Consider the following 57,671-nt stretch of genomic DNA (forward strand, 5'->3'; position numbering starts at 1 on the left):
GGCCAAGCCCGCTCCCACAGCTACTTCATTGCTCTTGTGGGAGCGGGCTTGGCCCGCGATGGCAGCGGCAGGTCAGCTGCGCCATCTGCGCCTCATGTCACACCGTATCCACCTTCAACGAATGATCATTGAGCATCCCGTTGATCACCGTGGCTGTATCCGCCCCCGCCGAGATGACCCCACCCGCGCCCGCCGTCACCCCATAGTGATGGGCAAGGTCCACGCCGGCCAGTTCGATGGTCTGGGTCGGCGCCGCGCCGGCCACCGCACTCACCTGGATGGTCGATATCACGCCGTTGCCCGTGCCCGTCACCGTGAAGTGCAGGTAATCGTCCAGCGACGCCGACGTCGCGTTCTCGCCCTGCAGCAATTGCGAGAGGTCCAGCCGATCGGTACCCGGGGTAAAGTCGGTCACCTTGTCGTGGCCAGTATTGCCCTGTTGCCACAGGAAGGTATCGCTGCCCGCGCCACCGGTCAGGGTATTGTTGCCCGGCCCGCCGATCAGCAGATCGTCACCGCCGCCCCCGATCAGGATGTCGTTGCCCAGGCCGCCGATCAGCGTGTTGGCGTTGTCGTCGCCGGTCAGCTTGTCGTCGTGGTCGGAACCGATCAGGTTCTCGATCGACACCAGCTTGTCGAGCCCGGCGCCGATCGTGTTCTGCTCACCGGTCAGCGCCAGGCTCACCGTCACCCCAGCGCTCGCCCCGGCGTAGCTGGCGGTGTCGTTGCCAGCGCCACCGTCGAGCAGATCGTTGCCGTTGCCGCCGATCAACAGGTCGTTGCCATCCCCCCCGTAGAGCTTGTCGTTGCCATCGCCGCCAATCAGCACGTCGTTGCCTGCACCGCCATTGAGAACGTCATCACCGCTCCCGGCCAGCAGCACGTCGTCGTGGCTGGTGCCTTCCAGGGTACTGCCGGCCTGGTAGGTGATGTCCACCGCCCCCGTGGCGCTGCCGCCATGGCCGTCGCTGACGGTATAGGTGCCGTTGTAGGTGGGCGTGTAGTCATGCGCCCCGGCGTAGTTGATCGACATGTTCAGCTGGTAGCTTTCTGCGCCCTTGCCGCCGTCGTCATTGACCTGGTTGACCAGATGGATGCTGTACACCCCATCATGGCTGGCGGTGAAACTGCCGCCATCGGCGATGGTGTGGTAGGTGCCGCCCTCATCCTTCCACTGCATCAGCAAGTTGCGATCAGCGGTGCGGTTGTGGTCCAGGGTCAGGGTTTCGCCCTCGCGCAGGCTTACCTTGATCACGTCTTCGTCATTGCCATTGGCAGCACTCACCGCCCCCAGGTAGCCACTGACCACCAGCGCCGCGGTCATCGACCCGGCTGCGCCGGTAAAGGCACTGCGCGCCAGAACCCGCTCCTGATTGGCCAGCGTGTCGTCCTGGCCGGTGAAGGTGATGACCGTCTTGCCGTTGCCGGCCGTGAAATCCGCCCCCTTGGTCCAGCCGGTGTTGAAGGTGATCGGCGCCGCACTCAGGCGATCGTGGTTGGCGTCGCTGTCGTTGGCCAGCAAGGCGGCGGCCGGCACGCTGATGCTCGGCGCAAGGATATTGGTGATGACATGATCGGCACCGGCCACCGGCGCAGCATTGGTGTTGACGTTGATCACCAGGTTGGCACCGCTCAGGTCGCCGTCGTTGTCGCTGGCCACGAAGCGGATGGTCTCCACCTGATTGCTGCCGCTGTCCTTGGGCGGCGTATAGGTGAACTGGCCGTTGTCCATGTCCACCACCAGCGACCCGCCCAGCGCGGTCTTGACCGTGATGCTGTGGGTGTTCGCGTCGAAGGTGCCGCGGTCTGCGCCGCCACTGGCTGCATAGCTGGGCTGGTTGGCGTTGCCTTTGGGGTCGAAGGTGTAGGTGGTGCCGTCGATCAACAGCGACTTGATGAAGCCACCATCGGCACCGAAGTCGCCACCGCTCATCAGGCTGCCGGTGATCGGCGCGCCCTGCACGGTGCCCGACAGCACGTTGTCCAGTTGCGCCAGGTCGGTGACCACCACCGAGTTGGTATTGGTGTGGGTACTGCCGTCATAGGCAGCCGGGTTGAGATTGCCGGTGTTGACGCCGCTGCCCAGCCCGATCGCATACGACTTGATGCCGTTGTCGCCCAGGAAGTTCTCCCAGTTGCCGGTGCGCGTTTCGGTCAGGGCATGCCCCGAGGTCGGCGCACCGTCCGAGAAGAAGTAGCTGACGCTCTGCGCCCCCTCCAGCTTGCCCGGCGTCTGGTAGGCCGTCTGCGCCACGTTGACTGCCGAGTCGTAATAGGTCGAGCCACCCGGGGTCAGGTCCTTGATCAGGGCCTTGGCCTCGGCCACCGTCACCCACACGTCGGTGCGATCACTGGCACCGGTGGAGAACGTGACGACCTGCACCTTCACATCGCCCATGTCGTCGTACTTGTCCAGCAGTGCGCCGATGGCCTCCTTGGCCAGCTCCAGGCGCGACAGGCCGCGCACCCCGGAATTGTCGGCCATGCTGCCGGACACATCGATGATCAGCATGACGTTGGTGTCCACCTGCCCCGGTGTGGTCGAGCGCACGGCGTCAGCCGTTGTGGGCATGTCATCGACGATATTGATCACGATGTTGCTGGTGGTCGAATTGCCGGCCGCATCGGTGGCCTTGTAGACGAAGGTCTCGCTGGTGACCACGTTGGGGCCGTCGTTGAGCCCGCCTGCGGTTTTGGGTGCGGACGTGAGGGTGTACTTGAAGCTGCCGTCGGCGTTGAGCTGAATCTGCCCATAGGCGCCCGTGCTGCTGCCCACCAGCGTATAGGTGATCGCGCCGCTGGCTCCGCTGACCGAGCCCACCAGGCTGCCGGTCGCGGTTTCACCCGCTGAGCCGGGGTCGCTGCCGGTCACGGTGCCGGGGGCGAGGTCGTTCGGGTCCTGGCTAAGGTCCAGGGCCTTCTCGTACACCGTGACCTCGTTGTTGGGGCAGGCGACGATCTTGCTGTCGGTGACATTGATGGTGATGGTGGTGGTGCTTTCGTCGCCGTCCGCGTCACGAATGGTGTAGGTGAAGGTGTCCTGTGCACCGTCCTGCGTCACCGCATTGGGGTTGGCCTTGTACTCGGCCTCGCCGTTGGCATGCAGGATGAGGGTGCCATAGGTGCCGGCGATGCCCACGCCCAGCGAGCCGATGGCCGAGGTCGAGGTGTCGGCGCCGAACCGCACACCCACCACCGCCCCGCCCTGGGCCGGGCCGTCTGCCCCCAATGTGTCGTTATCCAGCACATTGCCGGTGACCGTACCGCCCTCCACCACCGTGGTGCTGTCGGACTCCGCCCTTGGCACGTCATCCACGATCTTGATCACGATGGTGCTGGTGACGCTGTTGCCCAGTTGGTCGGTCGCCTTGTAGGTAAAGGTCTCGGACGTGACGATATTCGCCCCGTCGTCGCCGTTGCCGATGTGCGGCGCCGAGGTCAGGGTGTACTTGTAGCTGCCGTCGGCATTGAGCTGAATCTGCCCATAGGCACCTGTAGTGCTGCCCACCAGCGTGTAGGTGAGCGCGCCGGAACCGCCCGTGACCGAGCCGACCAGGGTACCGGTACCCGTCTCGCCAGGCGAGGTAGGGTTGCTGCCCACCACCGTGCCCGGGGCCAGGTCCTGCGGGTCCTGGGTCAGGTCCAGCGCTTTTTCGTAGACTTTCACCTCGGTATCGGCGCAGGCCACCAGCTTGCTGTCGGTGACGTTGATGGTGATGGTCGTGGTGCTTTCATCGCCGTCCGCGTCGCGGATGGTGTAAGTGAACACGTCCTTGGCGCCGGTTGGCGCTACCGAGTTGGGGTCGGCCTTGTAGATCGCCTCGCCATTGGCGTTCAGGATCAACGTGCCGTAGGTGCCGGCGATGCTCACGCCCAGCGAACCGATGGCCGAGGTCGAGGTGTCGGCGCCCGCCCGCACACCCACCACCGCACCGCCCTGGGCTGCACCGTCTGCACCCAGGATGTCGTTGAGCAGCACGTTGCCGGTGACCGTTCCGCCTTCCATCACCGTGGCGCTGTCCGATTCGGCGATGGGCATGTCGTCGACGATATGGATCACGATGGTGCTGGTAACGCTGTTGCCCAGCGCATCGGTGGCCTTGTAGGTGAAGGTCTCGGTGCTCACGACGTTGGCGCCGTCGTTGCCGTTGCCGATATGCGGCGCCGAGGTCAGGGTGTACTTGTAGCTGCCGTCGGCGTTGATCTGAATCTGCCCGTAGTTACCAATGGCGCTGCCTTCCAGGCTGTAGGTCAGGGCACCGGAGCCACCGCCCACCCGGCCTTGAAGGTTGCCGACCGAGGTTTCCGTAGCCCTGGTCGGCGCGCTGCCTTCTACCGTGCCAGGCGCCAGGTCCCAGGCGTCCTGCACCAGGTCCAGCCCGCGCTCGTACACCTTGATGTCATCGTCCGGGCAAGCGACGAGCTTGCTGTCGGTGACATTGATGGTGATGGTCGTGGTGCTTTCATCGCCGTCCGCATCGCGGATGGTGTAGGTGAACACGTCCTTGGCGCCGGTTGGCGCTACCGAGTTGGGGTCGGCCTTGTAGATCGCCTCGCCATTGGCATTCAGGATCAGCGTGCCATAGGTGCCGGCGATGCTCACGCCCAGCGAGCCGATGGCCGAGGTAGAGGTGTCGGCGCCTGCCCGCACACCCACCACCGCACCACCCTGGGCTGCACCGTCTGCACCCAGGATGTCGTTGAGCAGCACGTTGCCGGTGACCGTGCCGCCCTCCACCACCGTGGTGCTGTCCGACTCTGCCCGTGGCACATCGTCCACGATCTTGATCACGATGGTGCTGGTGACGCTGTTGCCCAGCGCGTCGGTAGCCTTGTAGGTGAAGGTTTCGGAGGTGACCACATTGGCCCCGTCGTTGCCACCGCCCACCTGCGGCGCGGACGTCAGGGTGTACTTGTAACTGCCGTCGGCGTTGATCTGGATCTGCCCGTAGGCGCCGGTGCTGCTGCCCACCAGCGTGAAGGTCAGCGCGCCGGAGCCACCACCGACCGAGCCGGCCAGCGTTCCGGTCGCGGTCTCGCCCGCCGAGCCCGGGTTGCTGCCCACCACCGTGCCCGGCGCAAGGTCTTGCGGGTCCTGGACCAGGTCCAGGGCCTTTTCATACACCGTGACGCTGTCCGGGCAGGCGACGAGCTTGCTGTCGGTGACATTGATGGTGATGGTCGTGGTGCTTTCATCGCCGTCCGCATCGCGGATGGTGTAGGTGAACACATCGGTCGCGCCCGCTGGCGGCACGGCGTTTGGGTCGGCCTTGTACACCGCCTCGCCGTTGGCGTTGAGCACCAGCGTGCCGTAGGTACCCGCAATGTTCACGCCCAGCGAGCCGATGGCCGATGTCGAGGTATCGGAGCCGGCCCGCACACCGACCACCGTGTGCTCGACCGGCGGGCGATCGGCGCCCAGGCTGTCATTGTGCAGCACGTTGCCGGTGACGGTACCGCCTTCGACTACCGAGGCGCTGTCGGGCCTGGCCTGCGGCACGTCATCGACAATGTTCACGTCCAGGCTGCCGGTGGCCTTGCTGCCATCGCTGTCGATGGCCACCACGCTGAAGCTCTCACCGATGTTGTTGATGCCCTGGCCAGCGGGATGAGCTTCGTTGTCGAGCAAGGTGTAGCTGTAGCTCACCACGCCTGTGGCGGGGTTGTAGCCGGTGATGGTGAGGGTATTGCCCAGCCCCGTGGTGATCGATTGCGGAAAACCACTGACCACCCCGCCGATCACCACGTTGATGCCCCCGACGGTAAGCGTGTGCAGGCCATCGGGGGCATGCACGGTAAAGCTGCCGCTCTGGGTCAGCGCGCCATTATCGGGGCTTGAGCCATCGGCCAGGTTCTTCTCGTACACGGTCAGTTCACCGCCATTCACCTCCAGCCCGTCCAGTGTCACCGGGTGGTCGATGGGCGGCTCAACCGGCGGGATCACCGGCGGCACGAAACCGCCAGGGCCCTGGTCATCACCCCGCGCGCCAATCCAGGGTTCGGGAATCTCGGGGATGCTGTTGAAACCCGCCGTCGGAAAGCCGATCACCGGGTCCAGGTGCCCTCCCACCTCGGTGAGCTGCACGAACGAATGGCCGCCGCCCAATGCGCTTGGCGAACCGCCGTTGCCGGGGCCCGCCGCCGGAGCTTCGCCCTCCTGGCTGGGATCGGCGCCCGCCGCAATGGCCTGCTGCAGTTTCTCCACATCGGTCAGTTGTGCCTGGCTGGGCGTCACCGTCTCGGGCGCGTTCACGTGCGAGGCATGGTTGGCCAGCAGGTCGGGAGACAGCTGCAGGCTGCTGTCACGGCCCAGAGTCAGCTCGGCACCGTTTTCCAGGTGCACCGCCACTGCCCCGGCCGCGCCGGTTTCCAGTTGTTCCCCGGCATAAAGGCGGTCGCCTTCCACCAGGGCACGTCGACCGCCATCGGCCGCTACCGCGAATACCTGGCCGACAACCTTGCTGACCACACCGATCAAATTAGCCATGAGCATGCCTCCATTGCCGAAGGTTTTCGCAAACACGTGCCGGGGTATCGCGAAACCTGGCGCGGGCAATGCCCGGCCGACTCGGAGAACAACCTTGCGACCGCACGCACCGATCTCAACGAAATCAATGCATTCGGCCTGCCCATGCTCCGGTTAAGTCACGCTGCGATCTGGCAATCGGCCATGAGCCAAAATTTTGTCGCCATATTTCGCCGCGTTGACCTCCCCTCCGCTCACTCCATACCCAATGCTGCAAAAAACGAGGAACTTTATCGGACGCCCTGACAGGCCAACATCTGCGCCTGTTTTCGAGCTATCTGAAGAGAACAATGTCTTGCTTTGAGCACAGCGCATAAGTTTTTTTTCGCATATCGGTTATGAGAAATACTTCTTAGGTTGGCCGTTAAATGTTCTTAGCTCTGTTGTTACAAGCCTGAAACGGTTTGACCTCCATTTTTCGTCATTTTTTTGGCGATTGAGAGACCACAAGAAATCAGGGAGATGTCATCCATGCGCGTTTTGACCCCCATCAGCAGCGCGATTCTGTTCGCCATGATCTGTGCCAACGCGCAGGCCATGTCCTTGTCACAAGCCGTGCAGAGCGCCGTGGACTACCACCCGGAGAACAAGGCCGGGATCAATAGCCGGCTGTCCGCCGACGAGGATGTGAAGGTGGCCAGAGGGGGCTACTTTCCCACCGTCGACCTGATGGCCGGCTACGGACGCGAACGTTCAGACAACACCAACACCCGCGGCTTCAACGCCGACGGCAGCCGCAATCACAACAAGGAAACCCTGAACTACACCCAGTCCGAACTGCGCCTGCGCCAGATGCTGTTCGACGGCTTCAATACCGCCAATGAAGTGGGCCGCACCGAGGCCGTGGTCAATTCACGCGCCTACTACGTGCAGGCCACCTCCGAGACCATCGCCCTGCGCGCCATCGAGGTGTACCTGGAAGTGCTCAAGCGCCGCGAGCTGGTGACCCTGGCCAAGAACAACCTGCAGGCACACCTGCGCGTCAACGACCAGATCGGCCTGCGCAGCGAGCGCGGCGTGGGCAGCAATGCCGACCTCGACCAGTCCACCGCACGCCGGGCGCTGGCCGACAATAACCTGTACACCGCCCAGGTCGACCTGGCCGATGCCGAAGCCAACTTCATCAGCGTGGTCGGGCGTGCCCCCGACGAGCTGGAAACCCCGGTGTCGATCAAGGGCGAGATGCCCGGCGACCTGACCCAGGCGCGCCAGGCCATGTTGCAGAACAACCCCTACCTCAAGTCGGCCCAGGCCGACATCCAGGCCGCCGAGCAACAGTACGAAGTGGCCAAGTCGCCGTTCTACCCGCGCCTGGATGCAGAGCTCGCCACCGGCGCCAACAACAACATCGCCGGTGAACCCGGGCATGCCAACAGCGATTGGCGAGCCGGCGTGGTGATGAGCTACAACCTGTTCAAGGGCGGCAGCGACAAGGCCCGCCTGCAGTCGGATGCGCACAAGATCAACCAGGCCATGGACATCCGCAACAACGCCTTGCGCACCCTCAACGAAAACCTCGCGCTGTCGTGGAACGCCATGACCAACGCGCGCCTGCAAACCCCGACTGCACGCGAATACGCCGACACCACCACCCGTGTGCGCGCCGCCTACCAGGATCAGTTCGGCCTGGGCCAACGCACCCTGCTCGACCTGCTCGACAGCGAGAACGAGCTGTACAACGCCAACCGTCGCTACACCGAAGTGCGCTACACCGAGGAGTTCTCGATGTACCGGGTGCTGGCCAACATGGGCGAGTTGCTGAGCAAACAGAAGATCTCGCTGCCACCGGAGGCCATTGCACGCAGCGAAGTCAGAAGCGACGCCACGCTGCCGGACCTGCGTTGAACACGTTCGACCGCCCGAGGAGCCGCCCATGACCAGCATGCAGCCGGCCGGCACCGCCGACCCGCGCCAGAGCTTCGATGACCCGTTGCTCGACGGGCTGCTGATACTGTGCAAGCTGCACGGCGCTGCGGTCAGTCGCAGCAGCCTGTGTGCCGGCCTGCCGCTGGCCGAACAACGCATGAGCCTCGACCTGCTGCCGCGCGCAGCGGCCCGGGCCGGCCTGCAGGCACGGGTACTGCGCCGCGAGCTGGGCGCGATCTCGGCGCTCAATCTGCCGGTGCTGCTGTTGCTTGCCGATGGCCGCAGCGCCGTGCTGCGGCGCTGGGGCGAGAACGACCAAGCCCTGATACTGCCCAGTGAAGCCGAAGGCGGCGAGCAGTGGGTCAGCCGCCAGGAGCTGGCCGACGTCTACAGCGGCCAGGCCCTGTTCGCACGCCCGCGCCACGAGGTCGAAGACCTGCGCACACCGCTGCTGCCCAGGGTCAACGCCTGGTTCCGTGACACCCTCAAGCAGTCGCGCTGGCTCTACAGCGACGCCTTGCTGGCCAGCCTGCTGATCAACCTGCTGGGCCTGATGGTGCCGCTGTTCGTGATGCAGACCTACGACCGGGTGGTGCCCAACCAGGCCACCTCCACCCTGTGGGTGCTGGTCATCGGCCTGATGCTCGGCACCCTGTTCGAGCTGGTGCTGCGCGTGGTGCGTGCGCACCTGCTGGACCAGGCCGGCAAGAAGACCGACCTGATCCTGTCGGCCACCCTGTTCGAGCGCATCACCGGCATGTCGATGAAGGCCCGCCCGGCCACCATCGGCGGCTTCGCCCAGAGCATCCACGACTTCCAGGGCCTGCGCGAATTCCTCACGGCGGTGACCCTGACCAGCGTCATCGACCTGCCCTTCGTGGTGCTGATGCTGCTGGTGATCGGCCTGCTGGGCGGCTGGCTGGTGGTGATTCCGCTGGTGGCCTTTCCGATCACCATCGCCTTTGCGCTGTTCATCCAGGCACGCCTGCGCGATACCGTGGAAAAAAGCCTGAGCCTGGGCGCGCTGCGCCAGGCGCTGCTGATCGAGACCCTGGGCGGCCTGGAAACCCTCAAGGCCTGCGGGGCCGAAAGCGAGCGCCAGCACCAGTGGGAAAGCACCCACGGCGCCCTCACCCGCCTCGACGTACAGGCGCGCAACCTTTCGGCACTGGCCACCAACGGCACCCTGTTCATCCAGCAGCTGTGCGGCATGGCCACCATCGTCGCCGGGGTGTACAGCATCATTGCCGGCAACCTCAGCGTGGGTGCCCTGGTGGCCAGCTACATGCTCGGCAGCCGCGTGCTCGCACCATTGGGCCAGATCGCCGGGCTGATCACCCGCTACCAGCAGGCCCAGCTGACCATGCACAGCACCGACGCGCTGATGGCCCTGCCCCAGGAACGCCCTGCCGGCCAGCAGACCCTGGAGCGCACCCAGTTGCACGGCGCGCTGCAGGTCAGCCAGGTGACCTTCCGCTACAACGGGCAGAACGCCGCAGCGCTGGACAACGTGAGCTTCACGGTCAAGCCGGGCGAGCGCATCGGCATCATCGGTCGCAGCGGCTCGGGCAAGAGCACCCTGGCACGCCTGCTGATGGGCTTCTACGAACCCGAAGAGGGGCAGATCTTGCTCGACAACCTCGACCTGCGCCAGCTCGACATCGCCGACCTGCGCCAGCAGCTCGGCTACGTGGCCCATGACCTGCCGCTGCTGGCCGGCAGCCTGCGCGACAACCTGACCCTGGGCGCACGCTACGTCAGCGATGCGCGCATGCTCGAAGTGGCCGAGATGACCGGCGTGAGCGAACTGGCCCGCCAGCACCCGCAAGGCTTCGAACGGCCGGTGGGCGAGCGCGGCATGCTGCTCTCCGGCGGCCAGCGCCAGACCGTGCTGCTGGCCCGCGCGATGCTGCTGGAACCGCCGATCCTGATCCTCGACGAGCCCACCAGCCATATGGACAACAGCAGCGAAGACCAGCTGCGCCAGCGCCTGCACGGCTGGGTGCAGGGCAAGACCCTGCTGCTGGTCACCCACCGCACCTCTATGCTCAGCCTGGTCGACCGCCTGGTGGTGCTGGACAACGGCAAGGTGGTGGCCGACGGGCCCAAGGACGCGGTCATCGATGCACTGCGCAAGGGCCGTGTCGGCTCTGCACTCTGAGGGGTATCAGCATGTCTGCATTGTCCGGCCTGGGCGATTACATCCGCAGCTTCGGCAAGACTGCCGAACGCGAGTACATGCCGGACCTGGCCGGCGCGACGCTGCAGGACTCGCCCCGCCTGTCGCGCATCACCGTGTGGCTGGCGGCAGGCTTGCTGCTGGTGGCACTGGTGTGGGCCAAATTCGCGGTGCTCGATGAAGTCACCATGGGCGAAGGCAAGGCCATCCCGTCGAGCAAGGTGCAGGTGATCCAGAACCTGGAGGGCGGCATCGTCACCGAGATCTTCGTGCGCGAGGGGCAGATGGTGAACAAGGGCGACACCCTGCTGCGCCTGGACGACACGCGCTTTCTGTCGAACAAGGGCGAAAGCGAAGCCGACCGCTATGCCCTGACCGCACAGGTCGAGCGCCTGTCCGCCGAGGCCGAGGGCCGCCCCTTCCAGCTCTCGGAGGTGGTACGCAGCAAGGCCCCGCAGGTGGCCGAGGACGAACTGTCGCTGTACCAGTCGCGCCAGCGCCGCCTCACCAGCGAGAAACAGACGCTCAACGAGCAACTGCGGCAGAAAACCCAGGAACTGGCCGAGTTTCGCTCCAAACTGGAGCAGTACCGCTCGGGCCTGGCATTGCTGCAGCAAGAGCTGAACATGTCCACGCCGCTGGTGGGCACCGGCGCGATTTCGCCGGTGGAGATCCTGCGCCTCAAGCGCAGCGCGGTGGAGGCTCGCGGCTCGCTGAACGCCACCAGCCTGGCGATTCCGCGGGCCGAAGCGGCGGCGGCGGAGATCCGCAGCAAGATCGAGGAATCCGAGGCAGGCTTTCGCTCGGAGGCGGCCAAGGAACTCAACGACAAGCGCACCGAGCTTTCGAAGATCACCGCCACCAGCATCGCCATCGACGACCGCGTCACCCGCACCACCGTGGTGTCGCCGGTGCACGGCATCATCAAGCTGCTCAAGGTCAACACCATTGGCGGTGTGGTGCAGCCGGGCAGCGACCTGCTGGAGATCGTGCCGCTGGAGGACAACCTGCTGATCGAGGCCAAGGTGCGCCCACAGGACGTGGCCTTTCTGCACCCCGGGCAGACCGCGATGGTCAAGTTCAGTGCGTACGACTACACGATCTATGGTGGCCTGAAGGCCAAGCTGGAACTGATCGGCGCCGACACGGTGACGGACGACAAGGGCAACGCGTTCTACCTGATCCAGGTGCGCACCGACAAGAACCACCTGGGCGGGGACAACAAACCGTTGCTGATCATCCCGGGCATGACCGCCACGGTGGACATCATCACCGGGCACAAGAGCGTGCTGGATTACCTGCTCAAGCCGGTGCTCAAGGCACGCACCGAGGCGTTGCGCGAGCGCTAGCGCCCATCAACGCAGGTGGTTGCGCTCGTAGGTCTGTTGCCCCATCGCCGCAATCTGCCCCTCGATCAGGGCATCGAACGGCCGCAGCAGCGCATCGAACAGCGCCGGCGCCTCCAGCACGTTCAATGCCTGCGTCACTGCCTCGATGGTCGACAAGGCGCCCTCCCCGGGTGCCTTGCGCAACCGGTAGCGCGACGGCTGCAACGCCCCCAGCGTGACCCGTGGCAACGTTGCCAGCAAAGGGTTCACATGCAGCAACTTGCGCGCCTTGCGCCAGGTGCCGTCGGGCACCACCAGCAACCACGGTCGCTCATCGCCAGCATAAGCCTGCAGCGCCTGCGCGCCCTCACCCGGGAACAACAGGCCGGTGCGATACCCCGGCTGCGTCAGCCACTGCTCGAGATCCTCGAACACCTCGCCCACCCGCAACTCGGCATTGCGCAGGCCAAGCGCCGCCAGCCTGGCGGTGTTCAAGGCATGGTTCACTTCGCTGGGATGCTGCAGCAGCAGTACACGGGTGCGGCTGTCCAGGCGGGGGATCAACGCGCAAAGGCAATGGGTTTGTGGGCGCAGGCAGCGCTCGCAGTGAATTCTGGACATCGGGTTCTCCTGGGGCGCGAAGTGTGCCACAGCAGGCCCGCGAAATACCTCACCGCCCTGGGTCAAACGCGCGGATTCAGCGATTGAAGCGTTCGGCCAGGCTGTACAGGTAGTCGGCCATGCGCTGCAGGTCCTGGCTGATCTCGGCGCCCTGCTTGGCCTGCCCGGCGCTGTGGTCGCACAGCTGGGCGATGCGCGTGATCTGCTGGTTGATGTCTTCGGCCACATGGCTCTGCTGTTCCGACGCCGTGGCCATCTGCTGGCTCATGCCGGTGATGCGGCTGACCGCCTGGCTGATGCCCACCAGCGCGGTCTGCACGGCCTCGACACTGTGCACGCTGTCACGCGAGATCTGCTCGCCGCGGCTGGCACTGCTCACCGCCCGCTCGGCCCCGGCACGCAGGCTGGCGATAATCTGGTGGATTTCCTCGGTCGAGACCCGCGTGCGCAGCGCCAGCGACCGCACCTCGTCGGCCACCACGGCAAAACCGCGGCCCTGCTCGCCGGCCCGCGCCGCCTCGATGGCGGCATTGAGCGCCAGCAGGTTGGTCTGCTCGGCGATCGAGGTGATCACATCCACCACGCTGCCGATGGACTGGGTTTGCCCGGCCAGTTCGTTCACCGCCTGGCCGATCTCGGTCACCGCATCGGCCATGCTGCCCATTGCCTGCAGGCTTCGTTGTGCCAGGTCGCTGCCCTGGCGGGCCAACTGGTCGGCATCGGACGCCGCCGTGGCGGTGTCCTGCACGTTGTGGGTGACCTGCTGGATGGTCGCCGCCATCTGCGCAATGGCGGCCGCCGACTGGTCGGTCTCGCAGCGCTGGCGGTCGAGCATCTGCGCCTGGGCCCCGGACAGGTCGCTCGATTGCGTGGCCCGTGCCTTGACCCCGACGCCGGCGTCCACCAGCCGCGTGAGCGCGGTCTGCAGGCGCGCTTCCTCGCTGATGATCGCCAGGTCCAACTGCCCCTGCAGGCCCCGGTTGTCACTGTAGGTCAGCGCTACCAGCGGGCTGGTGAAGGCCCTGGGGTGCTCGGCCAGGGTACGCCGGATCATCCGGTCGTGATGGGCCTCGATCAGGTACCAGGCACTGAGCAGGCTGGCCATCAACACGCCCAGCGCCGCGTACTGGGGCAGCCACAGGTAGCCGGCGGCCGACAGCAGCGCCGCCCCTACCAGCGGCCAGCCCAGCTCCAGTTGCACCGCTGCACGCGCGGCCCAGGACATGGCGCCCCGGCCCTGGCGCAAGCGTGCATACAACGCCGTGGCTCGACGGATCTGGTCCGGGGTGGGCACCGAGCGCACCGACTCGTAGCCACTGATACGGCCATCCTCGTAGATGGCCGTCACGTAGGCACTGACCCAGTAGAAATCGCCGTTCTTCGCGCGGTTCTTGACCACCCCCATCCAGGGCTTGCCTTGCTTGAGGGTGTCCCACATGTGCCCGAACACCGCGGGCGGCATGTCCGGGTGGCGTACAAGGTTATGGGGCTGGCCCACCAGTTCGTCGTAGGTAAAACCGCTGATGCTGACGAAGGCGTCGTTGCAGTAGGTGATGCGGCTGTTGAGGTCGGTGGTGGATATCAGGCGCTGATCGCTCGGGAAGGTTCTTTCATGCTCAGTGACGGGCAGATTCGTACGCATCTCGGCGATCCCTGCTTGGAAGATGTTGGGAATTTTCAACAAGCAAGAACAGGTTTAGCAGAGCATTTACGGGCTTGTAGGGCTTGTCTGAAGGATTTTTCTTCTATTTGCGCAAAAGATTTTCATGCGCATCCGATCAGGCCGGCGTGAGCTGCGCCTTGAGGCGGTCGCGAAAGGTCTGGATCAAGGGTTCGCGGCTGCGCCCCCGGCGAATGATCAGCGAGAACGGCGCCTGATAGCCGAAGGTCGCCGGCGACAGCACCCGCAGGTCGCCCTTGTCCACCCAGGCCTGGGCATAGTGTTCAGGCAGGTAGCCGATGTAAGCCCCCGACAGTACCAGGATCAGCTGTGCCTCCATGCTCTCGACCGTGGCGGCGCTGTGCTTGAAGCCGTGGCGGGCCAGTTCGGCCTGGCTCCAGTAGCCTCGACCGACCATGCGCTGCTGGGTGATCACCTGTTCGGGAATGCGCCGCTCGGTGAACAGCGAATGCCGGTTGCTGCAGTACAGCCAATGCTGCTCGCGGTACAACGGCTGATACACCAGCCCGCTCATGCGCGTGGAGAAAGCGCCGATGGCCAGGTCCAGGCGGTTGTCCTGCACCCCCAGTTGAAGTTCGTAGGGGCTGGACACCGACAGGTGCAGGTGCACGGCCGGGTGTTCGAGGCTATAGGCACCGATGGCGTCGGCCAGCGGCAATGCGCGATCGCCGACCGTGGAGTCGATCACCCCCAGGTTCAGGGTGCCGCGCAGCTCGCCCTTGAGCGCCGCCGCGTACTGCTCGAAACCGTCCATTTCGGCCAGCAGGCGCAGGGTCTCCTGATGGAACAGTTCGCCCTTGCTGGTGAGGCTGAAGCCGCCGCGCCCACGGTGGCACAGCACGATACCCAGCGCCGACTCCAGCTGGCTCATGTAGGTACTGATGGCGGACGTGGACAGGTTCAGCTCGCGCTGGGCATTGGCGAAGCCCTGGTGGCGTACCACGCTGACGAAGATGCGCAGCAATTTCAGATCAGGCAGGGCCGAGGCCATGGCAAAGGCTCCAACAGGGCAACGAATACGCGCCAGTCTACCCGCTGATCGCCATTAGTTCATGAAAACCTGAAGTAAGTATTTGCCTGTAGCGATTCTCTTGGCGCACTACCTTTTGCAGACTCTGCGCCAATGCACCTGTCCTCGCGCATTGCTGCACCTGTTCGCAGGGCGGCCGGACAGGTTCCAACAACTAGAACAATCCAAACCGTGAGGCCCGACCGTGGACAAGATTCTTCACCAACCACTGGGCGGCAACGAAATGCCGCGTTTCGGCGGCATCGCCACCATGCTGCGTCTTCCCCACCTGCCCAGCGCCGCCGGCCTGGACGCTGCCTTCATCGGCATCCCGCTGGACATCGGCACCTCGCTGCGTTCCGGCACCCGCTTCGGCCCGCGCCAGATCCGTGCCGAATCCGTGATGATCCGCCCGTACAACATGGCCACCGGCGCCGCCCCGTTCGACTCGCTGTCGGTCGCCGACATCGGCGACGTGGCAATCAACACCTTCAACCTCCTCGACGCGGTGCGCATCATCGAAGAGGCCTACGACGAGATCCTCGAGCACGACGTGATCCCCATGACCCTGGGCGGCGACCACACCATCACCCTGCCGATCCTGCGCGCGATCCACAAGAAGCACGGCAAGGTCGGGCTGGTGCACATCGATGCCCATGCCGATGTCAACGATCACATGTTCGGCGAGAAGATCGCCCACGGCACCACCTTCCGTCGCGCCGTCGAAGAAGGCCTGCTGGACTGCGACCGCGTGGTGCAGATCGGCCTGCGCGCCCAGGGCTACACCGCCGAAGACTTCAACTGGAGCCGCAAGCAGGGCTTTCGCGTGGTGCAGGCCGAGGAGTGCTGGCACAAGTCGCTGGAGCCACTGATGGCCGAAGTGCGTGAAAAGGTCGGTGGTGGTCCGGTTTACCTGAGCTTCGACATCGACGGCATCGATCCGGCCTGGGCACCGGGCACCGGCACCCCGGAAATCGGTGGCCTGACCACCATCCAGGCGATGGAGATCATCCGTGGCTGCCAGGGGCTGGACCTGATCGGTTGCGATCTGGTGGAGGTCTCGCCGCCCTACGACACCACCGGCAACACCTCGTTGCTCGGCGCCAACCTGTTGTACGAAATGCTGTGTGTTCTGCCTGGCGTAGCGCATCGCTAACGGCCATCGGCCTGGAGTTTCACCCCCGGATGGAGCCTTTCGGCGGGCCGTACACGCGGCCCGCTTGCGGATGAATGACGCCTGGCGCACGCCACCGGCGATCGATCTCACCATAATAAAGATAATCGGAGACACCCCATGGCCTTGGACATATTCGTTGTACTGATATACGCCGCCGGCATGCTGGTACTGGGCTGGTTCGGCATGCGCCGCGCGAAGACCCACGAAGACTACCTGGTGGCCGGGCGCAATCTGGGCCCAAGCCTGTATATGGGCACCATGGCCGCCACCGTGCTGGGCGGCGCCTCTACCGTCGGCACCGTGAAGCTGGGCTATGTGCACGGCATTTCCGGCTTCTGGCTGTGCGCCGCGCTGGGCCTGGGCATCATTGCCCTGAACCTGTTCCTGGCCAAGCCGCTGCTGCGCCTGCGCATCTTCACCGTGACCCAGGTGCTGGAAAAGCGCTACAACCCCATGGCCCGCCAGGCCAGCGCCGTGATCATGCTGGCCTACGCCCTGATGATCGCCGTGACCTCTACCCTGGCCATCGGCACCGTGCTGCAGGTGCTGTTCGACCTGCCGTTCTGGGGCGCCATCCTGCTCGGTGGTGGCGTGGTAGTGGTCTACTCGACCATTGGCGGCATGTGGTCGCTGACCCTGACCGACATTGTGCAGTTCGTGATCAAGACCGTGGGCCTGATGTTCATCCTGCTGCCGATCTGCCTGTACCGGGTGGGCGGCTGGGACGAACTGGTGGCCAAGCTGCCGGCTGCCAGCTTCAACCTGACCACCATTGGTTGGGACACCATCATCACCTACTTCCTGATCTACTTCTTCGGCATCCTGATCGGCCAGGACATCTGGCAGCGCGTGTTCACTGCCCGTGACGAAAAAGTCGCCCAGCGGGCCGGTACCACGGCCGGTGTGTACTGCGTGATCTACGGCCTGGTGTGTGCCCTGATCGGCATGTGTGCGCATGTGCTGCTGCCTGACCTGGGCAATGCCAACAATGCGTTTGCGGCGATCGTGAAGTCAGCGTTGCCCGACGGCATCCGTGGGCTGGTGATTGCCGCGGCCCTGGCGGCAATGATGTCCACCGCCAGTGCCGGCTTGCTGGCTGCCTCCACGGTGCTGACCGAAGACCTGCTGCCCAAGCTGCGTGGCGGCAAGCAGTCGAGCCTTGGCATCAACCGGTTGTTTACCTTGCTTACGGGTATTGCGGTGCTGGGGATCGCGCTGGTGGTAGTGGATGTGATCAGTGCATTGACCCTGGCGTACAACCTGCTGGTGGGCGGCATGCTGGTGCCGTTGATCGGGGCAATCTACTGGAAGCGTGCAACCACGGCCGGGGCAATCACCAGCATGGGGCTGGGGTTCGTGACGGCGCTGGTGTTCATGTTCAAGGATGGGATGGATGCCAATACGCCGATCTACTACAGCCTGGCTATCGGGTTGGTGAGTTTTGTGGTGGTGAGTTTGATGTCGCGTCGGCCGGTGGGCGCGGTGAATCTGGCATAGGACGCCCCGCCTGGGTAGCAGGGCGGAGGGTCATGGACGACCTGTAGGAGCGGGCCTTGCCCCGCGAAGGCAGCAACACGCCTGGGTCAGCAATAGGCTCTGTAACATCGGCAAGCGCAGGCTTATCCAGCATGGATGCAGCCAGCAAGGGCCCCTTCCGCTCTTACAGCGGCTTACTTTTTTCTTGGAAAAAGTAAGCAAAACCGCTCCCGTCCATCATCCGGCCCTACGCTTCGCTACAGGTCCCCTCATTCCACCCACGCTCCGTGGGGCCACGCCGAACGGGCATCCCTGCCCATCGGCGCTTTACGGGCCATCCATGGCCCTCCACCCCACTACGCGCAGGTTCCATTCGGCCTCCTGGGGGACGGGAAGATCAAAAGCCAAAGCCAAAGCCAAAGCCAAAGCCAAAGCCAAAGCCAAAGCCAAAGCCAAAGCCAAAGCCAAAGCCTTTCAGGGATTTTGTGGGAATGGGGACGGCTGAAAAATCGCAAAAGAATACCGACGCATTGCGCAATGCGTCGGTTTCAGCAGCACGCTAGCGCCGAGGTTGGCGTTTGCGTTGCTCCTCATCGGTAGGGATCGGTACAGGCTGCATGGGTGGCGGGACAAGCCCCAGTGCCACAGCCAGGTCGTGGAGCCAGTTGAACAGATCGTTTCTCATAACTCCCCCTCACGGGTCATCTGCGCGCGAAGTACGGCGGCGGCGCTACAAACTCATCATAGCCCCATGTGCAGCATCACGCCCGGGTAAAAACTTCTCTATTGATTTCAGTCAGGCACGCAGGGCCACCTCGGCATCATCGCTCACCTGCCCCTTCACCGCTTCCTGCACCGCTATCCAGGCACTCAGGTTGGCCCCGCACATGCCCTTGCGCCACATCAGCCAGGTGGTGGTCTGGTCGAACGGCGACTGCAACGGGTGCACCGTGACCCGTTCACGGCCCGGCAGGCTTTCAAGCATCGAGGTCGCCATCAACGCCACACCCGCCCCGGCGATCACGCAGGCCAGCATGCTGGGATACGATTCGATTTCCATCACCCGCCCCATCGCCGCACGATCATGGGCGTACCAGGCCTCCAGCCGCATGCGGTACGAGCATCCCTGGCGAAACGTGAACACCGCACGCCCAGCCACATCCCGGGCACTGCGCACCGGCGGGTGGTCGGCCTCGGTGAGCAGCACCAGGGTCTCCTCGCACAAGGGCACCCCATCGAGCCCGGCCAGGGCCAGCGGTCCATCCACCAGCGCCGCGTCGAGACGCCCGCTGAGCAGCCCTTCGAGCAATTCGCCGCTGGGGGCGGTCTGCACCTGCAGGTTCACCGCCGGGTAAGCTCGGTGATAGCGCGCCAGCAGCTCAGGCAGATGAATGGCCGCTGAACTGTACATGCTGCCCAGCACGAAATTCCCCGCCGGCTCGCCCCCCTGAACCGCCGCAAAGGCTTCGTCATGCAACGCCAGCATGCGTGCGCTGTAGTCCAGCAGCACCTTGCCAGCCGGCGACAGCTGCAGGCGCTGGCGCTCGCGCCGAAACAGCTCCACACCCAGTTGCTCTTCCAGCTGGCGCAGGCGCGTGGACAGGTTGGAGGGCACGCGGTGCAGGCGCTCGGCCGCGCGGGTGATCGACCCCTCTTCGGCGACCGCCTGAAAGATGCGCAGTTGACTCAGCTCCACGGCAATTCTCCAAAGCAGAACAAGTTCCTCATCATTATTCAATTTTTATGAAAGTCAACCCGCAGTAGCCTGACGGTCAACGCTCATCGCACAGGAACCCGACCATGTCCTCGATAATGCGCCTGCTGGCCAGCTTCGTTGCCCTGATGATGGCCATGGGCATCGGCCGATTCGCCCTCACCCCGCAACTGCCGCACCTGATCAGCGAAGGCCAGATCAGCCTGACCGCCGCCGGGCTGGTAGCCGCCGCCAATTACCTGGGCTACCTGCTCGGCGCCCTCGACGCGATGTTCGCGCACCGCCCCGCCCAGGTGCGCAGGCGCCTGCTGGCCGGGTTGTGGCTGTGTGTGCTGCTGACCCTGGCCTCGTTCTGGGCCCACGGGTTCTGGCCGCATATGGCGCTGCGCCTGGGCACCGGCATCGCCAGTGCGTGGGTGGTGGTGACGCTCACCGGCATGACCCAGCACCTGGCCGCTCAAAGCCGGCAACCGCGCCTTGGCGCACTGGTGTTCGCCGGCCCTGGCATGGGTATCCTGCTCACGGGGATGCTGGCACTGGGCGCCAATCTGCAGGGGCTGGGTTCGGCACCGCTGTGGCTGATCTACGCCGCCGTGGCGCTGCTGATGCTGCTGGTGATCCAGCCCGCGCTGCCACACCCGCAACCAGTTCCCGCGCACAAGGCCACCGCGCAGGGTGCGACACCCGGCATCGGGCGGCTGGGGCTGATCTATGCACTGTACGGGGTGGGATACATCATTCCGGCCACTTTCATGTCACAGATGGCCAGCGCACGTTTTCACGGCCAGTGGCTGGCCGACCTGTTCTGGCCGGCCTTCGGCCTGGCTGCCGCCATGGGTGTGGTGCTGGTCAGCCTGCGCCGCCCGCACCACGGCAGCACGGCGCGCTGGCTGATGGCAACGTTGTGGCTGCAGGCCGCTGGGGTACTGGCCTGCCTGCTGGGCAGCGGCGCCGGCCTGGCGCTGGGTGTACTGCTGTGCGGCACGCCGTTTCTGGCCTGCATGCAGTTGGTGATGCAGCGCTCGCGCGAACTGGCCCCCCACGCCACCCACCGCAATGCCGGCCTGCTGACCACCTGCTTCGCCCTCGGCCAGCTAAGCGGCCCGCTGCTGGCGGCGTTGAGCAATCAGTTCAGCGCCAGCCTGCAACCGGCGCTGGTAGTGGCCGCCAGCGGCCTGATCATCGCCGGGGCCCTGCTGTTGCGCCCGGCTACTGGCCGAGCAGGCGCCGCAGACGCCTGCGTACCCACTGCTCGGCACTGACCAGGGTAATGCCCAGCAACACGCAGACGGCGCCCAGGATGAAGTTCAGGCTCAACGGCTCGCCCAGCAGCAACACGCCGAACGTCACCCCGAACAACGGGGTGATGAACGAGAACACCGCCAGGTTGGACGCCAGGTAGCGACGCAGCAGCCAGAACCAGGTCAGGTAGCTGAAGAACGACACCACCACCGCCTGGAACAGCACGCTGCTGATCGATGTGGCGGTCAGCGTCACATGGCCGACCTGCCCGGTCAGTACCGCGATCAGCAGCAGGCCGACGAAGCCGACCATCAGTTGGTAGAACAGGGTCAGGGTAGCCGGTGCCTCCGACAGGCGCGAAGCCCGCACCACGACGGTGGTCGCGCCCCAGGCCATGCCGGCCATCACGCCCATCGCATCGCCCAGCAGCATGCGCCCATCGAGGTTGTCCAGCGACAGTCCGCCGGCAAAGGCCACGGCAATACCGGCGAACGCCAGCAGGATGCCGAGCCACTGCAGCGGGCGAAGGCGCTCGCTGGGCAGCATGAAGTGCAGCCCCAGCGCAGTGAACACCGGCGCGGTGTAGAGGAACACCGACATGTGCGCCGCGGACGTCAGTTGCAGCCCTTCGGCTATCAGCAGAAACTCCAGGCCGAACAGCGAACCGGCCAGCAAACCGCCCTTCCAGGTAGTGCCCAGCTGTTCCCAGCCACCCCGCCAGCACATCAGCAACGCGACCATCAGTGCCGAGATGCCCGAGCGCGCGGCGGCCTGCATCACCGGTGCGATGTCCGGCGCGGCCCACTTGATCATGACCTGCTGGATGCCCCAGATCAGGCACAGGCCCAGCATGACCTGCAGAGCGAAGGTGTCGGTATTCTTACGAAGGGCGCTCAAGGGCGACCCCCATTATCGCGGCACGGCATGGCAGGCTCTCGGCAATAGTGGATCCAGCGCCGATTATCAGGGCCTGCTGCCAGCGATTACCAGCCCGATCAGGCGATTTGTGCCTTTGACGCCACTTCGTCGAAGGTCGCCTCATCCAGTGCATCAGCCTGCTCGTTCAACACCTGGCGCGGATGATCATTGCCCGGGATTGCGCTGTCGATAAGGCTGAGCAGGCGCGAGCCTCGTTGGGTAAGGACGAAGTTCTCGCCATTGCCCCCTTCCTCTTCAGGGCGCGTCTCGATAAAGCCGCGCTCGAACAGCAGCTTCTCGTATTCGCAGGCCTTGGTCTTCAGATGATCAAGCTCCGGCACTGCATCGCCTTTGGCAGCCAGGCCGGCAGCATGCTGCTCGGCATACGGGCGCGGGGTAAAGCTGTGGCCGGCGCCGTTCTGCACTTCGTGCAGCAGGCGCTCCATCAGGTCCCAGTCATAGGTAGTGCTCATCGGTCCAACCTCCAGCAAGGGGATGTAAGGGTGTGACAGGCGCGCGCGGCAGCGGTTCGACTGAACTTTCCGGCCGGCACAGCCCTCCACCGAACACCTTCGCCCGTAATGGAACACGAGGTCCGACCATGAAAACGCTGATGAGCATCACCGCTGCCGCTGCCCTTCTATTTGCCGTGCCCACCTTGGCCTGCACGCTGGAAGAGGCCACGCAGAAGCGCGAGGAGCTGGCCAAGGAGGTCAGCAAACTGACGGAGCAGAACCCGCAGAAGGCCAAGGAGATCAATGAAGAATTACAGGGGATGAAGCTGGGAACCGAGAGCAAGGACCTGCCGGACAAATGCCAGCTGATCGACAAGCGCATGCAGGAACTGAAGGCGGCAGAGAAGAAAGTCTGAATCGAGGATGACGCGTTCGCTGGCAAGACAGCTCCTGTAGGAGCCGGCCTTGCCGGCGAATAGGCCCTGCAACCTTACTCGGCAGCCGGTGCCGGCTTGCGCTTCTTCAGCGGTGCCATGCCGTCCTGGCTCACCAGGGAGGGAGCATTGGGCTTGGGCTTGGCGGTCGGCTTGCGTTTGGCCACCACCTTCTTGTCGGTCTTCTTGTCGGTCTTTTTCTTCTTGACCCCGGCGGCCTTGCCCGACGCCTTGACCTTCTTCGGCCCGGTATAGGTGCCTTTGACTTCCTTGATGGTGCGGCGCTCGAAGCTCTGCTTGAGGTAGCGCTCGATGCTCGACATCAGGTTCCAATCACCATGGCAGATCAGCGACACTGCCAGACCTTCGTTGCCGGCGCGCCCGGTACGACCGATACGGTGTACATATTCGTCGCCGCTGCGCGGCATGTCGAAGTTGATCACCAGGTCCAGGCCGTCCACGTCCAGGCCACGGGCCGCGACGTCGGTCGCCACCAGCACTTTGGCGCCGCCCTGCTTGAGGCGCTCGATGGCCAGCTTGCGGTCCTTCTGGTCCTTGTCGCCGTGCAGCACGAATGCCTTGATGTCCTTGGCCACCAGGTGACCGTAGATACGGTCGGCCATCACCCGGGTATTGGTGAAGATGATTGCCTTCTGGTAGGTCTCGTTGGCCAGCAGCCACTGCACGATCTGTTCTTTGTGCTGGTTGTGGTCGGCGGTGATGATCTGCTGGCGGGTGCCGTCGTTGAGCTGGCTGACGGTGTTGAGCATCAGGTGCTCGGGGTCTTTGAGTACCTTGCCGATCATGTCGCGCAGGCCGGCACCGCCAGTGGTAGCCGAGAACAGCAGGGTCTGCTCGCGGTTCGCGCACTCGTTGCACAGACGCTCGACGTCTTCGGAAAAGCCCATGTCGAGCATGCGGTCGGCTTCGTCCAGCACCACCGCCTGCACATGTTCAAGGTGCAGGTTGCCGGCATTGAGGTGTTCGAGCATGCGCCCCGGGGTGCCGACCAGGATGTCCGGCACCTTGCGCAGCATGGCGGCCTGTTCCTTGAAGTCTTCACCACCGGTGATCATGCCGGCCTTGATGTAGGTGAACTGGGCGAAACGCTCGATTTCCTTGAGGGTCTGCTGGGCCAGCTCGCGGGTCGGCAGCAGCACCAGGGCACGGATCTCGACACGGCTCTGCTTCAGGTCCACCAGGCGGTTGAGCACGGGCAGCATGAAGGCGGCGGTCTTGCCGCTACCGGTTTTCGCCGTCACCCGCAGGTCACGCCCTTGCAGCGCCAGGGGGATGGCCGCCGCCTGCACAGGCGTGGGCTCGACAAAGTTCAGTGCGGCCACGGCTTTGAGCAGGCGTTCGTGCAGGGCGAATTGGGAAAACACGGGTGTACCTCGGGCAAGTGCAGAAATTCAGCCATATAGGGTAACGTTTTCCGGCGCTCACGCCGAATTTCTTTTGGCATTGTCACGACTTTCCGCGTTCTAATTGCACTTCCACTCTTTTTGCGGACACCTTTACTAAGGCATGGATATTCAATTGTTCTGGCAAAACGCCCTGGATCTGTGGGGCACCCTCGATCAGCACCCGCTGCTGCACGCCGGCCTGGGCCTGGCGGTACTGCTGCTGGCCGCCCTGGTACTGGGGCGTGTAGCACGCTTCATGATCCTGCACGCCGTCCGGCTGCTGAGCCGCCAGCCGGCCCTGCACTGGCTCAACGACCTTCTGCACAACAAGGTATTCCAGCGCCTGGCGCAGATGGTGCCCTCGCTGGTGGTGCAGTTCGGCCTCAAGCTGGTGCCGGAGCTCAGCGCCACCAGCCAGCATTTTCTGGGCAACGTGGCGCTGGCGTTCACCATCCTGTTCCTGGTGCTGGCCATCAGTGCACTGCTCGATGCCCTGCTCGATATCTATGCCCGCACCGAACATGCGCGTACCCGTTCGATCAAGGGCTATGTGCAACTGGCCAAGATGGTGCTGTTCGTGTTCGGCGCGATCATCATCGTCGCCACCCTGATCGACCGCTCGCCGTTGTTGCTGCTGTCGGGCCTGGGTGCGATGTCGGCGGTGATCCTGCTGGTGTACAAGGACACCCTGCTGTCGTTCGTGGCCAGCGTGCAACTGACCAGCAACGACATGCTGCGCGTCGGCGACTGGATCGAGATGCCCCAGGTGGGCGCCGACGGCGACGTGGTGGACATCACCCTGCACACGGTCAAGGTGCAGAACTTCGACAAGACCATTGTCTCGATCCCCACCTGGCGCTTGATGTCCGAATCGTTCAAGAACTGGCGTGGCATGCAGCAGGCCGGCGGTCGGCGCATCAAGCGCAGCCTGTTCATCGATGCTGGCGGCGTGCGCTTTCTGACCGATGAAGAAGAGCAACGCCTGGGCAAGGTGCGCCTGCTCACCGACTACATGACCCGCAAGCGCAGCGAACTGCAGGCCTGGAACGAAGCCCAGGGCCCTGTGGCAGCACTGTCGGCCAACCGCCGGCGCATGACCAACATCGGCACCTTCCGCGCCTATGCCCTGGCGTACCTGAAAAGCCACCCGGACATCCAGCCGAACATGACCTGCATGGTGCGTCAGATGCAGACCACCGCCCAGGGCGTGCCCCTGGAAATCTACTGCTTCACCCGCACTACCGCCTGGGCCGATTATGAACGTATCCAGGGCGATATCTTCGACTACCTGCTGGCCGTGATGCCCGAGTTCGGTCTGGGCCTGTACCAGCAACCCAGCGGCAGCGACCTGCGCGCCGGGCTGCTACCGGCCGGTGCCGTTCGCGAGCAACGGGCGTTGAGCACCGAGTCGGCTGAGCCATAGCGAGGCCAGTATCACCGCACCACCGATGAACAGCCGGCCCAGCGGCTCGTGCTGGTTCCAGATCAGCAGGTTGAGCAACAGCCCGACCGGCACATGCAGGTTGTTCATCACCGCCAGGGTGCCGCCTGAAACCAGGCAGGCGCCCTTGTTCCACCAGTACAGCCCCAGCGCCGTCGGGCACAATCCCAGAAACAGCAGCACCAGCCACTGCACGTCGGTGCTGGGCAGATGCTGCGCGTTGCCGAACAGCAGGAAGGCCGGCAGCACCACCAGCAGGGCGCCCAGGTAGAAGTAGCCGAAGCGTCGGTAGTGCGGCAGGTCACTGGGGTAACGGGCAACCAGGTGCTTGTACAGCACCTGACCGGCGGCATAGGTGAAGTTGGCCAGTTGCAGCAGCACAAAGCCCATGAAGAAGTCCGGGCTGATGCGGTCGAAGCGAATCACCGCTGCGCCCCCCACCGCCACCAGTGCGGCCACCAGTGCCCACGGGTTGAAGCGCCGGTTCAGGGCATCCTCGATCAGGGTCACGTGCAAGGGTGTAAGAATGGTGAACAGCAGCACTTCGGGCACGCTCAGCACACGAAAGCTCAAATACAGGCACACATAGGTGATGCCGAACTGCAACGCGCCGATCAGCAGCATGGCCCGCATGAAGCGCGGCTCGACCTTGCGCCAGCGGGTCAACGGCAAAAACACCAGGCCGGCCAGCAGTACCCGCGCCAGCACCGCGAAGTAGCTGTCGACATGCCCGGCCAGGTATTCGCCGATCAGGCTGAAGGAAAACGCCTGGATCAGCGCGACGATCAATAAGTAGCCCATGTATGCCCCCTGATATGCAGACGGCGACCTTAGCGGTTGACCAACGGGCCGGCAACCGCTTTTGAAAGGCCTGCACTCAAGGTGCCAGCAGGCTCAACGGATCTGATCGGCCGTGATGAACTGGAAGCGTGCGGGGGTGGCGCCAGAGGGCAAGGTCACCGCGATGATCGGCACCAGGATGCCCGTCTGGCTGAAGAAGTCCCGCTGATCCGCCTGCGCCCCCGCCCTTCCGCTCGCGCTCCCGCCAATATAGAAGAAGGCTTCCATCGGCAATTGCCGACCGATGTTCTGCGGCCACAGGGCCATGCGCACTTCGTTCTGGATGCCACCAAGGTTGGCGCCGGGCAGGTTTCTGGCACGCAGGCTCTGATAGAACGCGATGGCGCCTTCTTTGTTGAGTTCATCGCGAACATTGAAGCCGCACTGGCGTGCATTGATCCGGTTGGCGTTGTAATGCGCCAGCCATTGTTCGGCTGTACCGATGCCCTGCGCCCTGCACTCGCGACTCACCGTGGGGTAACCGACATTCTGCCCGCACCCCTGCGATTCTCGCCTGTTGGAATCGGCGTCCACAGGAAACGAGCACAACACACGGGGCTTGTATTGATTGTTGGCGTACAAGATAGGCACGAAGATGAAGCCGTTAGTGTACCCATAGGCCAACCGACTGAACGCAGAGTCGGCGCGCAGGTAGGAGAACGACACGCCCGAGGCGGTGGGGTTCGGGTTCCACGAATGAAACGCCGGGCTGTTCTGCGTAGCGCGCATGAGGATGCCGCTGCACAGAAAGGCCGGCGCGCTGGAGGCGTTACAGTTCTGCCGGGTGTCGCGGTAACGTTCCTGCAGGTGGCGTGCAACCGTGGCTCCGGAAACAGCCGCCGTACCTGCACGGGACTGCAACGCAGCGGCCTGGACCGTTGGCGGCACCGAGCTTGCCTGCGCAACCTCGTCATTGGCAGGCTGCACCGGCGCCCGGTTGGCGCAGGCTGTCATCAGGCTGATCAACAGCAACAGTGTGAACGTGTTCAACATGGTGCCTCCCTGCGCTCGCGCCGGCTTTGAACCCTTGCTTGCGGGTCACGCCTTGCTTGGCGGGCGTTTCGCAGGTTTTCCAGGCACTTTCGCAGGCGCCTCTGACGCCTTCGCAGGTTTTTTCACCGGCACTTTCGCAGGGACCTCAGGCGCCTCCTCAGATGCCGGGGGCACCTCCAGGCTCGGGATATAAAGCAGCCTGGAAAATTGGTAGTCCGAGCCCGTAACCGCTTCAAGCGCATAATTGAGCCACACTGGCTGGCCTCTGTTCTGCTGAAACCAGCTCAGTGGAATTTCAAACTTGGCAGAACCACCCTCCATGGATTTCCACCCCAGGTCCTCATGCCCTGTCATGGTGAAACCTCTTAGACGAACCTTGTGTGAGGGGTGCCATTTGGTATAGGTAACCGTGGCCACGCGAGAACCGCGCGCAAGTTTTGGCGGGTCCAATGGACCTAAACTTTGGACTTCCACCGTATAGTAACGACTCTGCGAAACCACCCATGCTCCGCCATTCCTGCTCAGCGCGAAATTTACCTGTGCCGTTTGACCGGAACTGCTGTACATCAGCGCTTTTGGACAAGAAGAGTACAGCGCTTGCGGCGGGTTTTTGATGACCTGCACGGGCAAATCGAAGATGATACCGGAAGGTTCGACAATTCTTACCCTGACCCTGTCACCGGCGTACATACCGGGTGATATGAGCGTCCTGACTGACAAAAAATCCGTATTGCTGCCGCAGTTGTAGATCCCCCTTATCAGGAAATACCTTCTCGACGGGTCTTGGGGGTAACCGGGATGTTCAATCGAACAGTCGATCGTCGGGGCATCCCAGGCATATAGCTTGGACTCAATTTTAGCAGGCATAGGTACGCATCCTTATATCCGCGAGGCAAGTTACAAACTTTCACGGCGGAAAGTCTGTCCGTCACCTGTATATAAACAGATAGGCATTCAAGCGCGCACCTGACAAAACTGTCAGTTTTCTATAAACAATCAACCTGGCAATGACAAGTTTTATAACCACCCACAAAAAAGCCCGGTCAAACCAGTGTCTGACCGGGCAGGTACACCCAAAGGAGCAAAGGTGTCAGGCGGGGGGAAAATCGGTACGGCTCAAGCTACCGCAGCCAGCAGCGCCTTGGCCTGGTTCAGGCCTTTTTCGTGGAAGTCGCCGCCCATGTTCAGGCCCTCGGCGTGAATGAACGTCACCTCGTGAATGCCGATGAAGGCCATCACCTGGCGCAGGTAGGGCTCCTGATGGTCGCTACCGGCCCCGGCGTGGATACCGCCGCGGGCCGTCAGCACATAGGCGCGCTTGCCGGTCAGCAAGCCCTGCGGGCCGGTGGGGGTGTATTTGAAGGTGACGCCGGCACGCAGCACATGGTCGAGCCAGGCCTTCAGCGTACTGGGGATGGTGAAGTTGTACATCGGCGCCGCCAGCACCAGTACATCGGCGGCCAGCACTTCGTCGGTCAGTTCGTTGGAACGTGCCAGTGCCTGCACTTCTTCGGCGCTGCGCTGGGCTTCGGGCTTCATCCAGCCACCCAGCAGATGGCTGTCCAGGTGGGGTACCGGGTTCAATGCCAGGTCGCGCACGCTGATCTGGTCGGCCGGGTTGGCCGCCTGCCACTGGCTGATGAAATCACGGGTCAGCTGACGAGACACGGAGTCCTGCAGGCGGGCGCTGCTTTCGATGATCAGTACGCGGGACATGGGTTGCCTCCATCGGCAAGTTCGCTAAGTCGATGGAGGCAAGATTAGAGATTGACCTATCGATAAAAAAGCGTAAAAACTGGGTTAAACCTATCAGTTAACCTGTTTTATTGCGGTTTGCAGTCCAGCGCGATGCGCAGCTTGAGGATTTCGCGGTTGAATTTGGCCGTCACGTCGACGCTCTTTTTCGCCGGTACCTGTATGCGCCGTACCCTGGGGGCCTCCGGGCCGTTGCGGAAGGTGACCTTGCACGTCGCTGCCACATCGCCGTAGTTGTTCAGGCTGATCGAGCCGATGTCACGGTCGGTGTCGTAGGTGGTGTAGTCAAGCTTCACCCCGTCGGTGTTCTTGGTCACGTCGATGGGGTAGGCCAGGGCCGTCAGCGGCAGCAGGGCCAGCAGTGCAACACAGATTTTCTTCATAACGGCGCTCTCCATGAAAGTGCGCCAGCTTAGGACAACAGGAGCCGAAGATGAAAGCGCCGCGCGTTACCCTGGATCAGTGGCGGACTCTGCAGGCGGTGGTCGACCACGGCGGTTTTGCCCAGGCCGCCGAAGCCCTGCACCGCTCCCAATCGTCGGTGAGCTATACCGTGGCCCGCATGCAGGACCAGCTCGGCGTGCCGTTGCTGCGCATCGACGGGCGCAAGGCGGTGCTCACCGATGCCGGCAGCGTGCTGCTGCGCCGCTCGCGCCAGTTGGTCAAGCAGGCCAGCCAACTCGAAGACCTCGCCCATCACATGGAGCAGGGTTGGGAAGCCGAGGTGCGCCTGGTGGTCGATGCCGCCTACCCCAATGCCCGACTGGTACGTGCCCTGAGTGCGTTCATGCCGCAAAGTCGCGGCTGCCGGGTGCGCCTGCGCGAGGAGGTGCTGTCAGGGGTCGAGGAAGTGCTGCACGAAGGGGTGGCGGACCTTGCCATCAGCGGCTTCAGCATCCCCGGCTACCTGGGCACCGAATTGAGCGCGGTGGAGTTCGTGGCCGTTGCACACCCCGAGCACAGCCTGCACCGCCTGGGCCGCGAGCTCAGTTTCCAGGACCTGGAGAGCCAGTTGCAGGTGGTGATCCGCGACTCTGGCCGGGCACAACCGCGGGATGTGGGCTGGCTGGGCGCCGAACAGCGCTGGACGGTCGGCAGCCTGGCCACCGCCGCCACCTTCGTCAGCAGCGGCCTGGGCTTTGCCTGGCTGCCACGCCACCTGATCGAGCGCGAACTGCGCGAAGGCGTGCTCAAGCCACTGCCGCTGGACCAGGGTGGCAGCCGTCACCCGCTGTTCTACCTTTACTCGAACAAGGACAAACCCCTGGGCCCGGCCACGCAGATCCTCATCGAGTTGCTGCGCAACTTCGACACTGCGCCGCTGGACGTGCCCTTCGCCGCCCCCGCCCAAGCCTGACAGGTAACGCCCATGGCCTATTTCGAACATGAAGGTTGCACCCTGCATTACGAGGAATATGGCCAGGGCGAGCCCCTGGTACTGCTGCACGGCCTGGGCTCGAGCTGCCAGGACTGGGAATACCAGGTACCGGAGCTGGCCCGTCAGTACCGCGTGATCCTGCTCGATGTGCGCGGCCACGGGCGCTCCGACAAGCCTCGCGAGCGCTACAGCATCGCCGGCTTCAGCGCCGACCTGCTGGCCCTGCTGGAGCACCTGAACACCGGCCCGGTGCACCTGGCTGGCCTGTCGATGGGCGGCATGATCGGCTTCCAGTTTGCCGTCGACCATCCCCACCGGTTGCGCAGCCTGTGCATCGTCAACAGCGCACCCGAGGTCAAGCTGCGCAGCCGCGACGATTACTGGCAATGGTTCAAGCGCTGGAGCCTGGCCCGCCTGCTGAGCCTGGAGACCATCGGCAAAGGCCTGGCCGCACGCCTGTTTCCCAAGCCGGAGCAGGCCGAGTTGCGACGCAAGATGGCCGAGCGCTGGGCGCGCAACGACAAGCGTGCGTACCTGGCCAGCTTCGATGCCATCGTCGGCTGGGGGGTACAGGAACGCCTGGGCCAGATCCGCTGTCCTACGCTGGTCATCAGCGCCGACCACGATTACACCCCGATACAGCTCAAGCAGCGCTACGTCGCGCTTATTCCTCAAGCACGACTGGCGGTCATCGAAGATTCACGGCACGCTACACCGCTGGATCAACCCCGGCTGTTCAACCAGACCCTGCTGCAGTTTCTGGCAACGGCTTCAACCACTTCTCAAGGATCATTGAGTTCATGCTGAAAAAACTTCTGCTTGGCGCCTGCTCGGTCGTCTTCGCCACCAGCCTGATGGCTGCCGAAAAAGCCCCGCACGTACTGCTCGACACCAGCTTCGGCCAGATCGAAGTGGAACTGGACCCGGTCAAGGCGCCCATCTCGACCAAGAACTTCCTCGAGTATGTCGACAGCGGCTTCTACACCAACACCATCTTCCACCGCGTGATCCCGGGCTTCATGGTCCAGGGCGGCGGCTTCACCGCGCAGATGCAACAGAAGTCGACCAAGGACCCGATCCGCAACGAGGCCAGCAACGGCCTGCACAACACCCGCGGCACCCTGTCGATGGCCCGCACATCCAACCCGAACTCGGCCACCAGCCAGTTCTTCATCAACGTGGCCGACAACGCCTTCCTCGATCCGGGCCGCGATGCCGGCTACGCCGTGTTCGCCAAGGTGGTCAAGGGTATGGACGTGGTCGACCAGATCGTCAACTCGCCGACCACGCGCAAGAACGGCATGGCCGATGTACCGGTCGATCCCGTGCTGATCAAGTCCGCCAAACGCATTGACTGAGCCCGTGTTCACAGGGACGTGAACCACGACCGGCCCGGTCGAGTCAGACAGGAGTTAGAGTTTTGAGGTTGTATCGCTATTTCGAAAAGCTGATCGACATCTTTCGCGAAGCACCGACCGCATCGCCGCCGGGCAAGGTCCTGCCGTTCTATTTCTACTACCTGCGCCAGGTGTGGCCCAGCTTTGCCGCACTGCTGGTGGTGGGGCTGGTGGCTTCGCTCATCGAAGTGGCGCTGTTCAGTTACCTGAGCCGCATCATCGACCTGGCCCAGGGCGCGCCAAACCCCGATTTCTTCAGCGATCACGCCAGCGAGCTGATCTGGATGGTGGTGGTCACGCTGCTGCTGCGCCCGCTGTTCTTCGGCCTGCACGACCTGCTGGTGCACCAGACCATCAGCCCGGGCATGACCAGCATGATCCGCTGGCAGAACCACACCCATGTGCTCAAGCAGAGCCTCAATTTCTTCCAGAGCGATTTTGCCGGCCGCATCGCCCAGCGCATCATGCAGACCGGCAACTCGTTGCGCGATTCGGCCGTGCAGGCGGTGGACGCCCTGTGGCACGTGCTGATCTACGCGATCAGCTCGCTGGTACTGTTCGCCGAGGCCGACTGGCGCCTGATGCTGCCCCTGACCGTCTGGATCTTCGCCTACATCGGCGCACTGTGCTATTTCGTGCCCAGGGTCAAGGAGCGCTCGGTGGTGTCATCGGATGCGCGCTCCAAGCTGATGGGCCGCATTGTCGATGGCTACACCAACATCGCCACCCTCAAGCTGTTCGCCCACACCGACTTCGAGCGCCAGTACGCCCGCGAAGCGATTCGCGAGCAGACCGAAAAGACCCAGCTGGCCTCGCGGGTAATCACCAGCATGGATGTGGTCATCACCAGCCTCAACGGGCTGCTGATCGTCACCACCACCGGCCTGGCGCTGTGGCTGTGGAGCCAGTCACTGATCACCGTGGGCGCCATCGCCCTGGCCACCGGCCTGGTGATCCGCATCGTCAACATGTCGGGCTGGATCATGTGGGTGGTCAACGGCATCTTCGAGAACATCGGCATGGTGCAGGATGGCCTCAAGACCATCGCCCAGCCGGTCACCGTCACCGATCCGCCAGATGCTCCGGCGCTCAAGGTCGATCGCGGCGCGGTGCGCTTCGACAACGTCGACTTTCATTACGGTCAGGGCAGCCGGATCATCAGCAACCTGACCCTGGACATTCGCCCCGGCGAGAAGATCGGCCTGATCGGCCCCTCGGGCGCCGGCAAGTCCACCCTGGTCAACCTGCTGCTGCGCCTGTACGACCTGGAAAGTGGCCGTATCCTGATCGACGGCCAGGACATCGCCCAGGTGAGCCAGGCCAGCCTGCGTGCACAGATCGGCATGATCACCCAGGACACCTCGCTGCTGCACCGCTCGATTCGCGACAACCTGCTGTATGGCCGGCCGGATGCGACAGAAGAGGAGTTGTGGGAGGCGGTGCGCCGGGCGCGGGCCGATGAGTTCATCCCTCAGCTGTCCGATGCCCAGGGGCGCACCGGCTTCGATGCGCATGTGGGCGAGCGTGGCGTGAAACTGTCCGGCGGCCAGCGCCAGCGCATCGCGATTGCGCGGGTGCTGCTCAAGAATGCGCCGATCCTGATCATGGACGAAGCCACTTCGGCGCTGGATTCGGAAGTGGAGGCAGCCATCCAGGAGAGCCTGGAGACCCTGATGCAGGGCAAGACGGTGATCGCCATTGCTCACCGCCTGTCGACCATCGCGCGGATGGACCGGCTGGTGGTGCTGGAGCAGGGGCGGATTGCCGAGATGGGCACCCATGCCGAACTGCTGGCGCACCAGGGGCTGTACGCACGGTTGTGGCATCACCAGACGGGTGGGTTTGTCGGGGTCGATTGAACACCGCGGCGACGGTATCGCGGGTCAAGCCCGCTCCCACAGGGATTTCACTGCGCCTGCGGGTGCGGGCTCGGCCCTCAGACTTGCCTGAAGGGCAGCGCCGTACGCGCCTCCTCGGCATACCCCAGCACCCCCACCCGCTCCTGCGCCAGAAAGTCCTGCACGGCCGCTTTCAACCCCGGATGCAGCAGGTAATGCCAGGACCGCGTGATCACCGGTTCGAACCCGCGAATCAGCTTGTGCTCGCCCTGCGCCCCGGCATCGAAACGCTGCAACCCTTCGGCAATGGCAACGTCCATGCCCTGATAGAAGCACGTCTCGAAATGCAACCGGTCGAACTCCGCCAGGCAGCCCCAATAGCGCCCATACAGGCTGTCACCACCCACCAGGCTGAACGCCATCGCCACCGCCCGCCCGCCCTGATGCGCCATCACCACGCGGATCGACGCGGGCATGCGTTCGGCCAGCAGGCTGAAAAACGCCCGGGTAAGGTACGGGGCACGGCGGCGCACGGCGTAGGTGTTGGCATAGCATGCGTACACGAAATCCCACTGCGCCTCACTCAGCTCATGGCCGTGGTACCACTGAAACTCGATACCCTGCCCCGCCACCTGCTCGCGTTCCTTGCGCATCTGCTTGCGCTTGCGCGAACTGAGGCTGTCGAGAAAATCCTGGAAGTCCCGATAACCCTGGTTGCGCCAGTGAAACTGACACCCCAGGCGCTCCATCCAGCCCGCACGCCCACGCAATACTTCGTCGCTGGCCGGGTCGGTGAAGTTCACGTGCAGGCCCGACAGCCCCTGTTCGAGCAAAGCATCGCTGACGCCGTCGATCAGCTCACCCGCCGCCTGCGCGTCACCCAGCAGGCGCGCGCCGCTGACCGGTGAAAACGGCACCGCGCACAGCAGCTTGGGGTAGTAGTCGATACCGGCGCGGTCGCAGGCGTCGGCCCAGCCGTGATCGAACACGTACTCGCCGAACGAATGGGTCTTCACGTAGGCCGGCATGGCCGCCCGTACCTGGCCCTGAGTGTCGGTCAGGACCTGGTGGGCCGGCGCCCAACCGGTGCGCGGGGTGACGCTGGCGCTGTCTTCCAGGCTGCGCAGGAAGGCATGGCGCAGGAACGGCTGGGCATCCGGCACCAGGGCATCCCAGGTGGCGGCGTCGATATCGGCAAGGTGCGGCAGAATTGAGATGGGCATGCGCGCAGTCTGCCCCCTCGTGCGAGCAAATAAAAGCCCCGCAGGTGCGGGGCGAAGATCTAACGGATGAAGGAGTGCGTTGCAGGGGTAACGCTTAGAACACGTACTGCGCGCGCATCACGAAACCGTCGCCGCTGTCGTCGCCGGCAGCGTTCTGCGCGTTGTCGGTCTTGGCCTTGACGTACACGCCGCTGAGCTTGATCGACTCGTTGGCGTACCAGTTCACCCCCAGGTTGTGCACCTTGGCTTCCACGTCACCGATGTCGGCAAATGCGCCGTTGTTGTCGTCGACGCTCAGGTGGTCGTAGCGGTAGAACACTTCCCACGCACCAATCTGCTTGTTGGAAGGCTTGATGCTGTCGAACTTGCCGAGTTTGTAGCCACGCGCTTCACCGGTGATGGTGTAGGCCACCTGGCCGTAGTAACCCTTGGCCTTGATGTCGGAGAAGGCCGAGTCGTCTGCCTGAACATCACGCTTGATGTACTCGCCCTGCACCGAGAACGGGCCCAGCGCGTAGGCGGCTTCCAGGCCCCAGGCCTTGTCGGTGTCGTAGGCACCGGCCGGGGTGGTGGCGTTGCCGCCCAGCACCAGGCGGTTGCCGTTGTTGCCGGCGTCCTGGCCACCGTCGGTGCTCACCCCACGCATGCCCAGGCGGCTGCGGATACGGCCGTCGAACGCGGTGTCGGAAAGGTCGCGCTGGGCGTAGTTCAGGCCAACGTGCAGTACGTTGCCGGCCTCGTGCATCGGTGCGAACACACCGCGCAGGTTGAACTGCTTGGAGCTGTCGCCGTCCTTGTCCTGGTTGGTGGCGTCCTTGGCGAACAGGCCGGCCGAACCGTACAGCGAGTCACCGGCGTTACCCGATGCCTGGATACCGAAGCCGCCGTTGTGCGAGTTGGTCCAGTCCACCAGGTCGTAGGCAGCGGTTCGCTCCTGGGCAGTCACCCACTTGGAGCTGGTGGCTTTTTCCAGGCCGAACTCGGGATCGAAGCGACCGACCTTGATCGACACCGGCTTGAAGCCGTTGTAGGCCAGCGACGCTTCGTCGAAGTAACCGTCTTCGGAACGGTTGTCGCCACCGGAGTTATGCGAGAAGTCGTAGGCGATCTGGTAGGCCCAGTCGGTGTACATCACACCGCCCAGTTCCAGGTAGGCACGGCGGAAGTAGCCCGCATCGGCGGTATCGCCGTTCTTGGTGTAGAAACCGTCGAAGCGGCTGTAGTCGGCCTGGACCCGGCCACCCAGCTTGAAGCTGAATTCCTTGTCAGCGGTAGCGACCTCCAGGCCACCCTTGGTCTTGACTACGATATCGGCGCCGTCAGTAGTCACGGTGCCCGCGAAAGCCTGGGCGGTAACGGCCATTGCCAAGGCGCTGGCTGCGAAACCTGCGAAGTGCTTACGGATCATCGAAGGAACTCCCCTACGTTCATAACGTTTATGGTCTTGATTACGTTGAAAAAACACGCGGCTCAGGCCACTTGTGCTGGGGACGAATCTTGGCGGGGGGTTATTTCAGATCAGTGGCTGTTAGATAAATATTTAGTGACAGGGGAACTTTTTACTTCGAATGTGAATAAGACAATCAGCCCCGTTGCAGGGCTGATTGCGGGGTTTCAGCGCGTTGCCCGGCGCTCGGCGGCCAGCCGCGCCGCAAGGGCCTCGGCCCCCTCCACAGGCGCCGGCGGCAGCGCCTTGAGGGTTGCCTGGGCCAGGCGCAACTGCTTGATGAAGCGGCGACAATTGCGACAGAACAGCAGGTGCTGGCGCGTGATCATGCGCTCGCCCAGGGTCAGTTGCCCGTCCAGGTAATCACTGGAGCAGGCGACCAGTTGCTTGCAGGTCAGCATTGGCCGGTGTCCTCGAAATGTTCCAGGGTCGCGAAGACCTTGAGGCGTGCACGGTGCAGCAGCACACGCACATTGGAGAGCGACAGGTCGAGCAGATTACAGATCTCCACCAGTTCGAGGCCCTGGCGCTCACGCAACAACAGCACACTGCTCTGCAGTTGCGACAGGCTGAGCAGGGTGTGCTCCAGGCATTCGCGCAACTGCTCCTGGCTGAGCAGGGCCTCGGGGCTGTCTTCGTGCCAAGCCGAAGGCGCCAGCAGCCAGTGACCGTCGCTGGCGAAACGCGCGTCGTCGATGCTGCCATGGGGGGCCGGCAGGTCGTCGAGCAGCACCTCGCGGCGGTTTTGCCGGTAACGGGTCTTGGCCGTATTGGCGGTGATGGTCAGCAGCCAGGTCTTGAGGCTGGAGCGGCGCTGGAAGCCCGCCAGACCGCGTACCGCCGCCAGCCAGGCATCCTGCACCACCTCGTCGGCGCCACGTTCGCCGACGATGGCATAAGCCACCGCGCGCATGGCGCCCTGACAGGTCTGAACCAGTTCGGCGAACGCGCGCTGCTCTCCCGCCAGCAGGCGGTCGAGCAAGCGCTGTTCGTCAGCCGTCACTGGCGTGGGCGATCAACGTTTGCGCAGGATCACGCTGCCGATCGAGTAGCCGGCACCGAACGAACTGAGCACCCCGAGGGCACCCTTGGGCAGGTCGTCCTGATGCTTGTGCAGCGCGATCACCGAGCCGGCCGAACTGGTGTTGGCGTAGGTATCGAGAATCACCGGGGCCTCCTCGACCAGCGCGTCGCGGCCCAGCAGCTTCTTGACGATCAGGTGGTTCATGCTCAGGTTGGCCTGGTGCAGCCAGAAGCGCTTGACGTCACTGACGTTGAGGTTGTTTTCGCTCAGGTGCTGGCCGATCAGCTCGGCCACCATCGGGCACACCTCGCGGAACACCTTGCGGCCTTCCTGCACGAACAGCTTGTCCGGCGCACCGATACCCTCTTCCGCCGCGCGGTTGAGGAAGCCGAAGTTGTTGCGGATGTTGTTGGAGAACTGGGTCAGCAGCTTGGTGCTGACGATATCGAACTGGTGCGCCGAGGTAGCGAGGTCGGCACGTTCGACCAGCACCGCCGTGGCGGCGTCGCCGAAGATGAAGTGGCTGTCACGGTCACGGAAGTTCAGGTGGCCGGTGCAGATCTCGGGGCTGATCACCAGCACCGAACGGGCCTGACCCAGTTGCACGCTGTTGCAGGCGACCTGAATGCCGAAGGTCGCCGACGAACACGCCACGTTCATATCGAAACCGAAACCGGCGATGCCCAAAGCCTGCTGCACTTCGATGGCGATTGCCGGGTAAGGGCGCTGCAGGTTGGAGCAGGCGACGATGACCGCGTCGACATCGGCTGCGGTGCGCCCGGCACGCGCCAGGGCCTGCTCGGCGGCGGCCACGCCCATCTGGCAGAGGATCGACGGCTCGTCGTTGCTGCGCTCCGGCAGGCGCGGCTTCATGCGCTGCGGATCGAGGATGCCGGCCTTGTCCATCACGAAGCGGCTCTTGATGCCCGAGGCCTTCTCGATGAACGCAGCGCTCGACTCGGCCAGTGCCTGCACTTCGCCCCGTTCGATGGCAGCGGCATTGTCGGCGTTGAACTGCTGCACATAGGTGTTGAAAGACTCGACCAGCTCTTCGTTGGAAATGCTGTTGGCCGGGGTGTACAGGCCGGTGCCGCTGATGACGACGTTATGCACGGTCGTTCCTCTGTTCGGGGCCGCTGCCTGCCGGGCAACGGCCTGTTCTGTCGGTCAAATGGCACGAAAGTACCAATTAATACAGGCAATGCACCCGGCAAGCGGGGCAGTACGCTATGCTGCATTCTGTAGCTACCGTGGCAGGTACCTGACACGGTAGCGAAGTTCGCCAAGTGTGCCACAAGTTCCGGGGATTAGGCTTCCACCAGACTCCATTGCTTGGCCAGGCGCTTGTCGGAAATCGGTACCTTGGTACCCAACTGCTGGGCAAACAGCGACACGCGGTATTCCTCGATCCACCAGCGGTACAGCACCAGTTGCTCGTCGCGCTTGCCCTCCTGGGCATGCTTGTCGGCACGCGCCTTGTACTGTGCCCACAGACCGCTCAGCTCGCCGCTCCACACGCGGTCCTTCTGCACCTGCGAACCGAGTTTTTCCAGACGCAGCTCCACTGCCTTGAGGTAGCGCGGCAGTTCCTTGAGCCAGATGCCCGGGGTTTCCCGCACAAAACCCGGGTACACCAGGTTGGCCAGTTGCTGCTTGATGTCGTTGAGCGCCACGGCCTGGGCCAGGTCGATCTTGCCCTTGAAGCGCTTCTGCAGACCGTGCCAGAGCTTGAGTATCTCGAGGGTCAGGCGGGCCAGGCGCTCGGCGTGATCGGCCCAGTGGCCGCGCTTGCGTTCGGCCAGCGAAGCAAGCCCGGCACCGTCGCGCGGCAGGCTGCTCTCGCCGTCGAGGATGCAGGTATCCAGGCTGGCCAGCAGGATGTCCTCGACCAGCGCATCGACACGCCCCAGCTCGCGGTACAGCAGGCCCAGTTCGGTCAGCCCCGGCAGCTTGCCGCGCAGGAACTTCGCCGGCTCGGCCAGTTGCTGCAGCAGCAGCCGCTGCAAGGCTCGGCGGTGCTGGAACTCGGCTTCGGCCTGGGTCGAGAAGCGCCCTTCCTTGACCGTACCGCCCTCTTCCACCAGCGCCGGGTACACCGTCATAGACAGCCCGGCGATCTTCTGCTGGGCGGTCTGGGCCACCTCGGCAAACACCTTGGCTTGCACCGGCTGCTGGGCCTTGGCCGATTGCGGCACGGCCAGCGCGGCCTGGCTGGCAGCAACGAAGCGCGCCGTCAGCTCGGTCAGGTCGCGGCCTTCACCCAGGAACTTGCCCTGGGCATCGACCACTTCGATGTTCATGCGCAAATGGCCTTCCACCTGCGCAGCCGCCTCGGCCCAGGCCTCGTCGCTGACCCGCGCACCGGTCATGCGCAGCAGTTCGCGGCCCAGCGCCTGGGGCAGCGAGCCGTCGGCGAAGGTCATGCGCTGCAAGGCGGCCTTGACGAAGTCGGGCACCGGCACGAAGTTCTTGCGCAAGGCCTTGGGCAGGTTGCGTACCAGCGCAATGCACTTGGCTTCCAGCAACCCCGGCACCAGCCATTCCAGGCGCTCGCCCGGCAGGCTGGGCAGCAGCGGCGCCGGCACCCTCACGGTAACGCCGTCGCGGGGGTGGTTGGGTTCGAAGTGGTAGCTCAGCGCCAGGCTCAGGTCGCCGATGCGCAGGGTGTCGGGGTACTGCGTGGCGGTGACTTCACTGGCCTCGCGGGCCAGCACGTCCTCTTCGCGCATGATCAGCAACTGCGGGTCTTTCTGGCTGGTGACGCGGTACCAGCTGTCGAAGGTCGCGGTCTGGTGGATCTCGGCCGGCAGGCGCGCCTCGTAGTAGGCGTACAGGGTCTCTTCATCAGCCAGGATGTCGCGCCGGCGGGCCTTGGCCTCCAGCTCGTCGAGCTGCTCGAGCAGGCGCGTGTTGGCCGCCAGGCACTTGGCCCGCGACTGGATCTCACCGCCCACCAGGGCCTGACGTATAAACAGCTCGCGCGAGGCCTGCGGGTCGATCGGCCCGTAGTGCACCGGGCGCCGGCCGACCACGATCATGCCGTACAGCGTGACCTGCTCGAAGGCCACCACCTGGCCGCGCTTCTTCTCCCAGTGCGGTTCGAAGTGGTTCTTCTTGATCAGGTGCCCGGCCAGCGGCTCGATCCAGTCCGGCTCGATCTTGGCCACCATGCGCGCATACAGCTTGGTGGTCTCGACCAGTTCGGCGGTCATCAGCCATTGCGGGCGTTTCTTGCCCAGGCCCGAGGACGGGTGTACCCAGAACCGCCGCTGGCGTGCGCCCAGGTAGTCGCCGTCCTCGGTCTTCTGGCCGATCTGGCTGAGCAGCCCGGACAGAATCGCCTTGTGCAGGCGCGGGTAGTCGGCTGGCTCCTTGTTGATGCTCAACTGCAGGTCGCGGCAGATCAGGCTCAGTTGCCGGTGTGCATCGCGCCATTCGCGCAGACGCAGGTAATTCAGGAAATTCTTGCGGCACCAGTTGCGCAGCGGGCTGGCCGTCAGGGCCTGGCGCTGTTCTTCGAAGCCGCGCCACAGGTTGACCAGCGCGGCGAAGTCCGAGTCGCTGTCCTTCCACTGCGCATGGGCCTGGTCGGCAGCCTGCTGGCGCTCGGGCGGACGCTCGCGGGGGTCCTGCACCGACAGTGCACTGGCCACGATCAGCAACTCCTGCAGGCTGCCCTGCTTGGCGCCTTCGAGCAGCATGCGGCCCAGACGCGGGTCCACCGGCAGGCGCGCCAGCTGGCGGCCCAGCGGGGTCAGCTGGTTCTCGCGATTGACTGCCGAGAGTTCCTGCAGCAGGTTGAAGCCGTCGCTGATGGCCTTGCCATCCGGCGGCTCGATGAACGGGAAGGCGTCGATCTCGCCCAGGCGCAGGTGCAGCATCTGCAGGATCACCGCAGCCAGGTTGGTGCGCAGGATCTCGGGGTCGGTAAAGGCGGGCCGACCATTGAAGTCGTCCTCGCTGTACAGGCGCACGCAGATGCCCGGTTCGACCCGCCCGCAACGGCCCTTGCGCTGGTTGGCACTGGCCTGGGACACCGCCTCGATGGGCAGGCGCTGCACCTTGGCACGGTAGCTGTAGCGGCTGATGCGCGCCGTGCCGCTGTCGATCACGTAGCGGATGCCCGGTACGGTCAGCGAGGTTTCCGCAACGTTGGTGGCCAGCACCACGCGCCGCCCCGGATGGGACTGGAAGATCTTCTGCTGCTCGGCCGGCGACAGCCGTGCATACAGCGGCAGGATTTCGGTGTGGCGTAGCTGTGCCTTGCGCAGCATCTCGGCGGCATCGCGAATTTCGCGCTCGCCGGGCAGGAACACCAGCACGTCGCCCGGGCCCTTGCCGATGCTGCGCTCATGGGCGGCAATCTCGTCGAGGGTGGCCAGGATCGCCTGGTCGACGGTCAGATCGTCCTCGACGCGGTTGCCCTCCTCGTCCTGCTCGCTGGTCAGCGGCCGGTACCAGGTCTCGACCGGGTAGGTACGCCCGGACACCTCGATGATCGGCGCATCGTTGAAGTGCCTGGAAAAGCGCTCCAGGTCGATGGTCGCGGAGGTGATGATGACCTTGAGGTCGGGGCGCCGCGGCAGCAGGGTCTTGAGGTAGCCGAGCAGGAAGTCGATGTTCAGGCTGCGTTCGTGGGCTTCGTCGACGATGATCGTGTCGTAGCGTTCCAGAAAGCGGTCGTGCTGGGTTTCGGCCAGCAGGATGCCGTCGGTCATCAGCTTGACCAGGGTGTTGGCATCGCTCTGGTCTTCGAAGCGCACCTGGTAGCCGACCAGCGCGCCCAGCGGCGTACCCAGCTCTTCGGCCACGCGGGTGGCCACGCTGCGCGCGGCAATCCGGCGCGGCTGGGTGTGGGCGATCTGGCCATGCTGGCCGCGGCCCAGTTCCAGGCAGATCTTGGGCAACTGGGTGGTCTTGCCCGAGCCGGTTTCGCCCGCGATGATCAGCACCTGGTGGGCGGCCAGCACCTTCTTGATTTCGTCACGCTTGGCCGCGATCGGCAGGCTGTCGTCGTAGTGGATGCGCGGCACGCTGGCCTTGCGCGCGGCGACCTGATCGCAGGAGGCCTGTACCCGGGCGGCCCACTGGGCCAGCTTGGCCTCGTCGGGGCGCTTGCGCAGGTCATGCAGTTGCCGACGCAGGCGATGGCGCTCGGCGATCATGGCGTGGTCAAGGTTTTTCAGCAGTTGCTCGATGGCGGCGTTCTGGTCAGTCATGACGTCTTTTTAATAATGCAGGTGAGCCTGCTTTCACATGATCGGCGTAGTTTGGTCGGGGATTGTCGCAGATTTGCCCTGCCACGGCACGGTTCGCCATGCAGGGCCATTGTTTAGCCATTGATTAACTGAAGGTATACAAAGGCCGATTTAATGAACCTTCCCACGCGTGGGAGTATCCGTGCATGACTTTGCCAGCGTGTACGCCCCGCCCCCTGATGCGCCCTTCGTTCCCGAAGGTGCGGGCGCGCCCCGGTGAAAATCCGCTGTTCAATAGCATCCTCGCGTTCTGGGCCTTGTGGCATTGCCGCCATGCCCGCCCACCAGATACCGCCCTCGCACCCCACTGATACCGCTGGCCCGGTTGCGGCCACCCTGTCGACCGATCGACGTGCCCACTGGCGCGCGATCCTGTACGCCGCCACGGCGTAAGCGAGTGCACCATGCAGTTTGCCCCTGTTTCCGAGGCCGAGGATTTCCTGGCCGCCAACCCCGATATCGAGATGATCGAGCTGTTCATCCTCGACGCCAACGGCGTGCCCCGCGGCAAGCTGCTGCACCGCGAGGAACTGCTGGCCGTGTATGAAAGCGGGCGGCCGCTGCCCAGCACCATCCTCGGCCTGACCCTCAACGGCGACGATGTGGAGAACTCGGGGCTGGTGTGGGACGTGGGCGATATCGACTGCCGCGCATACCCGCTGGCCGGCAGCCTGGTGCGCATGCCGTGGCGGCAGATCCCCACGGCGGCAGTGCAGGTGAGCATGCACCCCAGCGAAGGCCTGCCGGCCACCGTCGCCGATCCACGCCAACTGCTGGCCAAGGTGATCGACGCGCTCAAGGCCGATGGCTATGAGCCGGTAATGGCTTGCGAGCTGGAGTTCTACCTGCTCGACCAGAAGCGCGATCACCTGGGCCACCCGCAACCGGCACTGGATACCGACGGCGGTCGCCCCCGCGCCACCCAGGTATACGGCCTGCGCGAGCTGGAGCAGATCGAACCGTTTCTGGCCGACCTGTACAGCGCCTGCAAGGCCCAGGGCATCCCTGCGCGTACCGCGATTTCCGAATACGCCCCCGGCCAGGTGGAGATCACCCTGGAGCACGGCGACGCCTTGCTGGCCATGGACCAGGCGGTGCGCTACAAGCGCCTGGTCAAGGGCGTGGCACACAAGCACGGCATGCAGGCCTGCTTCATGGCCAAGCCGTTCGAGCACCTGGCCGGCACCGGCATGCACATGCACGTGAGCCTGGCCGACGCCGCCGGCCACAACCTGTACGCCAGCGAAGACAAGGCCGGCACGCCCCTGCTGCGCCAGTCGGTGGGCGGCATGTTGGCCATGCTGCTCGACTCGCTGCTGCTGTTCTGCCCCAACGCCAACTCCTATCGCCGCTTCCAGGCCAACAGCTATGCACCGCTGGCGCCGACCTGGGGTGTGGACAACCGTACCGTGAGCCTGCGCGTGCCCGGCGGGCCGGCCAATACCCGACATATCGAACACCGCATCTGCGGCGCCGATGCCAACCCGTACCTGGCAGCCGCAGCCATTCTGGCCAGCATCCACCATGGCATCCGCCAGCAACTGGACCCCGGCGCCCCGGTGCAGGGCAACGGCTACGCCCAGGCCAAGACGCTGCTGCCCACCGACTGGCTGACCTCGCTGACCGCGCTGGAGCGCTCCAGCTGGGCGCGCGAAGCGTTCGGCGAGGCCTTCCTCGGGGTGTACCTGGCGGTCAAGCGCGCCGAGTACCGCCAGTTCATGGCCGAGGTCGGCGAGCAGGACTGGCGCTGGTACCTGACCCAGGCCTGAGCCCCCTATTCTTCAAGGAACACACCCATGAATGCAGCCCTCAACCACGGCACCGCCCAGCGCAGCGCCTCCTACTACACCGCCAGCCTGAACGACACCACCCAGTACCCGACCCTGCAGGGCACGGTCGAGGTCGACGTGGTGATCATCGGTGGCGGCTTCACCGGCGTGGCCAGCGCGGTGGAACTGGCCGAGCGCGGCCTGAAGGTGGCCATCGTCGAAACCAACCGTATCGGCTGGGGCGCCAGCGGGCGCAACGGCGGCCAGGTCACCGGCAGCCTGTCGGGTGACGAGGCCATGCGCAAACAGATGCGCAAGCGCCTGGGCGATGACGTGGACGATTTCATCTGGCAACTGCGCTTTCGCGGCCACGACATCATCCAGCAACGGGTCGAACGCTACGCCATCGACTGCGACCTCAAGCACGGCCACCTGCACGCGGCCATGAAGCCTGCGCACATGACCGAACTGCAGGCCTTCGCCGACGAAGCCCAGCGGCGCGGCATGGGCGAGCAGGTGCAGATGCTCGACCGCGAGGCTGTGCGCCAGCACCTGGACAGCCCGTTGTACCTGGGCGCGCTGAAGAACCTGCGCAACCTGCACCTGCACCCGCTCAACCTGTGCCTGGGCGAGGCGCGGGCGGCGCACCAGCTGGGGGCGCTGATCTTCGAGAACTCCGAAGTGCTGGAGATCGTGCATGGCGACAAACCTGCGGTGGTCACGGCCAAGGGCCGGGTCAACGCACGCCAGGTGATGCTGGCCGGCGACGTGTACCACAAGCTGGAAAAGCCCCAGCTCAAGGGCAAGATCTTCCCGGCCATGGGCGGCATCGTGACCACCACGCCACTGGGCGAGCTGGCCCGCAAGCTAAACCCGCAGGACCTGGCGGTGTACGACTGCCGCTTCGTGCTCGACTATTACCGCATGACCGCAGACGGGCGCCTGCTGTTCGGTGGCGGGGCCAATTATTCGGGACGTGATTCGCGGGATATCGCGGGGGAGCTGCGCCCGTGCATCGAGGCAACCTTTCCGGCGCTCAAGGGCGTGCCGATCGAGTTCCAGTGGAGCTGCGCGATGGGCATCGTGGTCAACCGCATTCCGCAGTTGGGCAAGCTGTCGGACAACGTGTGGTACTGCCAGGGGTATTCGGGGCATGGCATTGCCACCAGCCACATCATGGGCGAGATCATGGCCGAAGCGATCACCGGCACATTGAGCCGATTCGATACCTTTGCCGGCTGCAGCCACATCAAGGTGCCGATGGGCGATGTGCTGGGCAATCCATTGCTGGCGGCGGGGATGTGGTACTACCAGATGCTTGAGAAGCTGCGTTGAAAACATCGCGGGTCAAGCCCGCTCCCACAGGGATCACTACTGTCCTTGTGGGAGCGGGCTTGACCCGCGATGAGGCCCGAAGGTTAAACCTCAGGCGATCTTCTTGAGGCCCAGCTTCTTCAACTCCTCATCGCGCAACTCGCGCCGCAGGATCTTGCCCACGTTGGTGGTCGGCAAGGCATCGCGGAACTCGATCAGGCGCGGCACCTTGTACGCCGTGACATTGGCGCGCATGTGCTCCATCACCTGGTCCTTGGTCAGGGTCACACCCGGCCGCGCCACGATGAAGATCTTGATCAGTTCGCCCGATTTCTCGTCCGGCACGCCAATGGCGGCGCACTGCAACACGCCCGGCAGGGTCGCCAGCACGTCTTCGAGTTCGTTCGGGTAAACGTTGAAGCCAGACACCAGAATCATGTCCTTCTTGCGGTCGACGATGCGCATGTAGCCATCGGTCTGGATCACCGCGATATCACCGGTCTTGAGCCAGCCGTCGGCATCCAGGATCTCGGTGGTCGCCTCTTCGCGCTGCCAGTAGCCCTTCATCACCTGCGGGCCCTTGATGCACAGCTCGCCGATCTCGCCCAGCGCCAGCTCCTTGCCATTGTCGTCGATCACCTTGCACAGGGTCGACGGCAGCGGAATGCCGATGGTACCGATCTGGTTGTGCTCGGCCGGGTTGACCGCCGCCACCGGGCTGGTCTCGGTCATGCCGTAGCCTTCGCAGATGGAGCAACCGGTGACGCTCTTCCAGCGCTCGGCCACCGCCACCTGCAGGGCCATGCCGCCCGACAGGGTGAGCTTGAGCCCCGAGAAGTCCATCTTGCGGAAGGTCTCGTTGTTGCACAGGGCCACGAACAGGGTGTTCAGGCCGACGAAGCCGGTGAACTTCCACTTGGACAGTTCCTTGACCATCGCCGGCAGGTCGCGCGGGTTGCTGATCAGGATGTTGTGGCTGCCGATCAGCATCATCGCCATGCAATGGAAGGTGAAGGCATAGATGTGGTACAGCGGCAGCGGCGTGATCAGGACCTCGCAGCCCTCGCCCAGGTTCGAGCCCATCAGCGCACGGCATTGCAGCATGTTGGCCACCAGGTTGCGGTGGGTCAGCATCGCACCCTTGGCCACACCCGTGGTGCCACCGGTGTACTGCAGCACGGCGACATCGCCGCTGTCGGGGCTGACTTCGTTGACCGCCTTGCCCTGCCCCTTGGCCAGCGCATCGTTGAACTTGACGGCCTTGGGCAGGTGGTAGGCCGGCACCATCTTTTTCACGTACTTGATCACACTATTGATCAGCAGACGCTTGAGCGGTGGCAGCAGGTCGGCCACTTCGGTGACAATGATGTGCTTGACCTGGGTCTTGGGAACGACCTTTTCGGCCAGGTGGGCCATGTTGGCCAGGCACACCAGCGCCTTGGCACCGGAATCGTTGAACTGGTGTTCCAGCTCCCGCGCGGTGTACAGCGGGTTGGTGTTGACCACGATGAGCCCGGCGCGCATCGCACCGAAGACGGCCACGGGGTATTGCAATACGTTTGGCAGTTGTACCGCGATGCGGTCACCGGGCTGCAGGTCGGTATGCTGCTGCAGGTAGGCGGCAAACGCCCCCGACAGCTCATACAGCTCGCCATAGGTGAGGGTCTTGCCCAGATTGCTGAACGCCGGCTTGTCGGCGAAACGCTGGCAGGACTGCTTCAATACCGCTTGAATGTTCGGATACTCATCAGGATTGATTTGCGAGGCAACCCCGGCTGGGTACTTATCCTTCCAAAAGTGTTCGATCATGGAAGCCCACTCCTCCAGCAACAGCGAAATCTTCTCCGCAGTCGACGCGATTATTATTGATATGTGATGACGGATTGCTACAAACCGAAGCATCAGAAGCGCGCCGAGAGTAGCAGCTTTGCCAGAGGGCGCCTAGAGCCAAAGTGGGCCGCAAAGTCACATAAATGACTAACGAATACCCAGTAGTCATTTTTAGAGTAAAGGGTCTATTCAGCAAAAGCTTCGCCGGCAAGGCCGGCTCCTACACGGCAAAGTAGGAGCCGGCCTTGCCGGCGAATGGCTTTCAGGCGATATCGCGCAATTCCCGGCGCAGGATCTTGCCCACCGGGGTCATCGGCAGCGAATCGCGCAGCACGATCTGCTTGGGCACCTTGTAGCCGGTGAAGTTGGCCTTGCAGTAGGCCTTGAGCTCCTCGACGCTCACGCCGCCATCGCGTGGCACCACGAACAGTTTCACCGCCTCGCCGGAACGCTCGTCCGGCACTCCGATGGCCGCGCAGTTGGCCACCTTGGGGTGCGCCATCACCACGTCCTCGATCTCGTTGGGGTACACGTTGAAGCCCGACACGATGATCATGTCCTTCTTGCGGTCGACGATGCGCGTGAAGCCGTCCGGGTCGATCACTGCAATATCGCCGGTCTTGAGCCAGCCCTGCGCATCGAGCACCTCGGCGGTGGCGTCCGGACGCTGCCAGTAGCCCTTCATCACCTGCGGCCCCTTGATGCACAGCTCACCGCGCTCGCCCAGGGCCAGCTCGTTGCCGTCATCATCGATCACCTTGTACGCCGTATCGGGCAGCGGTATGCCGACCGTACCCAGGCGCGCCTGCTGGCCGTAGGGGTTGGTGCTGGCCACCGGCGAGGTTTCGGTCAGGCCATAGCCTTCGACGATGCGACACCCCGTGATGCTCTCCCAGCGCTCGGCAGTGGCCTTGACCAGCGCCGTGCCGCCGGAGTTGGTGACCTTCAGCGAGGAGAAATCCAGGTGCTTGAAATCCGGATTTTCCATCAGTGCCACGAACAGCGTGTTCAGGCCCAGCAATGCCGAGAAGCGCCACTTTTTCAGCTCTTTGACAAAGCCCGGTATGTCGCGCGGGTTGGTGATCAGCACGTTGTGATTGCCGGTGACCATCATGCACATGCAGTTCGCGGTGAAGGCATAGATGTGATACAGCGGCAGCGGCGCGATCATCACCTCCTGGCCTTCCTTGATCATCCTCTGCCCGTCCGGCCCCAGCTGCGAAAAGCACGCCAGCACCTGCAGCATGTTGGCCACCAGGTTGCCGTGGGTGAGCATCGCGCCCTTGGGCAGGCCGGTGGTGCCGCCGGTGTACTGCAGCACCGCCACGTCATCGAGCGTCACCTGCACCGGCTTGAGCGCATGGCCACGGCCCTGGCGCATCACCTGCCGGAACGGCACCGCCTGGGGCAGGTGATACGCCGGCACCATCTTCTTGACCCGCGCCACAACGGTGTTCACCAGCCAGCCCTTGGCCAGCGGCAGCAGGTCGCCCATCTTCGCCTCGATCAGCACCTCGATGCCGGTATCGGGCAGCACCTCCTGCACCAGCTTGCCGAACATGTTCAGGTACACCAGGGCACGGGCGCCGGAGTCCTTGAACTGGTGGCGCATCTCGCGCGCGGTGTACAGCGGGTTGGTGTTGACCACGATCAGCCCGGCGCGCATCGCGCCGAACACGGCAATCGGGTACTGCAGCACGTTGGGCATCTGCACCGCGATGCGATCACCCGGCACCAGGTCGGTGTGCTGTTGCAGGTAGCCGGCAAAGGCCGCGGACTGGCGATCCAGATCGGCGTAGGTCAGGGTGACGCCCAGGTTGGTGAACGCCGGGCGGTCGGCGAAGCGCTTGCAGGAGCGCTCGAACACCTCCAGCACCGACTTGTAGACAGTCAGGTCGATATGTGAGGGCACGCCCGCGGGGCGCTTGTCATTCCAGAAGTCAGCTTGCATTTATTCTTGTCCTCATTCCTGAGCCTGTGGGCTGCCTGCATGCAGAAAATCGCATCGTGTGCCGACGTTAGCAGTTAAGCCGCAGGGGGCAAACATGCCAAGACCTGTCATTAACATTCTGAATCTTGTTGCCATCATCCGTTCAATTACACAAATGGGCTATACACTTGCAGGATCAGCCACTTGCGCAAGGGAACCGCCATGAACCACGACGTGTTCTGGCTGCCGGCCAGCAACCATTGCAGCCTGCATGTGTATCAATGGCTGCCCGCCGCGCCGATCCGGGCCGTGGTGCTGCTGGCCCATGGCATGGCCGAGCATGCCGGGCGCTACCAGCGCCTCGGGCAGGCACTGAGCGCTGCCGGCTTCGCGCTGTATGCCCACGACCAGCGCGGCCACGGGCGCACCGCCGAACACGGCACCCTGGGGCTGTTCGCAAGCCACCAGGGCTGGGACAGCGTGGTCAACGACCTGGCCAGCCTGGCCCAGCACATCGGCCAGCAGCACCCGGGCGCCCCGCTGTTCCTGTTCGGCCACAGCATGGGCAGCTACATCGTCCAGGCCTACCTGCTGCACCACAGCGCCAGCCTGCAGGGGGCGGTGCTCAGCGGCTCCAACTTCCAGCCACCGGCGCTGTACCGCGCGGCCTGCGTGATCGCCCGCCTCGAAGCCTGGCGCCAGGGCCCGCTGGGACGCAGCGCCCTGATCGACTGGCTGTCGTTCGGTTCGTTCAACAAGGCGTTCAAGCCCAACCGCACGGCCTTCGACTGGCTCAGCCGCGACAGCGCCGAGGTCGACGCCTACGTGGCCGACCCGCTGTGCGGGTTTCGCTGCACCAACCGCCTGTGGGTCGACCTGCTGATGGGCCTGGAACACATCAGCCAGCCGCGGCACCTGGCACAGATCGATCCCAACCTGCCGATCCTGGTGATGGGCGGCGAATGTGATCCGGTGAGCGCCGGCAAGCGTCTGAAGGATCTGGTCGGCGCCCTGCGCCTTGCCGGCAATCAGCGCGTGCAATTGCAGCTCTACCCGCAGGCACGCCATGAACTGCTCAACGAAACCAACCGTGACGAGGTGACGGCGGCGCTCATCGCCTGGCTCGAGCAGGCGCTGACCCAGGGTCGCCCGGCCCGCAGCGAGTGATACAGTACGCACCTTGTCCGAACCTTGAAGGAAACAGCCTGCATGACCCAGGTCACCAACACGCCTTACGAAGCCCTCGAAGTGGGCCAGACCGCCAGCTTCAGCAAGACGGTCGAAGAACGCGACATCCAGCTGTTCGCCGCGATGTCCGGTGACCACAACCCGGTGCACCTGGATGCCGAATTCGCGGCCAGGAGCATGTTCAAGGAACGCATTGCCCACGGCATGTTCAGCGGCGCGCTGATCAGTGCCGCAGTGGCCTGCGAACTGCCCGGCCCCGGCACCATCTACCTGGGCCAGCAGATGAGCTTCCAGAAGCCGGTGAAGATCGGCGACACCCTGACCGTGCGCCTGGAAATCCTCGAGAAGCTGCCCAAGTTCCGCGTGCGCATTGCCACCCGCGTGTTCAACCAGCACGACGAACTGGTGGTGGACGGCGAAGCCGAGATCCTCGCCCCGCGCAAGCAGCAGAGCGTCGACCTGGTGAGCCCGCCGCCGATCACCATCGGCTGATAGCGGCCCATGGCGCTGGTTACCGAGCACCTGCAGGCGGGCGGCCTGGTCGAGGCCTACTGGGTCAGGGCCAGCGCCGCCAGCTTTCCGCGTCATGCCCATGACGAGTATGTGCTGGGCGTTAACCTGAGCGGTTGCGAGCAGATCTGGCTGGACGGACGTGAGCTGCAGGCGGCGCCGGGTCAGGTGACCCTGTACAACCCGCTGGCGGTGCAGGCCTCCACCTTCGACCCGGCAGGCGTGGAGTACATCAGCCTGCACCTGGCACCCGAGGCGGTAGCCCGGTTGGTCAGCCAGAACAACCTGAACAGCCCGCTGTTCGAGCAAGGCGTGTTCGACCAGCCTGCGCTGTGCCAGGCGATCGTGGCCTTCGCCCGTGCGCCGGCACACTCCGGCCATCAGGAGGAAGCCTTGTTGGCCCTGCTGGCGCAATGGCTGGAGCAGTCGCCCGGCAGGCCCGGCGAATACAGCCACGCATTGGCCCAGGCGCTGCAGTTCATGCGCCAGCACCTGGGGCACAAGCTTGAGCTGGACGAGCTTGCGCAGGTGGTCGGGTTGAGCAAGTACCACTTCGTGCGCAGCTTCAAGAAGGCCACAGGGCTGGCACCGCTGCAGTACCACATGCAACTGCGCCTGATCGAGGCACGCCGTTGCCTGCGCGCCGGCCTGCACCCGCTGGACGTGGCCCAGCTTCTGGGCTTCTACGACCAGAGCCATTTCATCAACAGTTTTCGCCGGGTAATGGGCGCCACGCCCCATCATTACTGGCAGGCGTTCAAGCCTTCATAAGCAAAAGAGCTGCTGGCGCAGCCCTGACCGGTCAATGCGGCAAAAAGCCTGCCGTCCCGTCCTTGGAACGTTTTGCCGTGCGTTTTTCCTTGGCGGTTTTGGCGGGTTTCTTCTTGACCGATTTTTTCGCATCCAGACCTTTCATGACAGGCCCTCCGCTGAGCGCGACACCTGCTTGCCGGTGACCGACTGATTATAGACCCGCCCCGGCGACCGGCGCGGCGAGGATGAATTCGCGGTAGCCCGATACGATCACGTACACCGCGAAATAGCAGAAGATGCCCGCCGAGGCCAGGTACGACCAGGTCAGCAGCCGGTCGCCCAGCAGGCGCCCGCCGTGGCTGGCCAAGGTGCACAGCGACGCGCACCACAGCAGCCCGGCAATGAAGAACCCGCTGAGAAACAACCCGGCCTCGAGCATGCCGCCTGCGCCGGAGCGCGAGATCAGCACCCCGCCGACCGCGGCAAACCACAGGATCGCGCTGGGCGAAGACATGGCCAGAAAGATGCCGCGCAGAAACTCGCGCCAGGGCGATTCGCGCACCATCTGCTGGCTGGTGTCCATATGCGCATTGCCGCGCCAGGCGGCCAGCAGCATCTTCAGTGCAAACCACACCAGCAAAAGCGAACCGCCCACCCACAACACCCAGCGCACGCTGGTGAACTGCAGCAGCACGGTCATGCCGAGCAATGCCGCCACGGCATAGATCAGATCCCCCACACAGGTGCCCAGCCCCAGCCAGAAGCCCTGCAGAAAACCGCGCTGCATGGCCAGGGTGATCATGGCGATATTGGCCACGCCGATATCCAGGCACAACGACAGGCTGAGAAGAAATCCGTTGGAAAATGGCATGAACGCTCGACTACCGACGATGAAGGGCAGGCGCCATTAGACTCAGTGAGGGAGGGTGGTGTATTGGAAGAAATTGCCGTACTCAGGCCCGCGCGGCCCGCTCGAAGACCTCATCGGCCCATTGATTGAGACTCTTGCCTGCAGCCTGCGCCGCGATGCTGGCAGCGGCGTGCACCTCTGGCCGGATACGCAGCATCACCTTGCCAGAAGCCGGTTTCTCGGGAGCGATGCCCTGTTCAGCACAATCGGCCAGGTAGTCTTCAAGCGCCAGGCTAAACGCTTCATGCAGCGCACTCACGGAGCTTGCGTGAAAACTGATGATGTCTCGAACCCCGAGTACCCGCCCGACGAAGATATCGTCGCGTGCGTCGTATTCGACACGGGCCGAATAGCCCTTGTAAGTCATGCTGCTCATACCTGAACTCCTGCCCGCGAGAGAAATTCACGAGCTTCTTCAACCTGATATCGCTTGGCCTCTTTGCCTGGGTGCGGGCGGTGGCAGCGCCACTGCTGATCGCCCAGCACCAGCTTGAGCCTTGAGCCCTCACGCTCGATGACCCGCCCCCCAAGATGGAGAACCAGCGCTTCAATATCGGAGAAGACCACAGAAGAAAGGGTCGGTATCCGAAAAATGGCATCGAGGGTCTTTCGATATCGATTGTTCATCGGAAAATGCTATCAAAATAAGATAGCATTTTTCCAAAGGAGTCATTCAGGATCTTTCAGTGACCCGCCAGCACCTGCGCATACCGCTCCCGGTCGATATTGGCGCCACTGAGCACCACTGCCACCTTGCGCCCCTGCTGGCGCTCGCGCTCCTGCAACAACGCCGCCAGCCCCGCCGCACCGGCGCCTTCGGCGGTGTTGTGCGTGTCTTCGTGGAAGATGCGCATGGCGTTGGCGATTTCAGGGTCGCTGACGCGCACCACCCGCGCCGCGCCCTGGCGGATGATCTCGAACGCCTCGGGCAAGGGCATACGGCATGCCATGCCGTCGGCGAAGGTGTTGGCGGTTTCGGTGGTGACGATGCGGTTCTGCTCGAAACTCGAGGCAAAGGCATCGGCCTCGGTGGACACCACCCCGACGATCTCGGTGTGCAGCCCCAGCAGGTCACGGGTACGAATCAGCCCGCAGATGCCCGAGCCCATGCCGATCGGCACGTACACGCAGTCCAGCGCCGGTACGGCCTCGAACAGCTCCAGCGCGTAGGTGGCCACGCCGCGGATCAGGTCCGGGTGGAACGGCGGCACGCTTTCATAGCCGTGCACCTGCGCCAGTCGCGCCGCCTCGGCCCGTGCCAGGTCGAAATCGGCGCCATGCTCCACCAACTGCGCACCCAGCGCGCGCATGGCGGCATTCTTTTCTCGCGAGTTGCCCTCGGGCACCACGATGATGATCGGCAACCCGGCACTGCGCGCCGCCAGCGCCAGGCTCTGCCCGTGGTTGCCACGGGTGGCGGTGACCAGCCCGCGCACCGTGGGTGAGCGCGCCAGCAGCGCCTGCACGTACAGCAGCCCGCCGCGAACCTTGAAGGCACCGGTGGGCGCGTGATTCTCGTGCTTGACCCACACCTGGCAGCCCACGCGTTCGGCCAGGCGCGGCCAGGCGTACTGGGGCGTGGCAGGAACGCGGGTGTGTACCAGGCGGGCAGCGTCGCGCAGGGCGGACAGGTCGAACATGAGGCACCTCGATGGCCAGGGGAATTGACCTGATCCTAGTCGCGCCGCATTGTATGGGTGAATCCTTATATTGCATGGCCAACAATAAATGTGGACCCCCACCCTAGGCGACACCTCCCTGCCCCGCTACCTCGAACTGGTCGAGGCGATTGCGCGGGCGATCGAAAGCGGCGAGCTGAAAGTGGGCGAGCGCCTGCCGCCGCAGCGGCGCCTGGCCTGGAACCTGGGCCTGAACCCCAGCACCACCCAGCAGGCGTACCGCGAGGCAGCGGCCCGGCACCTGGTGTCCGGGGAGGTAGGGCGAGGCACCTACGTGCTGGCGGGCAGCAAGGAAGCCACGCTGTTCCGCCTCAAGCAACCCGGCCAGCAAGCGACGCAGATCGACCTGTCGACCAATGTGCCGGTGGCCGACGACAGCAACCCCGACCTGGCGCATGCCTTGCGCCATCTGCTGGAACAAGGCCCTGCCGGCCAGCTCGAGCATTACCTGGGTGCCGAACAGTTGCTGCGCGGGCGCCTTCAGGGCGCCGCCTGGCTGCGCCGGCGCGGCCTGCAACTGGACGAGCGCCAGGTGCTGCTGTGCGGCGGTGCCCAGCTGGGGTTGTTCAACGTGCTGCTTTCGCTGTGCCAGCCAGGAGACGCCGTGATGGTCGAGGCCTTGACCGCACCCGGTATCAAGGCGGCCTGTCGACAGTTGCGCCTGCCGTTGCACGAGGTTGCGCTGGACGGCCAGGGCATCCTGCCCGACGACCTGGACCGTGTCGCACGGGCCACCGGCGCGCGGGTCGTGGTGCTGACGCCGACCCTGCAGAACCCCACCGGCGCCTGCATGGGCGCTGCGCGCCAGGCCGCCATTGCCGCAGTGATCGAGCGCCATGCCCTGACCTTGATCGAGGATGATGTCTACGGTGCCCTGGCCGATACCCCGGCGCTGCTGGCACAGGTGGGCGGGCGCGGCGTGCTGGTCACCAGCCTGTCGAAGAGCGTCGCGGCCGGTTTGCGCCTGGGCTGGATCGTCGGCAGCGCCGAGTTGCTGGCGCGCATCGACCCGCATGCCCAGGCAACACACTGGCCGGTGTCGCCGCTGGACCTGGAGATCGCCTGCCGCTGGATCGATGACGGCACCGCGGCGCGACGCGTGGCTTGGCAGCGTGAAGAAGTGGGTCAGCGCTGGCGGATGGCCAGGCGGATACTGGGCAAGGCATTGGTGGGGGATGTGCCTTCGCCGCATGTCTGGGTCAACGGTGTGCACGCTGCAGCGTGCCGTGATGCCGGCGTGGCAGTGGTGCCAGCCGAGGTGTTCGCGGTGCGCCAGGGCGACCGGGCAGCGGTGCGCATCAGCCTGTCGGCGGCGCAGAGCCGGGCGCAGTTGAAGCAGGCGCTGGAAAGGGTGGCGGAAGTGGTTTCAGGGTGAGCGGGCCGCCCCTTCGCCGACAAGGCCGGCTCCTGCAGTGAACGCGGTACCGGTGCCGGCGAAGAGGCCCTCCAATTCAATCGCAACATCCGGAGTGAAACCCCAGTCACCTTTTCTACACTGAACCTGCTCCCTTACCCACGGAAACCGGCATGAACCCGCTGTTCTACACCCAGGCCTGCGCCCACCTGACCAGCCTCGACCCGATCTGGGCCGCGCATATCGAGCGCATCGGCCCATGCCTGCACCAAACGCTGCCCACCCGCGACCCGTATCAGGCGCTGGTCAGGTCGATTGCCTACCAGCAATTGCACACCAGGGCCGCCGAAGCGATCCTGCGGCGGTTCCTGGCGCTGTACCCCGGGCAGGCCTTCCCCAGCCCCGAGCAACTGCTGGCCACCGCGCCCGAGCAACTGCGTGCCTGCGGGTTTTCCGCGAGCAAGCTGGCCACTATCCAGGGCATCGCCCAGGCTCGCCTCGACGGCCTGGTACCCGACCATGAGCTGGCCCGCCGTCTCGACGAAACCAGCCTGATCGAGCGCCTGACGCAACTGCGCGGGGTTGGACGCTGGACCGTGGAGATGTTGCTGATCTACACCCTTGAACACATGGACACCCTGCCCGCCGATGACTTCGGCGTGCGCGAAGGCTACCGTCGCCTGTTCGCCCTGCCCGCCCAGCCCACGCGCAAACAGATGCTGGAACTGGGCGCCCCGTGGAGCCCGTATCGCACCGTGGCCGCCTGGTACCTGTGGCGCGTACCCGCCACCGGCTGAAATCCGGGCGAATTCCACCGCAAGACCCGGAGTGCCGCCCCGCACGGCACCACCTACCCTCACCACATTGCCCTCAGCCAAGAGCCACACGCCATGCCCCGCATACCTTCGATCGATGTCAACGACCCACGCTGGCAAGCCGTGCTGGCCCGCGACGCCGCGGCGGATGATGATTTCGTCTATGGGGTTCGCACCACCGGGGTCTACTGCCGCGCCTCCAGCCCGTCACGGTTGCCGCGCCCGGAGAACGTCGAGTTCTTCGACACTGCCGCCCAGGCCGAGGCCGCCGGCTATCGCCCCAGCCGACACTACGCCGCCGACCCGCGCCAACTGGCCGAGCAGCATGCCACCCAGGTCACCCGGGCCTGCCAACTGATCGAAACGGCCGAGGTCGAGCCCAGCCTCAAGCAAGTGGCCGCCCATGTCGGCATGAGCCCGTATCACTTCCACCGGGTGTTCAAGGCCGCGACCGGCCTCACCCCCAAGGCCTACGCCAATGCCAGACGCGCGCACAAGGTACGCCGGCAGCTTGAGCAGCCGGGCTCGATCACCGACGCCCTGTACAAGGCTGGCTACAACTCCAACAGCCGTTTCTACGAAGACAGCAACGCCCGGCTGGGCATGACCCCGGCCGCCTATCGCGCGGGCGGCGCCAATGCCTCGATCCGCTTTGCCATTGCCCAGTGCTCACTCGGCGCGCTGTTGGTGGCCCAAAGCGAGCGCGGGGTGTGCGCCATCCTGCTCGGCGACGACCCCGAGGCGTTGCTGCACGACCTGCAGGACAAGTTTCCCAAGGCCGAACTGATTGGCGCCGACGCCGAATTCGAGCAGTGGGTGGCCAAGGTGGTGGGGTTCATAGAAGCGCCCGCCCTGGGCCTGGACCTGCCACTGGACCTGCGCGGCACGGCCTTCCAGGAGCGGGTGTGGCAGGCGTTGCGCAGCATCCCGGCAGGCAGCACCGCCAGCTACGCCGAGATCGCCCAGCGCATTGGCGCGCCCAGGGCAGTCAGG

The 57,671-nt window shown here is 64.3% G+C and carries 47 protein-coding genes (1 of these 47 running past the window's edge); 20 read left to right on the forward strand and 27 right to left on the reverse strand.

Annotated features, from left to right (window positions below):
- Positions 1-97: 97 nt before the first annotated feature.
- Positions 98-6,487 carry a retention module-containing protein gene (locus tag QMX96_RS00005; RefSeq protein ID WP_282360307.1) on the reverse strand — a complete coding sequence of 2,130 codons (6,390 nt, stop codon included), beginning with the start codon at positions 6,485-6,487 and terminating at the stop codon, positions 98-100.
- Between the two features lie 510 nt (positions 6,488-6,997).
- Here QMX96_RS00005 and QMX96_RS00010 point away from each other — a divergent pair.
- From QMX96_RS00010 to QMX96_RS00020, 3 genes are read left to right on the forward strand one after another with little or no spacing between them, the layout of a single operon-like run.
- Positions 6,998-8,371 (forward strand): TolC family outer membrane protein, encoded by a 1,374-nt coding sequence (locus QMX96_RS00010; protein ID WP_282360309.1) that lies wholly within the window; start codon positions 6,998-7,000, stop codon positions 8,369-8,371.
- A gap of 28 nt (positions 8,372-8,399) precedes the next feature.
- Positions 8,400-10,553 carry a type I secretion system permease/ATPase gene (locus QMX96_RS00015; protein WP_043864131.1) on the forward strand — a complete coding sequence of 718 codons (2,154 nt, stop codon included), beginning with the start codon at positions 8,400-8,402 and terminating at the stop codon, positions 10,551-10,553.
- 11 nt (positions 10,554-10,564) lie between these two features.
- Positions 10,565-11,920, forward strand: a complete 1,356-nt coding sequence (locus tag QMX96_RS00020; protein WP_043864132.1) for an HlyD family type I secretion periplasmic adaptor subunit — start codon at positions 10,565-10,567, stop codon at positions 11,918-11,920.
- A 6-nt stretch (positions 11,921-11,926) separates the two neighbouring features.
- On the opposite strand, the gene QMX96_RS00025 is transcribed toward QMX96_RS00020, so the two are convergent.
- The 3 genes from QMX96_RS00025 to QMX96_RS00035 form a co-directional block, all read right to left on the reverse strand.
- A complete protein-coding gene (locus tag QMX96_RS00025) occupies positions 11,927-12,520 on the reverse strand; it encodes a DTW domain-containing protein (protein WP_058541545.1) in 594 nt (197 codons plus the stop codon).
- A gap of 76 nt (positions 12,521-12,596) precedes the next feature.
- Positions 12,597-14,162: a PAS domain-containing methyl-accepting chemotaxis protein gene (locus QMX96_RS00030; protein WP_282360320.1), complete on the reverse strand. Its 1,566-nt coding sequence runs from the start codon at positions 14,160-14,162 to the stop codon at positions 12,597-12,599.
- A gap of 136 nt (positions 14,163-14,298) precedes the next feature.
- Positions 14,299-15,192 carry a LysR family transcriptional regulator gene (locus tag QMX96_RS00035; protein ID WP_043864135.1) on the reverse strand — a complete coding sequence of 298 codons (894 nt, stop codon included), beginning with the start codon at positions 15,190-15,192 and terminating at the stop codon, positions 14,299-14,301.
- Positions 15,193-15,415: 223 nt separating this feature from the next.
- Here QMX96_RS00035 and speB point away from each other — a divergent pair, with 223 nt between their 5' ends.
- Positions 15,416-16,366, forward strand: coding sequence for an agmatinase (speB, locus tag QMX96_RS00040; protein ID WP_043864136.1), 951 nt, complete (start codon positions 15,416-15,418; stop codon positions 16,364-16,366).
- A gap of 138 nt (positions 16,367-16,504) precedes the next feature.
- Positions 16,505-17,884, forward strand: coding sequence for a sodium:solute symporter (locus QMX96_RS00045; RefSeq protein WP_043864137.1), 1,380 nt, complete (start codon positions 16,505-16,507; stop codon positions 17,882-17,884).
- Between the two features lie 376 nt (positions 17,885-18,260).
- On the opposite strand, the gene QMX96_RS00050 is transcribed toward QMX96_RS00045, so the two are convergent.
- The 3 genes from QMX96_RS00050 to QMX96_RS00055 form a co-directional block, all read right to left on the reverse strand.
- Positions 18,261-18,401, reverse strand: coding sequence for a hypothetical protein (locus QMX96_RS00050; RefSeq protein WP_282360323.1), 141 nt, complete (start codon positions 18,399-18,401; stop codon positions 18,261-18,263).
- Positions 18,402-18,422: 21 nt separating this feature from the next.
- A complete protein-coding gene (locus tag QMX96_RS26925) occupies positions 18,423-18,548 on the reverse strand; it encodes a PA1414 family protein (protein ID WP_286900691.1) in 126 nt (41 codons plus the stop codon).
- 111 nt (positions 18,549-18,659) lie between these two features.
- Positions 18,660-19,559, reverse strand: a complete 900-nt coding sequence (locus QMX96_RS00055; RefSeq protein WP_282360325.1) for a LysR family transcriptional regulator — start codon at positions 19,557-19,559, stop codon at positions 18,660-18,662.
- A gap of 104 nt (positions 19,560-19,663) precedes the next feature.
- Between QMX96_RS00055 and QMX96_RS00060 the strand changes: the two genes are divergently transcribed.
- Positions 19,664-20,839: an MFS transporter gene (locus QMX96_RS00060; protein WP_282360326.1), complete on the forward strand. Its 1,176-nt coding sequence runs from the start codon at positions 19,664-19,666 to the stop codon at positions 20,837-20,839.
- Here QMX96_RS00060 and QMX96_RS00065 read toward each other — a convergent pair.
- Complete coding sequence (locus tag QMX96_RS00065) at positions 20,787-21,716, reverse strand: DMT family transporter (RefSeq protein ID WP_043864141.1); 930 nt, start codon at positions 21,714-21,716, stop codon at positions 20,787-20,789. The two genes, QMX96_RS00060 and QMX96_RS00065, sit on opposite strands and share 53 nt — an antisense overlap.
- A gap of 98 nt (positions 21,717-21,814) precedes the next feature.
- Complete coding sequence (locus QMX96_RS00070) at positions 21,815-22,210, reverse strand: hypothetical protein (RefSeq protein ID WP_043864142.1); 396 nt, start codon at positions 22,208-22,210, stop codon at positions 21,815-21,817.
- A gap of 128 nt (positions 22,211-22,338) precedes the next feature.
- Between QMX96_RS00070 and QMX96_RS00075 the strand changes: the two genes are divergently transcribed.
- Positions 22,339-22,608: a hypothetical protein gene (locus tag QMX96_RS00075; RefSeq protein WP_282360327.1), complete on the forward strand. Its 270-nt coding sequence runs from the start codon at positions 22,339-22,341 to the stop codon at positions 22,606-22,608.
- Between the two features lie 74 nt (positions 22,609-22,682).
- Here QMX96_RS00075 and QMX96_RS00080 read toward each other — a convergent pair whose 3' ends face one another.
- Entirely contained in the window at positions 22,683-24,011 is a 1,329-nt protein-coding gene (locus QMX96_RS00080) for a DEAD/DEAH box helicase (protein WP_043864144.1), read from the reverse strand.
- Positions 24,012-24,153: 142 nt separating this feature from the next.
- On the opposite strand from QMX96_RS00080, the gene QMX96_RS00085 reads away from it, so the two are divergent.
- Entirely contained in the window at positions 24,154-25,455 is a 1,302-nt protein-coding gene (locus QMX96_RS00085) for a mechanosensitive ion channel family protein (RefSeq protein WP_043864145.1), read from the forward strand.
- On the opposite strand, the gene QMX96_RS00090 is transcribed toward QMX96_RS00085, so the two are convergent.
- The 5 genes from QMX96_RS00090 to QMX96_RS00110 all read right to left on the reverse strand — a co-directional run bounded on the left by QMX96_RS00090 (position 25,396) and on the right by QMX96_RS00110 (position 29,444).
- A complete protein-coding gene (locus tag QMX96_RS00090; protein ID WP_043864146.1) occupies positions 25,396-26,274 on the reverse strand; it encodes a carboxylate/amino acid/amine transporter in 879 nt (292 codons plus the stop codon). The genes QMX96_RS00085 and QMX96_RS00090 overlap by 60 nt on opposite strands.
- Before the next feature lie 93 nt (positions 26,275-26,367).
- Positions 26,368-27,306: a hypothetical protein gene (locus QMX96_RS00095; protein WP_282360330.1), complete on the reverse strand. Its 939-nt coding sequence runs from the start codon at positions 27,304-27,306 to the stop codon at positions 26,368-26,370.
- Positions 27,307-27,351: 45 nt separating this feature from the next.
- On the reverse strand, positions 27,352-28,173 hold the full coding sequence (locus QMX96_RS00100) for a hypothetical protein (RefSeq protein ID WP_282360331.1): 822 nt from the start codon (positions 28,171-28,173) through the stop codon (positions 27,352-27,354).
- Between the two features lie 249 nt (positions 28,174-28,422).
- Entirely contained in the window at positions 28,423-29,022 is a 600-nt protein-coding gene (locus QMX96_RS00105; RefSeq protein WP_054914940.1) for an FMN-dependent NADH-azoreductase, read from the reverse strand.
- Between the two features lie 107 nt (positions 29,023-29,129).
- Entirely contained in the window at positions 29,130-29,444 is a 315-nt protein-coding gene (locus QMX96_RS00110) for a hypothetical protein (protein ID WP_043864149.1), read from the reverse strand.
- A gap of 50 nt (positions 29,445-29,494) precedes the next feature.
- Here QMX96_RS00110 and QMX96_RS00115 point away from each other — a divergent pair, with 50 nt between their 5' ends.
- From QMX96_RS00115 to QMX96_RS00130, 4 genes are all read left to right on the forward strand, one after another.
- The gene (locus QMX96_RS00115) at positions 29,495-30,418 is read left to right on the forward strand and encodes a LysR family transcriptional regulator (RefSeq protein ID WP_043864150.1); all 924 of its coding nucleotides are present in this window, start codon (positions 29,495-29,497) and stop codon (positions 30,416-30,418) included.
- Positions 30,419-30,430: 12 nt separating this feature from the next.
- Entirely contained in the window at positions 30,431-31,246 is an 816-nt protein-coding gene (locus tag QMX96_RS00120) for an alpha/beta hydrolase (protein WP_043864151.1), read from the forward strand.
- Entirely contained in the window at positions 31,240-31,797 is a 558-nt protein-coding gene (locus QMX96_RS00125) for a peptidylprolyl isomerase (protein ID WP_043864152.1), read from the forward strand. Before QMX96_RS00120 ends, QMX96_RS00125 begins: the two co-directional genes overlap by 7 nt.
- Positions 31,798-31,865: 68 nt before the next feature.
- Entirely contained in the window at positions 31,866-33,695 is a 1,830-nt protein-coding gene (locus tag QMX96_RS00130; RefSeq protein WP_058541540.1) for an ABC transporter ATP-binding protein, read from the forward strand.
- 77 nt (positions 33,696-33,772) lie between these two features.
- On the opposite strand, the gene QMX96_RS00135 is transcribed toward QMX96_RS00130, so the two are convergent.
- The 6 genes from QMX96_RS00135 to hrpA form a co-directional block, all read right to left on the reverse strand.
- The gene (locus QMX96_RS00135) at positions 33,773-34,897 is read right to left on the reverse strand and encodes a GNAT family N-acetyltransferase (protein WP_088514506.1); all 1,125 of its coding nucleotides are present in this window, start codon (positions 34,895-34,897) and stop codon (positions 33,773-33,775) included.
- Between the two features lie 94 nt (positions 34,898-34,991).
- Positions 34,992-36,305: a porin gene (locus QMX96_RS00140; protein ID WP_043864155.1), complete on the reverse strand. Its 1,314-nt coding sequence runs from the start codon at positions 36,303-36,305 to the stop codon at positions 34,992-34,994.
- 206 nt (positions 36,306-36,511) lie between these two features.
- Positions 36,512-36,745, reverse strand: a complete 234-nt coding sequence (locus QMX96_RS00145) for a zf-HC2 domain-containing protein (protein WP_058541538.1) — start codon at positions 36,743-36,745, stop codon at positions 36,512-36,514.
- Complete coding sequence (locus QMX96_RS00150; protein ID WP_043864157.1) at positions 36,739-37,347, reverse strand: sigma-70 family RNA polymerase sigma factor; 609 nt, start codon at positions 37,345-37,347, stop codon at positions 36,739-36,741. Before QMX96_RS00150 ends, QMX96_RS00145 begins: the two co-directional genes overlap by 7 nt.
- A gap of 12 nt (positions 37,348-37,359) precedes the next feature.
- Positions 37,360-38,481 carry a beta-ketoacyl-ACP synthase III gene (locus tag QMX96_RS00155; protein ID WP_043864158.1) on the reverse strand — a complete coding sequence of 374 codons (1,122 nt, stop codon included), beginning with the start codon at positions 38,479-38,481 and terminating at the stop codon, positions 37,360-37,362.
- Between the two features lie 194 nt (positions 38,482-38,675).
- Entirely contained in the window at positions 38,676-42,587 is a 3,912-nt protein-coding gene (gene hrpA, locus QMX96_RS00160) for an ATP-dependent RNA helicase HrpA (RefSeq protein ID WP_054914945.1), read from the reverse strand.
- A 443-nt stretch (positions 42,588-43,030) separates the two neighbouring features.
- Here hrpA and QMX96_RS00165 point away from each other — a divergent pair, with 443 nt between their 5' ends.
- Both QMX96_RS00165 and QMX96_RS00170 read left to right on the forward strand, forming a co-directional pair.
- A complete protein-coding gene (locus tag QMX96_RS00165; protein ID WP_058541534.1) occupies positions 43,031-44,395 on the forward strand; it encodes a glutamine synthetase family protein in 1,365 nt (454 codons plus the stop codon).
- 27 nt (positions 44,396-44,422) lie between these two features.
- Complete coding sequence (locus tag QMX96_RS00170; protein WP_054914947.1) at positions 44,423-45,730, forward strand: FAD-binding oxidoreductase; 1,308 nt, start codon at positions 44,423-44,425, stop codon at positions 45,728-45,730.
- Between the two features lie 90 nt (positions 45,731-45,820).
- Here QMX96_RS00170 and fadD1 read toward each other — a convergent pair whose 3' ends face one another.
- Together fadD1 and fadD2 are read right to left on the reverse strand one after the other, a co-directional pair.
- Positions 45,821-47,518, reverse strand: coding sequence for a long-chain-fatty-acid--CoA ligase FadD1 (gene fadD1, locus QMX96_RS00175; protein WP_043864162.1), 1,698 nt, complete (start codon positions 47,516-47,518; stop codon positions 45,821-45,823).
- Between the two features lie 283 nt (positions 47,519-47,801).
- Positions 47,802-49,490, reverse strand: coding sequence for a long-chain-fatty-acid--CoA ligase FadD2 (gene fadD2, locus QMX96_RS00180; RefSeq protein WP_058541533.1), 1,689 nt, complete (start codon positions 49,488-49,490; stop codon positions 47,802-47,804).
- Between the two features lie 201 nt (positions 49,491-49,691).
- Here fadD2 and QMX96_RS00185 point away from each other — a divergent pair, with 201 nt between their 5' ends.
- The 3 genes from QMX96_RS00185 to QMX96_RS00195 are packed head-to-tail and all read left to right on the forward strand — an operon-like array spanning position 49,692 to position 51,938.
- Positions 49,692-50,636 carry an alpha/beta hydrolase gene (locus tag QMX96_RS00185; protein WP_054914948.1) on the forward strand — a complete coding sequence of 315 codons (945 nt, stop codon included), beginning with the start codon at positions 49,692-49,694 and terminating at the stop codon, positions 50,634-50,636.
- Positions 50,637-50,678: 42 nt separating this feature from the next.
- Positions 50,679-51,149 carry a MaoC family dehydratase gene (locus QMX96_RS00190; protein ID WP_043864165.1) on the forward strand — a complete coding sequence of 157 codons (471 nt, stop codon included), beginning with the start codon at positions 50,679-50,681 and terminating at the stop codon, positions 51,147-51,149.
- A gap of 9 nt (positions 51,150-51,158) precedes the next feature.
- Entirely contained in the window at positions 51,159-51,938 is a 780-nt protein-coding gene (locus QMX96_RS00195) for an AraC family transcriptional regulator (RefSeq protein ID WP_282360365.1), read from the forward strand.
- A gap of 193 nt (positions 51,939-52,131) precedes the next feature.
- Here the strand turns inward: QMX96_RS00195 and QMX96_RS00200 are convergent, their stop codons facing one another.
- From QMX96_RS00200 to QMX96_RS00215, 4 genes are all read right to left on the reverse strand, one after another.
- Complete coding sequence (locus QMX96_RS00200; RefSeq protein WP_043864167.1) at positions 52,132-52,791, reverse strand: LysE family translocator; 660 nt, start codon at positions 52,789-52,791, stop codon at positions 52,132-52,134.
- Between the two features lie 82 nt (positions 52,792-52,873).
- Positions 52,874-53,206, reverse strand: a complete 333-nt coding sequence (locus QMX96_RS00205) for a type II toxin-antitoxin system HicB family antitoxin (RefSeq protein ID WP_043864168.1) — start codon at positions 53,204-53,206, stop codon at positions 52,874-52,876.
- Positions 53,203-53,457: a type II toxin-antitoxin system HicA family toxin gene (locus tag QMX96_RS00210; protein WP_081315179.1), complete on the reverse strand. Its 255-nt coding sequence runs from the start codon at positions 53,455-53,457 to the stop codon at positions 53,203-53,205. The genes QMX96_RS00205 and QMX96_RS00210 overlap by 4 nt, the downstream gene beginning before the upstream one ends.
- Positions 53,458-53,513: 56 nt before the next feature.
- The gene (locus tag QMX96_RS00215) at positions 53,514-54,470 is read right to left on the reverse strand and encodes a threonine dehydratase (protein WP_043864169.1); all 957 of its coding nucleotides are present in this window, start codon (positions 54,468-54,470) and stop codon (positions 53,514-53,516) included.
- Between the two features lie 88 nt (positions 54,471-54,558).
- Here QMX96_RS00215 and QMX96_RS00220 point away from each other — a divergent pair, with 88 nt between their 5' ends.
- From QMX96_RS00220 to ada, 3 genes are all read left to right on the forward strand, one after another.
- A complete protein-coding gene (locus QMX96_RS00220; protein WP_100634633.1) occupies positions 54,559-55,884 on the forward strand; it encodes a PLP-dependent aminotransferase family protein in 1,326 nt (441 codons plus the stop codon).
- A gap of 152 nt (positions 55,885-56,036) precedes the next feature.
- Entirely contained in the window at positions 56,037-56,660 is a 624-nt protein-coding gene (locus QMX96_RS00225; protein ID WP_282360377.1) for a DNA-3-methyladenine glycosylase, read from the forward strand.
- 93 nt (positions 56,661-56,753) lie between these two features.
- Positions 56,754-57,671, forward strand: the 5' portion of a protein-coding gene (ada, locus tag QMX96_RS00230; protein ID WP_282360379.1) for a bifunctional DNA-binding transcriptional regulator/O6-methylguanine-DNA methyltransferase Ada. 153 nt of this gene lie beyond the right edge of the window; the window shows 918 of its 1,071 coding nt (coding positions 1-918); it begins with the start codon at positions 56,754-56,756; its stop codon lies beyond the right edge, outside the window.

It is taken from the genome of Pseudomonas sp. PS01300 (genome assembly GCF_029960155.1).
Classification (GTDB): Bacteria; Pseudomonadota; Gammaproteobacteria; order Pseudomonadales; family Pseudomonadaceae; genus Aquipseudomonas; species Aquipseudomonas palmensis.

What these genes read in the sequence shown, in the direction of transcription:
- QMX96_RS00190 (WP_043864165.1), top strand. Translation starts at nt 50,679, where the DNA reads ATGACCCAGGTCACCAACACGCCTTACGAAGCCCTCGAAGTGGGCCAG.
- QMX96_RS00075 (WP_282360327.1), top strand. Translation starts at nt 22,339, where the DNA reads ATGAAAACGCTGATGAGCATCACCGCTGCCGCTGCCCTTCTATTTGCC.
- QMX96_RS00210 (WP_081315179.1), bottom strand. Translation starts at nt 53,457, where the DNA reads ATGAACAATCGATATCGAAAGACCCTCGATGCCATTTTTCGGATACCG.
- QMX96_RS00140 (WP_043864155.1), bottom strand. Translation starts at nt 36,305, where the DNA reads ATGATCCGTAAGCACTTCGCAGGTTTCGCAGCCAGCGCCTTGGCAATG.
- QMX96_RS00195 (WP_282360365.1), top strand. Translation starts at nt 51,159, where the DNA reads ATGGCGCTGGTTACCGAGCACCTGCAGGCGGGCGGCCTGGTCGAGGCC.
- QMX96_RS00095 (WP_282360330.1), bottom strand. Translation starts at nt 27,306, where the DNA reads ATGTTGAACACGTTCACACTGTTGCTGTTGATCAGCCTGATGACAGCC.
- QMX96_RS00025 (WP_058541545.1), bottom strand. Translation starts at nt 12,520, where the DNA reads ATGTCCAGAATTCACTGCGAGCGCTGCCTGCGCCCACAAACCCATTGC.
- QMX96_RS00030 (WP_282360320.1), bottom strand. Translation starts at nt 14,162, where the DNA reads ATGCGTACGAATCTGCCCGTCACTGAGCATGAAAGAACCTTCCCGAGC.
- QMX96_RS00135 (WP_088514506.1), bottom strand. Translation starts at nt 34,897, where the DNA reads ATGCCCATCTCAATTCTGCCGCACCTTGCCGATATCGACGCCGCCACC.
- QMX96_RS00105 (WP_054914940.1), bottom strand. Translation starts at nt 29,022, where the DNA reads ATGTCCCGCGTACTGATCATCGAAAGCAGCGCCCGCCTGCAGGACTCC.
- QMX96_RS00110 (WP_043864149.1), bottom strand. Translation starts at nt 29,444, where the DNA reads ATGAAGAAAATCTGTGTTGCACTGCTGGCCCTGCTGCCGCTGACGGCC.
- hrpA (WP_054914945.1), bottom strand. Translation starts at nt 42,587, where the DNA reads ATGACTGACCAGAACGCCGCCATCGAGCAACTGCTGAAAAACCTTGAC.
- QMX96_RS00045 (WP_043864137.1), top strand. Translation starts at nt 16,505, where the DNA reads ATGGCCTTGGACATATTCGTTGTACTGATATACGCCGCCGGCATGCTG.
- QMX96_RS00010 (WP_282360309.1), top strand. Translation starts at nt 6,998, where the DNA reads ATGCGCGTTTTGACCCCCATCAGCAGCGCGATTCTGTTCGCCATGATC.
- QMX96_RS00165 (WP_058541534.1), top strand. Translation starts at nt 43,031, where the DNA reads ATGCAGTTTGCCCCTGTTTCCGAGGCCGAGGATTTCCTGGCCGCCAAC.
- QMX96_RS00205 (WP_043864168.1), bottom strand. Translation starts at nt 53,206, where the DNA reads ATGAGCAGCATGACTTACAAGGGCTATTCGGCCCGTGTCGAATACGAC.
- QMX96_RS00200 (WP_043864167.1), bottom strand. Translation starts at nt 52,791, where the DNA reads ATGCCATTTTCCAACGGATTTCTTCTCAGCCTGTCGTTGTGCCTGGAT.
- QMX96_RS00220 (WP_100634633.1), top strand. Translation starts at nt 54,559, where the DNA reads ATGTGGACCCCCACCCTAGGCGACACCTCCCTGCCCCGCTACCTCGAA.
- QMX96_RS00070 (WP_043864142.1), bottom strand. Translation starts at nt 22,210, where the DNA reads ATGAGCACTACCTATGACTGGGACCTGATGGAGCGCCTGCTGCACGAA.
- QMX96_RS00035 (WP_043864135.1), bottom strand. Translation starts at nt 15,192, where the DNA reads ATGGCCTCGGCCCTGCCTGATCTGAAATTGCTGCGCATCTTCGTCAGC.
- QMX96_RS26925 (WP_286900691.1), bottom strand. Translation starts at nt 18,548, where the DNA reads ATGAGAAACGATCTGTTCAACTGGCTCCACGACCTGGCTGTGGCACTG.
- QMX96_RS00125 (WP_043864152.1), top strand. Translation starts at nt 31,240, where the DNA reads ATGCTGAAAAAACTTCTGCTTGGCGCCTGCTCGGTCGTCTTCGCCACC.
- QMX96_RS00185 (WP_054914948.1), top strand. Translation starts at nt 49,692, where the DNA reads ATGAACCACGACGTGTTCTGGCTGCCGGCCAGCAACCATTGCAGCCTG.
- QMX96_RS00120 (WP_043864151.1), top strand. Translation starts at nt 30,431, where the DNA reads ATGGCCTATTTCGAACATGAAGGTTGCACCCTGCATTACGAGGAATAT.
- QMX96_RS00020 (WP_043864132.1), top strand. Translation starts at nt 10,565, where the DNA reads ATGTCTGCATTGTCCGGCCTGGGCGATTACATCCGCAGCTTCGGCAAG.
- QMX96_RS00085 (WP_043864145.1), top strand. Translation starts at nt 24,154, where the DNA reads ATGGATATTCAATTGTTCTGGCAAAACGCCCTGGATCTGTGGGGCACC.
- QMX96_RS00170 (WP_054914947.1), top strand. Translation starts at nt 44,423, where the DNA reads ATGAATGCAGCCCTCAACCACGGCACCGCCCAGCGCAGCGCCTCCTAC.
- QMX96_RS00060 (WP_282360326.1), top strand. Translation starts at nt 19,664, where the DNA reads ATGTCCTCGATAATGCGCCTGCTGGCCAGCTTCGTTGCCCTGATGATG.
- QMX96_RS00015 (WP_043864131.1), top strand. Translation starts at nt 8,400, where the DNA reads ATGACCAGCATGCAGCCGGCCGGCACCGCCGACCCGCGCCAGAGCTTC.
- QMX96_RS00090 (WP_043864146.1), bottom strand. Translation starts at nt 26,274, where the DNA reads ATGGGCTACTTATTGATCGTCGCGCTGATCCAGGCGTTTTCCTTCAGC.
- QMX96_RS00215 (WP_043864169.1), bottom strand. Translation starts at nt 54,470, where the DNA reads ATGTTCGACCTGTCCGCCCTGCGCGACGCTGCCCGCCTGGTACACACC.
- QMX96_RS00225 (WP_282360377.1), top strand. Translation starts at nt 56,037, where the DNA reads ATGAACCCGCTGTTCTACACCCAGGCCTGCGCCCACCTGACCAGCCTC.
- fadD2 (WP_058541533.1), bottom strand. Translation starts at nt 49,490, where the DNA reads ATGCAAGCTGACTTCTGGAATGACAAGCGCCCCGCGGGCGTGCCCTCA.
- QMX96_RS00145 (WP_058541538.1), bottom strand. Translation starts at nt 36,745, where the DNA reads ATGCTGACCTGCAAGCAACTGGTCGCCTGCTCCAGTGATTACCTGGAC.
- QMX96_RS00100 (WP_282360331.1), bottom strand. Translation starts at nt 28,173, where the DNA reads ATGCCTGCTAAAATTGAGTCCAAGCTATATGCCTGGGATGCCCCGACG.
- fadD1 (WP_043864162.1), bottom strand. Translation starts at nt 47,518, where the DNA reads ATGATCGAACACTTTTGGAAGGATAAGTACCCAGCCGGGGTTGCCTCG.
- QMX96_RS00005 (WP_282360307.1), bottom strand. Translation starts at nt 6,487, where the DNA reads ATGGCTAATTTGATCGGTGTGGTCAGCAAGGTTGTCGGCCAGGTATTC.
- QMX96_RS00115 (WP_043864150.1), top strand. Translation starts at nt 29,495, where the DNA reads ATGAAAGCGCCGCGCGTTACCCTGGATCAGTGGCGGACTCTGCAGGCG.